This is a genomic window from Bradyrhizobium sp. BR 1433, assembly GCF_051547665.1.
Lineage (GTDB): Bacteria > Pseudomonadota > Alphaproteobacteria > Rhizobiales > Xanthobacteraceae > Bradyrhizobium > Bradyrhizobium australafricanum.
This window is the reverse complement of record NZ_JBPUGG010000001.1, coordinates 1-57671: the sequence shown is the minus strand read 5'-3', so window position 1 is coordinate 57671 and position 57671 is coordinate 1. Positions and strand designations below refer to the sequence as shown.

General features: G+C 64.0%; 44 protein-coding genes and 10 pseudogenes (1 of these 54 running past the window's edge). 26 read left to right on the top strand and 28 right to left on the bottom strand.

Annotated elements, in window-relative coordinates; translation table 11 throughout:
• Both ACSKB9_RS00270 and ACSKB9_RS00265 read right to left on the bottom strand, forming a co-directional pair.
• On the bottom strand, positions 1–785 hold the 5' portion of the coding sequence (locus ACSKB9_RS00270; RefSeq protein ID WP_438071028.1) for a serine hydrolase domain-containing protein. 478 nt of this gene lie to the left of the window's left edge; only the first 785 of its 1263 coding nucleotides appear in the window; it begins with the start codon at positions 783–785; its stop codon lies off the left edge, out of view.
• A gap of 188 nt (positions 786–973) precedes the next feature.
• Positions 974–1447: a VOC family protein gene (locus ACSKB9_RS00265; RefSeq protein ID WP_438071026.1), complete on the bottom strand. Its 474-nt coding sequence runs from the start codon at positions 1445–1447 to the stop codon at positions 974–976.
• A gap of 429 nt (positions 1448–1876) precedes the next feature.
• Here ACSKB9_RS00265 and ACSKB9_RS00260 point away from each other — a divergent pair.
• Positions 1877–2529: pseudogene (locus tag ACSKB9_RS00260) on the top strand (glutathione S-transferase family protein).
• Between the two features lie 80 nt (positions 2530–2609).
• Here the strand turns inward: ACSKB9_RS00260 and ACSKB9_RS00255 are convergent.
• Complete coding sequence (locus tag ACSKB9_RS00255; protein ID WP_438071024.1) at positions 2610–3797, bottom strand: serine hydrolase domain-containing protein; 1188 nt, start codon at positions 3795–3797, stop codon at positions 2610–2612.
• Between the two features lie 371 nt (positions 3798–4168).
• On the opposite strand from ACSKB9_RS00255, the gene ACSKB9_RS00250 reads away from it, so the two are divergent.
• Positions 4169–5314, top strand: a complete 1146-nt coding sequence (locus tag ACSKB9_RS00250; protein ID WP_438071022.1) for an NAD(P)/FAD-dependent oxidoreductase — start codon at positions 4169–4171, stop codon at positions 5312–5314.
• 394 nt (positions 5315–5708) lie between these two features.
• On the top strand, positions 5709–5906 hold the full coding sequence (locus ACSKB9_RS00245; protein ID WP_438071020.1) for a hypothetical protein: 198 nt from the start codon (positions 5709–5711) through the stop codon (positions 5904–5906).
• A 291-nt stretch (positions 5907–6197) separates the two neighbouring features.
• Here ACSKB9_RS00245 and ACSKB9_RS00240 read toward each other — a convergent pair whose 3' ends face one another.
• Positions 6198–7094 (bottom strand): LysR family transcriptional regulator, encoded by an 897-nt coding sequence (locus tag ACSKB9_RS00240; RefSeq protein WP_438071018.1) that lies wholly within the window; start codon positions 7092–7094, stop codon positions 6198–6200.
• Between the two features lie 314 nt (positions 7095–7408).
• On the opposite strand from ACSKB9_RS00240, the pseudogene ACSKB9_RS00235 reads away from it, so the two are divergent.
• Together ACSKB9_RS00235 and ACSKB9_RS00230 are read left to right on the top strand one after the other, a co-directional pair.
• Positions 7409–8144 (top strand): annotated as a pseudogene (locus tag ACSKB9_RS00235) (SDR family NAD(P)-dependent oxidoreductase).
• 36 nt (positions 8145–8180) lie between these two features.
• Entirely contained in the window at positions 8181–8780 is a 600-nt protein-coding gene (locus ACSKB9_RS00230) for an NADPH-dependent F420 reductase (RefSeq protein ID WP_438071016.1), read from the top strand.
• 168 nt (positions 8781–8948) lie between these two features.
• On the opposite strand, the gene ACSKB9_RS00225 is transcribed toward ACSKB9_RS00230, so the two are convergent.
• Entirely contained in the window at positions 8949–9605 is a 657-nt protein-coding gene (locus ACSKB9_RS00225) for a glutathione S-transferase (protein ID WP_438071015.1), read from the bottom strand.
• A gap of 109 nt (positions 9606–9714) precedes the next feature.
• On the opposite strand from ACSKB9_RS00225, the gene ACSKB9_RS00220 reads away from it, so the two are divergent.
• Entirely contained in the window at positions 9715–10278 is a 564-nt protein-coding gene (locus ACSKB9_RS00220) for a TetR/AcrR family transcriptional regulator (protein ID WP_438071013.1), read from the top strand.
• Positions 10279–10902: 624 nt separating this feature from the next.
• On the opposite strand, the gene ACSKB9_RS00215 is transcribed toward ACSKB9_RS00220, so the two are convergent.
• Positions 10903–11499: a hypothetical protein gene (locus ACSKB9_RS00215; RefSeq protein WP_438071011.1), complete on the bottom strand. Its 597-nt coding sequence runs from the start codon at positions 11497–11499 to the stop codon at positions 10903–10905.
• Here ACSKB9_RS00215 and ACSKB9_RS00210 point away from each other — a divergent pair.
• Positions 11486–12739: a DUF3644 domain-containing protein gene (locus ACSKB9_RS00210; protein WP_438071010.1), complete on the top strand. Its 1254-nt coding sequence runs from the start codon at positions 11486–11488 to the stop codon at positions 12737–12739. The two genes, ACSKB9_RS00215 and ACSKB9_RS00210, sit on opposite strands and share 14 nt — an antisense overlap.
• Positions 12740–12850: 111 nt before the next feature.
• Here ACSKB9_RS00210 and ACSKB9_RS00205 read toward each other — a convergent pair whose 3' ends face one another.
• Together ACSKB9_RS00205 and guaA are read right to left on the bottom strand one after the other, a co-directional pair.
• On the bottom strand, positions 12851–13771 hold the full coding sequence (locus ACSKB9_RS00205; protein WP_438071008.1) for a hypothetical protein: 921 nt from the start codon (positions 13769–13771) through the stop codon (positions 12851–12853).
• A 210-nt stretch (positions 13772–13981) separates the two neighbouring features.
• Positions 13982–15666: pseudogene (gene guaA / locus ACSKB9_RS00200) on the bottom strand (glutamine-hydrolyzing GMP synthase).
• A 64-nt stretch (positions 15667–15730) separates the two neighbouring features.
• Between guaA and ACSKB9_RS00195 the strand changes: the two are divergent.
• Positions 15731–16102, top strand: a complete 372-nt coding sequence (locus ACSKB9_RS00195) for a nuclear transport factor 2 family protein (RefSeq protein WP_438071006.1) — start codon at positions 15731–15733, stop codon at positions 16100–16102.
• Positions 16103–16245: 143 nt separating this feature from the next.
• On the top strand, positions 16246–16578 hold the full coding sequence (locus tag ACSKB9_RS00190) for a DHCW motif cupin fold protein (RefSeq protein WP_438071004.1): 333 nt from the start codon (positions 16246–16248) through the stop codon (positions 16576–16578).
• 185 nt (positions 16579–16763) lie between these two features.
• On the opposite strand, the gene ACSKB9_RS00185 is transcribed toward ACSKB9_RS00190, so the two are convergent.
• Positions 16764–17213: a winged helix-turn-helix transcriptional regulator gene (locus tag ACSKB9_RS00185; protein WP_438071003.1), complete on the bottom strand. Its 450-nt coding sequence runs from the start codon at positions 17211–17213 to the stop codon at positions 16764–16766.
• A 116-nt stretch (positions 17214–17329) separates the two neighbouring features.
• Between ACSKB9_RS00185 and ACSKB9_RS00180 the strand changes: the two genes are divergently transcribed.
• A complete protein-coding gene (locus ACSKB9_RS00180) occupies positions 17330–18604 on the top strand; it encodes an MFS transporter (protein WP_438071002.1) in 1275 nt (424 codons plus the stop codon).
• 136 nt (positions 18605–18740) lie between these two features.
• On the opposite strand, the gene ACSKB9_RS00175 is transcribed toward ACSKB9_RS00180, so the two are convergent.
• Entirely contained in the window at positions 18741–20039 is a 1299-nt protein-coding gene (locus ACSKB9_RS00175; protein WP_438071000.1) for an RsmB/NOP family class I SAM-dependent RNA methyltransferase, read from the bottom strand.
• Between the two features lie 22 nt (positions 20040–20061).
• Positions 20062–20484, bottom strand: coding sequence for an MAPEG family protein (locus ACSKB9_RS00170; protein ID WP_438070998.1), 423 nt, complete (start codon positions 20482–20484; stop codon positions 20062–20064).
• 106 nt (positions 20485–20590) lie between these two features.
• Here ACSKB9_RS00170 and ACSKB9_RS00165 point away from each other — a divergent pair, with 106 nt between their 5' ends.
• Together ACSKB9_RS00165 and ACSKB9_RS00160 are read left to right on the top strand one after the other, a co-directional pair.
• A complete protein-coding gene (locus ACSKB9_RS00165) occupies positions 20591–20890 on the top strand; it encodes a hypothetical protein (protein ID WP_438070997.1) in 300 nt (99 codons plus the stop codon).
• Entirely contained in the window at positions 20872–21708 is an 837-nt protein-coding gene (locus ACSKB9_RS00160; protein WP_438070995.1) for a metallophosphoesterase family protein, read from the top strand. Before ACSKB9_RS00165 ends, ACSKB9_RS00160 begins: the two co-directional genes overlap by 19 nt.
• Before the next feature lie 6 nt (positions 21709–21714).
• Here ACSKB9_RS00160 and ACSKB9_RS00155 read toward each other — a convergent pair whose 3' ends face one another.
• Both ACSKB9_RS00155 and ACSKB9_RS00150 read right to left on the bottom strand, forming a co-directional pair.
• Positions 21715–21969 carry a hypothetical protein gene (locus tag ACSKB9_RS00155; protein ID WP_438079993.1) on the bottom strand — a complete coding sequence of 85 codons (255 nt, stop codon included), beginning with the start codon at positions 21967–21969 and terminating at the stop codon, positions 21715–21717.
• Positions 21970–22113: 144 nt separating this feature from the next.
• Entirely contained in the window at positions 22114–23136 is a 1023-nt protein-coding gene (locus tag ACSKB9_RS00150) for an NADP-dependent oxidoreductase (protein WP_438070994.1), read from the bottom strand.
• A 707-nt stretch (positions 23137–23843) separates the two neighbouring features.
• On the opposite strand from ACSKB9_RS00150, the pseudogene ACSKB9_RS00145 reads away from it, so the two are divergent.
• The 6 genes and pseudogenes from ACSKB9_RS00145 (at position 23844) to ACSKB9_RS00120 (ending at position 31002) form a co-directional block, all read left to right on the top strand.
• Positions 23844–25813, top strand: a pseudogene (locus tag ACSKB9_RS00145) (AMP-binding protein).
• Entirely contained in the window at positions 25810–26595 is a 786-nt protein-coding gene (locus ACSKB9_RS00140; protein ID WP_438070993.1) for an ABC transporter ATP-binding protein, read from the top strand. The pseudogene ACSKB9_RS00145 and the gene ACSKB9_RS00140 overlap by 4 nt, the downstream one beginning before the upstream one ends.
• A gap of 9 nt (positions 26596–26604) precedes the next feature.
• Positions 26605–27533: pseudogene (locus tag ACSKB9_RS00135) on the top strand (branched-chain amino acid ABC transporter permease).
• Between the two features lie 15 nt (positions 27534–27548).
• Positions 27549–28676 (top strand): branched-chain amino acid ABC transporter permease, encoded by a 1128-nt coding sequence (locus tag ACSKB9_RS00130; RefSeq protein WP_438070991.1) that lies wholly within the window; start codon positions 27549–27551, stop codon positions 28674–28676.
• An 82-nt stretch (positions 28677–28758) separates the two neighbouring features.
• A complete protein-coding gene (locus ACSKB9_RS00125) occupies positions 28759–30084 on the top strand; it encodes an ABC transporter substrate-binding protein (protein WP_438070990.1) in 1326 nt (441 codons plus the stop codon).
• A 74-nt stretch (positions 30085–30158) separates the two neighbouring features.
• Positions 30159–31002 (top strand): annotated as a pseudogene (locus ACSKB9_RS00120) (ABC transporter ATP-binding protein).
• Positions 31003–31077: 75 nt separating this feature from the next.
• Here the strand turns inward: ACSKB9_RS00120 and guaB are convergent.
• Positions 31078–32568, bottom strand: coding sequence for an IMP dehydrogenase (gene guaB / locus ACSKB9_RS00115; RefSeq protein ID WP_028335041.1), 1491 nt, complete (start codon positions 32566–32568; stop codon positions 31078–31080).
• A 182-nt stretch (positions 32569–32750) separates the two neighbouring features.
• The gene (locus ACSKB9_RS00110) at positions 32751–33002 is read right to left on the bottom strand and encodes a hypothetical protein (RefSeq protein WP_018271177.1); all 252 of its coding nucleotides are present in this window, start codon (positions 33000–33002) and stop codon (positions 32751–32753) included.
• Positions 33003–33141: 139 nt separating this feature from the next.
• Here ACSKB9_RS00110 and ACSKB9_RS00105 point away from each other — a divergent pair, with 139 nt between their 5' ends.
• The 3 genes from ACSKB9_RS00105 to ACSKB9_RS00095 all read left to right on the top strand — a co-directional run bounded on the left by ACSKB9_RS00105 (position 33142) and on the right by ACSKB9_RS00095 (position 36214).
• Positions 33142–34629: a DHA2 family efflux MFS transporter permease subunit gene (locus ACSKB9_RS00105; RefSeq protein ID WP_028344675.1), complete on the top strand. Its 1488-nt coding sequence runs from the start codon at positions 33142–33144 to the stop codon at positions 34627–34629.
• Positions 34630–35322: 693 nt separating this feature from the next.
• Positions 35323–35904, top strand: coding sequence for a phasin (locus tag ACSKB9_RS00100; protein ID WP_253609096.1), 582 nt, complete (start codon positions 35323–35325; stop codon positions 35902–35904).
• Between the two features lie 112 nt (positions 35905–36016).
• A complete protein-coding gene (locus ACSKB9_RS00095) occupies positions 36017–36214 on the top strand; it encodes a hypothetical protein (protein ID WP_438070987.1) in 198 nt (65 codons plus the stop codon).
• A gap of 26 nt (positions 36215–36240) precedes the next feature.
• Here the strand turns inward: ACSKB9_RS00095 and ACSKB9_RS00090 are convergent, their stop codons facing one another.
• The 3 genes from ACSKB9_RS00090 to ACSKB9_RS00080 form a co-directional block, all read right to left on the bottom strand.
• On the bottom strand, positions 36241–37077 hold the full coding sequence (locus ACSKB9_RS00090; protein ID WP_438079991.1) for a Crp/Fnr family transcriptional regulator: 837 nt from the start codon (positions 37075–37077) through the stop codon (positions 36241–36243).
• 233 nt (positions 37078–37310) lie between these two features.
• Entirely contained in the window at positions 37311–38012 is a 702-nt protein-coding gene (locus tag ACSKB9_RS00085) for an RlmE family RNA methyltransferase (RefSeq protein ID WP_438070985.1), read from the bottom strand.
• A 136-nt stretch (positions 38013–38148) separates the two neighbouring features.
• Complete coding sequence (locus tag ACSKB9_RS00080; RefSeq protein ID WP_225159181.1) at positions 38149–39192, bottom strand: Ppx/GppA phosphatase family protein; 1044 nt, start codon at positions 39190–39192, stop codon at positions 38149–38151.
• A gap of 217 nt (positions 39193–39409) precedes the next feature.
• On the opposite strand from ACSKB9_RS00080, the gene ACSKB9_RS00075 reads away from it, so the two are divergent.
• Complete coding sequence (locus tag ACSKB9_RS00075; RefSeq protein WP_438070983.1) at positions 39410–41782, top strand: xanthine dehydrogenase family protein molybdopterin-binding subunit; 2373 nt, start codon at positions 39410–39412, stop codon at positions 41780–41782.
• A 167-nt stretch (positions 41783–41949) separates the two neighbouring features.
• Here the strand turns inward: ACSKB9_RS00075 and ACSKB9_RS00070 are convergent, their stop codons facing one another.
• Positions 41950–42753 carry a hypothetical protein gene (locus ACSKB9_RS00070; RefSeq protein WP_438070981.1) on the bottom strand — a complete coding sequence of 268 codons (804 nt, stop codon included), beginning with the start codon at positions 42751–42753 and terminating at the stop codon, positions 41950–41952.
• A 95-nt stretch (positions 42754–42848) separates the two neighbouring features.
• On the opposite strand from ACSKB9_RS00070, the gene ACSKB9_RS00065 reads away from it, so the two are divergent.
• The 3 genes and pseudogenes from ACSKB9_RS00065 (at position 42849) to ACSKB9_RS00055 (ending at position 46415) form a co-directional block, all read left to right on the top strand.
• Entirely contained in the window at positions 42849–43388 is a 540-nt protein-coding gene (locus tag ACSKB9_RS00065; RefSeq protein ID WP_438079989.1) for a YaiI/YqxD family protein, read from the top strand.
• Between the two features lie 4 nt (positions 43389–43392).
• Positions 43393–45208, top strand: a pseudogene (locus ACSKB9_RS00060) (ABC-F family ATP-binding cassette domain-containing protein).
• Between the two features lie 127 nt (positions 45209–45335).
• The gene (locus ACSKB9_RS00055; protein ID WP_438070979.1) at positions 45336–46415 is read left to right on the top strand and encodes a D-TA family PLP-dependent enzyme; all 1080 of its coding nucleotides are present in this window, start codon (positions 45336–45338) and stop codon (positions 46413–46415) included.
• A 145-nt stretch (positions 46416–46560) separates the two neighbouring features.
• Here the strand turns inward: ACSKB9_RS00055 and ACSKB9_RS00050 are convergent, their stop codons facing one another.
• The gene (locus ACSKB9_RS00050; protein ID WP_438070977.1) at positions 46561–47463 is read right to left on the bottom strand and encodes a LysR family transcriptional regulator; all 903 of its coding nucleotides are present in this window, start codon (positions 47461–47463) and stop codon (positions 46561–46563) included.
• Between the two features lie 93 nt (positions 47464–47556).
• Between ACSKB9_RS00050 and ACSKB9_RS00045 the strand changes: the two genes are divergently transcribed.
• A complete protein-coding gene (locus ACSKB9_RS00045) occupies positions 47557–48774 on the top strand; it encodes an MFS transporter (protein WP_438070975.1) in 1218 nt (405 codons plus the stop codon).
• A gap of 77 nt (positions 48775–48851) precedes the next feature.
• On the opposite strand, the gene ACSKB9_RS00040 is transcribed toward ACSKB9_RS00045, so the two are convergent.
• From ACSKB9_RS00040 to ACSKB9_RS00005, 8 genes and pseudogenes are all read right to left on the bottom strand, one after another.
• The gene (locus ACSKB9_RS00040; RefSeq protein ID WP_438070973.1) at positions 48852–50072 is read right to left on the bottom strand and encodes a TIGR03862 family flavoprotein; all 1221 of its coding nucleotides are present in this window, start codon (positions 50070–50072) and stop codon (positions 48852–48854) included.
• Between the two features lie 2 nt (positions 50073–50074).
• On the bottom strand, positions 50075–50992 hold the full coding sequence (locus ACSKB9_RS00035; protein WP_057019767.1) for an SDR family NAD(P)-dependent oxidoreductase: 918 nt from the start codon (positions 50990–50992) through the stop codon (positions 50075–50077).
• A gap of 611 nt (positions 50993–51603) precedes the next feature.
• Complete coding sequence (locus ACSKB9_RS00030) at positions 51604–52083, bottom strand: MaoC family dehydratase (RefSeq protein ID WP_016846543.1); 480 nt, start codon at positions 52081–52083, stop codon at positions 51604–51606.
• Positions 52084–52096: 13 nt separating this feature from the next.
• Positions 52097–53819, bottom strand: a pseudogene (locus ACSKB9_RS00025) (AMP-binding protein).
• Positions 53820–53957: 138 nt separating this feature from the next.
• Positions 53958–54802, bottom strand: a pseudogene (gene mmsB, locus ACSKB9_RS00020) (3-hydroxyisobutyrate dehydrogenase); the annotation flags it as partial.
• Positions 54708–55943, bottom strand: coding sequence for an enoyl-CoA hydratase/isomerase family protein (locus tag ACSKB9_RS00015; RefSeq protein ID WP_438070970.1), 1236 nt, complete (start codon positions 55941–55943; stop codon positions 54708–54710). The pseudogene mmsB and the gene ACSKB9_RS00015, both read right to left, overlap by 95 nt.
• Positions 55940–57085 carry an isobutyryl-CoA dehydrogenase gene (locus ACSKB9_RS00010; RefSeq protein ID WP_438070968.1) on the bottom strand — a complete coding sequence of 382 codons (1146 nt, stop codon included), beginning with the start codon at positions 57083–57085 and terminating at the stop codon, positions 55940–55942. Before ACSKB9_RS00010 ends, ACSKB9_RS00015 begins: the two co-directional genes overlap by 4 nt.
• Before the next feature lie 125 nt (positions 57086–57210).
• Positions 57211–57639, bottom strand: a pseudogene (locus ACSKB9_RS00005) (aldehyde dehydrogenase family protein); the annotation flags it as partial.
• Between the last annotated feature and the right edge of the window lie 32 nt (positions 57640–57671).

The window sequence follows — 57671 nt, the reverse complement described above, 5'->3', positions numbered from 1 at the left end:
GTCATGCCGCTGGCACGGCGGCAGATCCAGGCCAGCACGTCGGTGTTGACGGTCTTGTAGGCGAATGCCTTGCCGTGCTCGCCCTGTTTCTGCTGCGCGCAGAGGAAATCGAAGATATTGGTCGCGCCCTCATAGCCCGGCTCGATCGGCGCCATGCCGTTGGCGCGCCGCAGCCCCCACACGTCGGAATTCTTGTCGGTATAGACCTCGGTGTATTTGAGGCCGGTGGTCATATCCATCGCCTCGTGCACGCGGGCATCGCCGAACGCGCTTGCCTTCAGCTCCGGCACGTAATCGGTGATCGGCGCCTGCGGATCGATCTTGCCCTCGGCGATCAGGATGCCGGCAAGCGTGCCGGTGAACGATTTGGTCACCGACATCGCGATGTGCGGCTTGTGCGGCCTCAGGGCGCCGAAATAGCGCTCGTAGATCAGCTTGCCCCGGTGCAGCACGGCGATGCCGTCGGCATAGGTCTCCTCGAGCATGCGCGCGAAGGTCATCGGGCGGCCGTCGATCGTCACCGATGCCGACGCGCCGATATCATGGTCTTCGCGCGGCAACACCGACGCCGGCCCTGCCCCGCGCCAGACATTCACGGTCGGCACCAGCTGGCGGATGTTGCTCCAGGCCCAGCGCAATTCGGGGAAGCTGCGGAACGAGCCGTTCTGGAAGGTGATGGTCCTGTCCTGCGGCGGCGGAAAGCCCTGCATCCAGCCAAGCGTCTGCGGATCGGATTCGGCGGCGGTGAGATTTTGCTGTTGATTGGCGGCGGCTGCGACGGACATCAGGGCTGGCTCCAGAGCTGCGAATGCGAATTTCGTATCACGCGATCGCACCAGGCACATCCCGCGTTTGCGCCGGGGTGATCGTCGCGGCGAGCGCACGCCGCAACGCGAATGGCCGCGTGCCGCACACGCCAGCTCGATCGGACACCTGACTATCGAGCCCGGGCCAAATCATTCCGGCAGACGGATTACCCGGCCGCCGCGCGCTCGATCGCGGCGATGTCGATATTCTTCATCGTCATCATCGCCTCCATCGCGCGCCTGCCGGCGCCGCGGTCGGCGCTGTTGACGAGCTCGAGCAGCCGCCGCGGCGTGATCTGCCAGGCAAAGCCCCAGCGATCCTGGCACCAGCCGCACGGCAATTCCTTGCCGCCGTTGGACGTGACTGCATTCCAGTAGCGATCAGTCTCCTCCTGGCTGTCGGTGAGCACCATGAAGCTAACCGCCTCGTTCGGCACGTAGTTCGAGCCGCCGTTCAGCCCGACGAAGCGGCGGCCGAGCACGGTGAACTCGACCGTCAGTTCCTCGCCCTGCCCGATGCCCGGTATCGGCGATTGATGGCCTGCGCCGACATGGCTGTCGGGAAACGTCGCGGCATAAAACTCCGCCGCTTCGCGCGCCCGGCCCTGATCGAACCAGAGGCATGTGACGAGATCGGTCATGGCAGTCTCCTTGTTTGCGCGCAAAGGACGATTGGCGAAGGCGGCAGCCGACATCGCGGCAACAGGCTGATGAAAAATATTTGCGGAACCGCGTTTATCACAACACCCGCCTCTACACCCGATCGTCGTCCTGGCGAAAGCCAGCACCCATAACCACCGCAACTGATTGGGAACGGGATCGCGGCCCCAGCGTCGCGCAACAATTGAGATTTGGGGTAATGGGTCCTGGCTTTCGCCAGGACGACAGTGAGTGTGTGGCATGGCCTCCATCCCCAATCGTCGTCCCTGCGGGTTCTCGCCTTTGGCGGGACCGGCCCCGGATTTCGCTGCGCTTCATCCGGGCTACGCTTGGCCAAAATATTCCGGAATCAGCTGTCGGGGCGCGCGCCGCCCGCTCGTCCTCAGGACGCAAGGACATGGAGAGAAACGATGACGCCCATCATTACCGCCTTCGAACGGTCGCCCGATGGCGGCAAGGGACTGGCGCGCGATACGCGCGTTCGCTGGGCGCTGGAAGAAACGGGCCAGCCTTACGAGGTTCGCCTTGTTTCGTTCCAGGCGATGAAGGAACCCGCGCATCTGGCGCTGCATCCCTTCGGCCAGATTCCGACCTATGAGGAAGGTGATCTGGCGCTGTTCGAGACAGGCTCGATCGTGCTCCATATCGCCGAGCGTCATGCCGGCCTGCTGCCCGGCGATGCCAACGCCCGCGCCCGCGCAATCACCTGGATGTTTGCCGCGGTCAACACGGTGGAACCGCCGATCCTCGAACTCATGACCGCCAGGATTCTGGAGAGCGACAAGCCCTGGACCAAAGACCGCCTGCCGCTGGTCATGGATCGCATCCGCGACCGGCTGAAGCAACTCTCCCCCGCCTCGGCAAGGCCGACTGGCTCGACGGCGCGTTCAGCGCGGGCGACCTGATGATGGTGTCGGTGCTGCTCAGGCTGAGAGCATCGGGCATTCTCGACGAATATCCGGGCCTGTCCGCCTATGTCGCCCGCGGCGAAGCCCGGCCGGCTTACCAGCGCGCTTTCGAGGCTCAGTTGGCGGTTAACACGGGTAAACCACCGACCGGCTGAGGTTGGCGACAACAGGGACAGCGCCCTCGCGCAGACGACAAAGCCGCCGGACATCGGTGCACTCGTCCGGGCCAGGTTTGCTAGTCGAATGGATCGTGTTCTGGCAGCGGTTCGGTCAGTTCGAAGCCTGGATGAAGCTGCGAAATAATATCCAATGCGGTGCGGCCGGGTGCAATCCCCGCGGGGTGCACGCGGGACGCATCGAAATACTGGTTGCTCAGCACCGCGACACCGCATTGCAGTTGCGGCACGACGATCACGATCGCTTCGAATCCGCCTCTGCTCGTCGCGCCGTTCTTTGTGAAAACGGTATGGCCCTGCGTGTCCGTGGTGAGCTGCCAGGCGAGGCCCATGGTGACGCTGGTCTTCTCCCCGCAGATGGGGAATGTCCCCTTGTTCTGCTGCGTCAGTGCGATCTGCGACCCGAGCGGCCCCTTCGGCGCCGCGATCTGCGCCGCAAGGAACTTGATCATGTCGTCGCCGGTGGTCTTCAGATCAAAGGCCGTGCCGCCGGTCGGCGTGTTGCGGTCGAAGACGATCGGATATGGCGGCTCGGAGCTCTTGCTCCAATGCCCGATACATCCCTGCGCGATCTTCCACGACGAATTGAGCACGGCTCCGGTCTGCTTCATGCCGAGCGGACCGGTAATGTATTCGGCCAAAATTTCGTTGTAGTTATGGCCCTTGTCTTTCGCAAACATCTGCGTGACCGCAAAGCCCAGGGTCACGAAGCCGATGTTGGAATACTGCCAGCAGCCCTGCGGCGGCGTATCATATTGATTCCACCAGTTGATGAGTTCACTGGAGGGCGGCTCGTCCGCAAACAGCTGCTCGCTGTAGCCAGTCAAGCCGTCCCCCGGCTGCTCCGGCATGCCGGAGGTATGGGTGGCGAATTGCACGAGCTGGATGGCGTCCAGCACCGGCGTTCCAACCGCGTTCGCGCTGAAGAGGTTCAGATAAGGGCCGATGGTATCGTCAAGAGAAGGCCCACCCGCCTTGACCGCCACCGCCAGCAATGTGCTGGTGAACACCTTGGTCACCGATCCGATCTCGAACACCGTGTCGGTCGTGACACTGAATGGCGCGGGCGAAGAGCCGGCCACGCCTGACAGTCCCTTGGGGTAGGCGTAGCCCTTGGTGCCGAACGACTTTTCGTCATAGACCGCGATGCAGCAGCCAGGGGCGTTGCTGATGCCGAGATATTTTTCGGCCGCCTGTTGAACGATCTGTGCCGGACTTGTCGTCGCCTCGATCATCTGGTCGCTCATTTCGCCCTCCTGCCGGTGAAGATGCACCATGTTGACCCTTGGTTGCATCATCTCATACAACGCCGTTCAGCGCGAGCGAAATCACCGTGACTATTTGTTTCAAGTTCGCTCGGTGGAGCGTTCGCGCGGAAAAAAAGCGTCGTCAGACGCCGGCTTGCGCCGACTTCCCGGCAGTCGCGAAGAGTCTCGCGGGAAATCGGCGCCGGGTTAGCCGAACGCGTAACCTGCTGCCTCGCGCCCGGCTTCAAGATGTGGCGGATTACGCTTCGCCGGTCCACCTGCGCTCGGCTGGATTATGCTTGCTGCCGGAGCATCGGAAATGACATGGTCGATTTCACACCGCCGATGCAGGCAGAGCGCAGGACTTCTTCGTGAGCACCAATCAAGCGATCAAACTTGCGGTGATCGGACGCGGCCTGATCGGATCGGCGGCTGCGCGGCATCTGAGCAAGATGGGCCACGATGTTGCGCTGATCGGGCCCGATGAGCCGGCGGATTTTTTGCGCCATGGCGGCGTCTTCGGCAGCCACTATGACGAGGGCCGCATCACGCGGAGTTACGATCCAGGGCCGTTCTGGCGGCAAGCGAACCGCGCTGCGATTTCGCGCTACGGCGAGATTTCAGCGGAGAGCGGCGTGGAGTTCTACCGGGAAGCCGGTGCGCTTCACATCGGCCGCAGCGAAACCACCGATGTTGCGTCGATCGGCAGGATCTGTACCGAAGACGGGATCCGGTGTGAAGCCTATCATGATGCGGGGCTCGCGGAGCGCTTTCCGTTTCTGAAATCGACGGCGGGAATGCAGGGTTATTTCGAGCCGCACAATGCCGGATACATCAGCCCGCGCCGTCTGGTCCGCGCGCAGACGATCGCGGCGGAGTGCGCCGGCGCCCGGATTATCGACGAACCCGCGCTGGGGATTTCGGAAAGCGGCTCCGGCGTGACGATCCGGACGCGATCGGGCAGCGTCGAGGCCGAGCGCGTTCTGGTTGCGGCGGGCGGGCACACCCAATCGCTGCTCGGCCGCTCCTTGGGCTTTACGGTCTATGGGCGGACCGCGGCGCTGTTCCGGCTTGGTGCGGCGGAGGTTCAACGCCTGGCCGGAATGCCGTCGATGCGTTGTCTCGGGCCCAAGGGCGACAATCCCTACATCCTGCCTCCGATCCGCTATCCGGACGGCCAGACCTGGCTGAAGCTCGGCGGCGATCCGGTCGATCTTCCGCTCGACAGCGAGGCCGATATCAAGGACTGGTTCCGCTCGGGCGGATCGATTGAAGTCGCCGATCGGCTTCAAGGACAGATCCTTGAACGCATTCGCGACCTCGCTTTCGAGGAACGCCGCGTCGTGCCCTGCATGACCACCTTCGGCGACAGCGGACTGCCCTGCATCGGACCGCTTTCGGAGCGCGTCACGGTCGCGTTCTGCTGCTACGGCAAGAGCGCAAAATGTTCGGACGAACTCGGCCGGCTCGGCGGCATGGCGCTGCTCGGCGAGATCAGAGCCGAGCTCGCGCCGTGACTGAGTTTTGTACGGCGTTTGCGTCCGAAAGTTCCTAGGCACGCGGGACGGATTCGCCGGCGGGTAGCCCGCATGAGCGCAGCGATATGCGGGACGCCACGACACGCCCCGGATATCGCTTCGCCCGTCCGGGCTACGCTTGCTGAACCCGTAGGAGTGCCAACGCGGACGTAACGCACCCTCACGATCATCACCCGAAGACGTGATGGATTACGCTTCGTTCATCCGACCTGTCGGTGATGGTCTGCATCGCGCGACACAACGAAGAGGATCTCGTTGCTCACGCAGCGTTGAGCCGGCGTGAGTGATGATTGCATTTAAGTCCGCCGTTGCCGCGCACAAATATCTGACGAGGCCAGACTCCTCGGCCCCATAAACAAAACGGAGAAACTCCATGACCAACGTCAAACTCCTGTCGGCTTCCTTGATCGCGGTTGCCATGATCGCGTCGCCAGCAATGGCGCGTGAAACCCACGCGATGTCCCGCCACGTCGCGGAGGCGAGCGCTGCCGCGCCGACCGAGCCCGTCTATGTCGACGGTCGCGCCTGCATCCCGGCGCCGCGCGTCGGTTCATTCGCCACCGCGCCCTGACCGGCAACAATGTCCCCTGCGAGCCGGGTCCATATTGATCGCGTGGCGCGCATCGATCGGTCGAGCGGCGTCCTAGCTGCTTGACCGGCGCGATGTGCCATCGCTCCGCTGAAACAGTGAGTAGCCCGCATGAGCGCAGCGATATGCGGGACACCACGCGACACACGATAGAAAATGCCCCGGATATCGCTTCGCTCATCCGGGCTACGCTTGCTCGATGGTTCTCATTGCGCCCAATGAGTTGATTTGTCGTTGCAGAAACGTTTCTTCGTCTTGACTCCTGCCCGCGCGTCAGTCGCGTGATACGGACAGTCCGGCGAGAAGCGGAGCGTATGCGGTGAGCCTGCGGGATACGAACTCGGTGAAGAGCCGCACGCGCTTCGTCTTGCGTGTCTCCCCCTGAGTGAGAAGCCAGAGCGTTCCGTACATGTGCAAGTCGGTGCCCGGCACCCTCACGAGCAGGGGGTTGGCATCTCCGACGAAGCACGGCAGCGTCGTCATGCCGATCCCCTGCTGCACCGCGACGATCTGCGCCGCGGCATCTGTGGCCCTGAACGGAACCTCGGCGGCGCGAACTTCACCCTCGTGGGCCCAGTCCGGGATTCCGTGAATACTTATGACAATCCACCTGACGGGATCAGGCGCGCCCGCGCGCCACGCGGCCAGTCGATCGCGGGATATGTAGATGCCTCCGAACAGCTCCGGTCCCTTCAGGCCGTGAAGATTGAGCGGCAGGGTTTTGCGGTCGTAGACGACGCGGATCGCGACATCGGCCTCCCGGTTGGTCAGATTTGCCAGCTCGCCGGACGACAGGATTTCCATCTCGATATCCGGATGCAGTCGCGCGAAATCGGAGAAGTCCGGCATGAGCAGGTGTGTCGCGAGGGGCGGCGCCAGCGTCACCCGCAGAAGCCCGCGCACGCTCTGGTCGCGGCCGAAGACGCGCGTCTCCAGCTGGTGCGACGAGGCTTCCATCTGGTCCGCGAGCTCGAGGACCTCTTCCCCTGCAGCCGTCAGGCGGTAGCCCGAAGGCAGCTTCTCGAACATCTGCGCTCCGAGCCGTTCCTCCAGTTGGGCGACGCGTCGCAGCACGGTCGAGTGGTTCACCCCGAGGCGCTCGGCGGCAGCCCGCACCGAGCCTCCGCGCGCGACGGCAAGAAAGTAGCGAACGTCATCCCAGTCGATCATGGCGCAATCCGGCACCGCTGGGGTGCGCCTTCCAAAGCCCGTCTCCAGTATATCGAACTGCATCTCGTATGTGGGTAGCACGGGCGATCATCATAGCCCAAGCCGAATAGCCACGCCGACAAACGCGGCCCAGTTCCGAACGGCGGACACCGATCGTCGCGGCTGGCGTCAGTCATCCGGCCGGATCGATTTCGCACCACCGATGTGCGCGCTTCCGCACTCAACGCCTGACGCCGGCGGAGCTACGTCGAGGTTCTCGGGGGCCATCTCGCAAAATGGGACCAGAGACGCTGTCCGACACGAAAGGAGAAGTCATGGGAAAGCTTGAGGGTAAGGTTGCAGTCATCACGGGTGGATCGAGCGGCATGGCGCTGGCGAGCGCCAGGCGGTTCGTTGAAGAAGGCGCCTATGTTTTCATCACGGGCCGAAGGCAGGAGGTGCTCGACGAGGCCGTCAAGCTGATCGGCCGGAACGTAACCGGCGTGCGCGGCGACGCGGCCAATCTCGACGACCTCGACCGTCTGTTCGACACGGTCAAGCGGGAAAAGGGCAAGATCGACGTCCTGTACGCGAGCGCCGGCATCGGCGAAGCCATCCCACTCGGCGAGATTACCGAGCGGCATTTCGATGCGACCTTCGGCCTGAATACGCGCGGCACGCTGTTTGCGGTTCAGAAGGCGTTGCCGCTGTTCAACGATGGCGGATCGATCTTCATGACCGGGTCGGTCGCTTCGGTGAAGGGCTTTCCTGGTTACGGCGTATATGCGGCGAGCAAGGCGGCGTTGCGCTCATTCGCACGCACCTGGCTCAACGAACTGAAGGGCAGGAATATCCGGGTGAACGTGCTGAGCCCGGGACCGATCGCCACACCGATGCAGGACCAGGTTCTCACCGAGGCGGCGAAGCGGATGTTCGAATCCCTGATCCCGCGGGGAAAGATGGGTCGTCCTGAGGAAATTGCCGCCGCCGCGCTGTTTCTAGCCTCAGACGATTTCGAGCTTCGTGAATGGGGTGGATTTGTCTGTCGACGGCGGTTTTTCGGCCATCTGAAATCGAATCAACACCAACACGGATCGGAGAAACATCATGAACTATGCGATTGTAGGATTCGGCAAGATAGGTCAGGCCCTCGCCCACGCCTTCGCCCGTAAAAGCATCGACGTGATCGTCGCGAGCCGCCGACCGCCCGAGGCGTTGGCGCCGCAGGCTCGGGCGATTGGACCCACGGTCGTCGCCAAGTCGTTGCGGGAAGCACTCGAGGCCGACACAATCATCCTGGCGGTCCCGTTCGGGGAGCATCGCGAGGTTGCGAAGGCCCTGCCGAGCTGGAAAGGCAAGACGGTCATCGACGCGATGAACGCGTTTCCAGTCCCTGAAGAGCTGGACGGCCTCCCGTCCTCCGCCTTCGTCGCGAAGGCGTTCACCGGCGCCAAGCTCGTCAAAGGGTTCAATCACCTGATTGCGGCCACCCTGGCTGCCGATCCCATCGTCGAGGGCGGGCACCGGGTCGTCTTGCTGTCTAGTGACGACGAGGACGCGACCGCTCCCGTGGCGGCCTTGGCGAAGCAACTCGGGTTCGCGCCCGTCAAGCTGGGAAAACTCAACGAGGGCGGCGCGCTGGTGCACGCACGCGGCTGCACTTGGGGCCCGCTCATCTTCCAGGATTTGTTCAAGAAGGAGCAGTGACGGATTTGCTGACCCGTAGCCCGCATGAGCGGAGCGACATGCGGGACAAGACGCGGAGCGCCGATCGGAAAACCCCGGATATCGCTGCGCTCATCCGGGCTACGCTTGCTATCCTGGCGATCCGCCCTCGCGTAAGGCTCACGAGGGCGGTGTTCGCAAACGACGATCTCAATCAAGTGCCTTGATCGGCTCGGACATCGTTATCCGGTTCTTGACGCTAGAACGCTCCTGCATCGCTGCATACCATGCCGAAAGAGCCTCGCATTCCACCGGCACCGGCACGTTCACCAGTCCCGCGAAGATCAAGCCGCCTATGAGGGTGATATCGGCCATCGTGAATGCGTCGCCGGCGACGAACGGCTGTCCTTTCAGAATGCCGTCAAAGTAGTGCATCCCCCTGAGGGCCTTGTCGCGCTGACGGAATCCCCATTCGGGGTTCTGATAGATCTCGACATGAGGCCCGAGACCCGGCGTGGCGTGGTGGAAATAGACGCTGATGGCGTCGAGCAGTTCCAGTTCGGCGCGCTTGCTCATCATGTGGATCACAGCCTTTTCGCGCGGCGTCCTTCCGGTCAGCGTCGGCGCGCCATTGAGCGCGTCAAGGTACTCGGTAATGGCCGTGCACTCGCCAATAAAGGTCCCGTCGTCGAGTTCGAGCACCGGCAGCGTGCCGGAGTAGTTCTTGGCGAGGAATTCGGGCTGCTTGTGCTCGCCCTTGTAGAGATCGACCAGTACGAACTCCACTTGCGACCGCAGGTTCTTCTCGGCCAAAGCGATGCGAACGCGGGCCGGATATGGGCCAGTTGGCCAATCGTAAATCTTCATCAGGACTCCTGTGTCTACCTGTCACTTGGTAGGCTAAAATTAGCCTTCAAATCGGGCCGGTCAACGCCTATCTGTCACTTGGTAGATAACGAAGCAGTGAGGCAATGACGTGAGTTCGAGCTCTCGAGAGGCCATCCTGGCGGCAGCAAAGCGGACCGCGCAGGCGCGCGGCTATGTCGGCTTGAATTTCCGCGATCTCGCGGACGAAGTCGGGATCAAGGCCGCCAGCATCTATCACCATTTTCCGAGCAAGGCCGATCTCGGCGTGGCCGTCGCGCGGCGCTACTGGGAGGACACCGCCGCCCAACTCGAGGCGATGCTGGCAGAAACGGCCGATCCTGTCCGCTGCCTGCGTCGATATCCCGATGTGTTTCGCAAGGCGCTCGAGAACAACAATCGCATGTGCCTCTGCAGCTTCATGTCGGCGGAAGTCGACGACCTGCCGGACGCAGTGAAGCAGGAGGTCCAGACCTTTGCCGACGTCAACGTGGCGTGGCTGAGCAAGCTGCTGGTGGCGGCGCGCCTGGTCAGTGCAAGGAAGAGCGAACAGCGCGCCCGCGCCATCTTCGCCGCCGTCGCCGGCGCGCAGCTCATCGCCAGAAGCCGCTCCGAGATTTCGCTCTACGACTCGACGATCGACAACTATCGCGCCGCCGGACTGCTGCCGGCGTAGCTCATCCATGGCTCGATGATCGATGTGGTGCATCACGCCTCTCTGGCCGATCCGCCCTGCCCGCTTCAACCGGCGCGCGGGCATGAAACCGCATTCTCGCGACTGAACCGTCCGAGCTTTGCTCTTGGTTTCACCCTCGTTGAGAACAGAGGGCGCAGGGAAAGCCGGGTGCCGATCGCACCCATGGGCCCCGAGCAATGGGTAGAAAGCTCGGGGGTAGGACCACAGGTGTAACCGGAAACAACCCGGCTTTCCCTGCGCGATGGGTTACGGCTTACTTCGTGCTCTCCCCGGCGAGACTTGGCTTGTTTGTCACCGTCTTCGCCACGCGCACCGCGCAATGTGAAGAGACACCTGCCACTAGGGCGTCAGGACCACACGACTTCGCCGTCCGCCTCACACGCACTCGTCAGTCGCGCATTCAGCGTCCACCGCATCTCGACCCGCGTTCGTGACGATCGCGATCCGCCCCTCGTGTCGGGTGAGACGCGCATATTGAACAGCTGAGTTGGGTCAAACGCCAAGCGGAATATTTTCTTAAGGCCGGATTGACAGGTTTTGGTGAGTTGCCCGTCGGGGTGATTTGTCGCATGTCGTGGAGACGGATTTGGCTTGCGTTAGGCATCAAGAGGTCTCGTTCACGCTCTCAGCATCCGATTCCAATAGGTCGTATATGCCCATGTTCGTGGCTAGAAGACCACCATCTTCCAGCCGGTCGAGCTCAACGAAGCCAGCTCGCTCAAAGATCAACCAGACATTTCTCTCTGCTCGAGATAGCCAAAGCTGAATCGCGAGAAGTCGCCGCCTCATTATTCGACAGCCTTCCTCGTCCAGGTCACCCGGCCAAGACCCATCGTGAAATAGACGATGGACAAAGTAGTCTCGCTTCTCCTTTATCCATTTAAGGTAGGCGATATCTGCCGCTTGCACGCCATGCCGCTCAAGGATCTTAATCAATGATCCGAGGGTAGAGCCTTGCAACAATGCGCGCTTGGACAACGATCGCTCCCAGCGATCTTTGTCCGACCCAAGCGCCTTTTCCAGTCTAACTCGATCGCACATATGCATCGCTGAGATCAACATATCCTCGAACTTCCCCACCGCGAGATGAGCACCCGCGATTTCCTGAAAGTAGAGAAATCTAGCAATATCGAGGGCCGACATTCCTTTGATGATCTTGCCCAGTTCGGATTTTGTTAAGTTAGGCTTGAACATTTTCACCACACAATCAATGATTGCAGAAAGCTGTATACCGACTTGTTGTGAAGCGATGGCAAGAAATCCAAAGAACCGACTTGAGCGTGCCGAGGTCGCGATCATTAAGGCAATGATGGCGACTACTGCCCGAAAGACAGATCAGGACATTCTAGCCTATTTTACGCGACCGACTCGCTCCATCAACCATGGACGGATCAAGGATATTCGGGACGGCAAGACCCACGGAACTGTCGTGCCAGCCACGAAAGAGGAACTGGCTGCCTTTCTTGAGGCGTGGCCTAATGTTGACGGTAGCGGTCTCCACCTCATTGGTGATGAACTATTGATCAAGGCTCGCGAAGCGATGCTTCATGCTGTGCAGGGCTTCAACAATCCTCGTTCCTACTTCAAATCTGAGGTTTTCATTGTCACTGCGGTCATTGCCTGGACTTACCTAATGCACGCGCATTTCAGGCGCGTCGGCGTCGACTATCGGTATCGCGATCGGAGAACAGGTGAAGTCCTAAGGACACGCCATGGAGCCGAGAAGCATTGGGAGCTAGAGAATTGTCTCGCCGATGCAAACTGTCCGCTCGACGTTGCCACAAAGGCGAACCTTAGATTTCTGATAGGAATTCGCCATGAGATCGAGCATCAAATGACCCGGCGAATTGACGACTATATCAGCGCCAAATTGCAAGCCTGCTGCTTGAACTTTAACGCTGCACTCCGATCAATATTCGGTGCAGAGTACGGCCTCGACCACGAACTTGGCATAGCATTGCAATTTGCCGGTATTGCCAAGAACCAACGCGACCTGCTGCTGAAGGATACTGACCTACCCACTCATTTTATCTCAGCGCATACCGCGTATGAGGACGGCCTGGCTGACGAAGTCATTAGGGACCCGAAGTACGCCTATCGTGTCGCCTACATAGAGCGTTCGGTGAATTCGAAGGGAAGGGCGGACCAAGTTATCGAGTTCATTCGACCAGATACAGCGGAAGGCCAGGAGATTGCACGCGTGCTGGTCAAGGAGGCAGAGCGCAAAAAGTACAAGCCGAAGGACATTATCGACATTATGCGGCGCGAGGGCCATCGCGAATTCAATCAACACGCACATCAGCTCCTGTGGAAGAGTGCTGACGCGAAGATCCTGTTCACCAGTTTGGCGTCGAACTACGACCCAACGACTGGTGGTGGTACGAAAAATGGCTTGAGTACGTTCGATCGACGCTCGCCTCCAGCACGCCGCGCAAGTTAGCAACGTAGCCCGCATGAGCAGAACGACATGCGTGACAAAATGCGAAGCGTTGACGGGAAAGTCCGGGTATCGCTCGGCCCATCCCGGCTACGCTTGCCGCACTCTCGGGAACTAACGTCGAATTTCGATAACGCGAACGTTTGGCATTATCTCAGCAATGACTTCCAGAATTCCTTCAGAATGCGGCTCAAGGATCAATGCAATATCACGCTGGCGGAACCCATAGGCATTGATGGCCCAAGCGAGACTTTCGAGATCGCTGTAAGAGAGCGCGCCCCACGTCGGCCGGAGGAAAATCGTTCCGCACCCTGGATGTGCATCGATGAATTCCATCGCGGCCTTGACGGAGGACATCGCACCGTAAAAGTCGGTTGTGCAGGGATTCATTGACAGCATTTCGTCAATTGCATTCGTCGAAGCGAGCGTGATTACGTTGCGTGCTTCTTGCCAAGCATAAGAGACCACCAAATTGGGCAGTCGCTTCCGCATTTGCTTGAGAGACGTAGTGCCGCCTCGAGGGCTGCTGGATGCGAGCAGGTCTTGTAGCGAGAATGGTGCGCCATCATCAGAAAGGGTGACAGTGTGCGCGGTAACTGTCAGGTTGAAGCTATTCGCGCCGCCGTGTGTCAATGCGTTGCGGCCGATCTCGATCGCAAAGTCTCGCACCGCCAATGCCGTTTGTGCCCCCCAGACGCCGCTGAGATCACTGACTTGAATAGCCTCGATGATCTTGCGTATTAGTTCTGGCGCGCGGATCGCGATGGCGACCTTCGCCAGAGCCTCCCCGGACATATCGTCACTACTGAGTTCACGCCCCAGTTCGTGTCGCAGTCTTGCACGATACTCTGCAAGTCGCCGCCAGTCGCCCAACAATTGCGGCGTGTAGCTACACTCATCGGTGTCGATGAGCTTACGATGCCGATAGCACATCCAGATTCCGTTTTCGATCGAACGTAGTTCGTCGATACTTTTGCCATGGGCTATTCGACGTGCAGCCGGACCGTCTGCTGCTGCATAGATGTGACAGGCCATTCCGGTCTTTGCGGTACTAATCGCCGACTCTGCGCCTGGACCTATAGTCGGCGCATTACAATCTGGAAAGGAGCAGCGATAACCTACCCGTTCGGCCAGCGCCTTGATCACAGACGCTGGAAAGTCAGCTTCCCTCGCCACTATTCACTAGCCCTAGAATTCGCGCGAAATTAGCGGATTATTTCGGACTGAGGCCTCGGCTATCAATCTCTACTCCCACTCGATCGTCCCCGGCGGCTTGCTGGTCACGTCGTACACTACCCTATTCACGCCCTTCACCTCGTTGATGATGCGCGTCGCGGTCTCGGCCAAAAACTTCATGTCGAACTGGTAGAAGTCCGCGGTCATGCCGTCGGTCGAGGTGACGGCGCGCAGGCCCACGACATATTCGTAGGTGCGGCCGTCGCCCATCACGCCAACGGTCTTCACCGGCAGCAGCACCGCAAAGGCCTGCCAGATCGCATCATAGAGGCCGTGCTTTCGGATCTGGTCGATATAGACCGCGTCCGCGTTGCGCAGGATGTTCGAGCTTTTCCCTGGTGATGTCGCCGGGGCAGCGGATGGCGAGGCCGGGGCCCGGGAACGGATGGCGGCCGACGAACACTTCGGGCAGGCCAAGCTCGCGGCCGAGCACGCGCACCTCGTCCTTGAACAATTCGCGCAGCGGCTCGACCAGCTTCATGTTCATGCGCGCCGGCAAGCCGCCGACATTGTGATGCGACTTGATGGTCACCGACGGGCCGCCGGTGAAGGAGACGCTCTCGATCACATCGGGATAGAGCGTGCCCTGCGCAAGAAATTCCGCGCCGCCGATCTTCTTGGCCTCGGCCTCGAACACGTCGATGAACAAGCGCCCGATGGTCTTGCGCTTCACCTCGGGATCGGTGACGCCCTCGAGCTCGCCGAGAAACTCTTTCGAAGCGTCCACATGGACCAGCGGGATGTTGTAGTGGTTGCGGAACAGGTCGACGACGGTCTTGGCCTCGTCGAGCCGCAGCAGGCCGTGATCGACGAACACGCAGGTGAGCTGGTCGCCGATCGCCTCGTGGATCAAGACCGCCGCGACGGCGGAATCGACGCCGCCGGAGAGGCCGCAGATCACCTTGCCCTTGCCGACCTGGGCGCGGATCTTCTCGATCGCCTCCTCGCGGAACGCCCGCATGGTCCAGTCGCCGGTGAGCCCTGCGACCCTGCGCACGAAGTTACGCAGCAGCTTGGCGCCGTCGGGCGTGTGCACCACCTCGGGATGGAACATCAGGCCGTAATATTTGCGCGTCTCGTCCTGGATGATCGCGAACGGCGCATTCGACGAGGTGCCGGCGACGGAGAAGCCGGGCGGCATTTTTGTGATGCGGTCGCCGTGGCTCATCCACACCTGGTGCTTTTCGCCGTGGCCCCAGATGCCGTCGAACAGCTGGCTGTCGGTCTTCACCTCGACATCGGCGCGGCCGAACTCGCGGTGGTGCCCGCCCTCGACCTCGCCGCCGAGCTGGGCCGCCAGGGTCATCTGGCCGTAGCAGATGCCGAGCACGGGAACGCCGGACTCGAAGATCAGCTGCGGGGCGCGCGGTGAACCGGTTTCATGCACCGATTCCGGGCCGCCGGAGAGGATCACCGCCTTGGGCTTCATCTCCTTGAAGGCAGCCTCCGCCTTCTGGAACGGCACGATCTCGGAATAGACGCCCATCTCGCGGACGCGGCGGGCGATCAGTTGCGTCACCTGACTGCCGAAATCGACAATCAGAATCTTGTCATGCGCCGAGGCCACGGAGGGCGTCGACGGTGCTTGAACTGTGTCTTGGGCTGTGTGCTGGGCTGTCATGGCAAGCAGATACGCGACGGCGCCCGCCCCCGCAACCGCGCTCGAAGGGGCGCCCACATTCTTCTTTGGGCATGGACAAATCCATATAGGTCAGTATTATTGACCTAATTTGGCCATAAGCCACGTGGAGGAAACCAATGCCGGATTTTCACGACCCGTCGCGCCTGGCCGCGCTCGGCCGCGACTGGATCGCCGCGTGGAACGCGCGCGACCTCGAGCGGGTGCTGGCGATGTATGCCGAGGATACCGAGATGACCTCGGACCGGATCCCGCCGCTCGGCTTCGGCGCGTCAGGCACCGTGCACGGCAAGGCGAGCTTGCGGGCCTATTGGAGCACGGCGCTGGCGAAATTGCCCGAGCTGCATTTCGAGCTGATCGACCTCTATGTCTCGCCCGACAGCGTCGTCGTGTTCTACCAGAACGAACGCGGCAAGAAGATCTGCGAGTATTTGCGGCTGGATGCCGAGGGGAAGATCCGGCAGGGCTCGGCGAACCATCTGGTGGGTTGACCGCGCACTCTCCTCGTCATTGCGAGCGCAGCGAAGCAATCCACGTATCAACAAGCGGAGATATGGATTGCTTCGTCGCTTCGCTCCTCGCAATGACGGTAGAGGAATCGTAGGTTGAGCAGAACGTTCAGGAAACCACCCCCATGAAAATCCCGACCCTGCCCTTCACCGTCACCGACTGGAACAACCTCGAGCCGACGGTGCATCCCGGCGAGACCGGACAGGCGCTGTGGCGCATGCTCAACATCGGCGAGCTGCGGGTCCGGATGGTGGAATATTCGCCGGGCTACCTCGCCGATCACTGGTGCGATCGCGGCCATGTGCTCTACGTCGTCGCGGGCGAGCTCGACACCGAGCTGCGCGACGGCCGCAGATTCACGCTGAAGCCGGGCATGAGCTACCAGGTCTCCGACTTCGGCGACGCCGCGCACCGTTCGTCGACGAAGACGGGTGCGACGCTGTTTATTGTGGATTGAATGAACCCCTTGTCTATCCCGTCACCCTGAGGAGGTCGCGAAGCGACCGTCTCGAAGGGCGACAGCCCGGCTCCATCCCATCCTTCGAGGCTCGCCGCGCGCTGCTGACGCACCGCCCGGCGCGCACCTCAGGATGACGTCGGAGTCTGGGGCGAGCTAGCGTTGGCGATCGCCCGCGCACGCACTCACCGCCGCCGCGCCACCTTCCTCACCTTCGTATCCGCCCAGCCTAGCGGCAGGCCGCTCTTCGACGGCAGCACGAGCTGTCCGACCGCCTGGCCGGCCTGGTCGAGCAGCACCGAATGCGGCTCGCCGCGCGCAAAGAGATGCGCCTCACCCCATTGCCGCAAGCCGACCACAATCGGGAACAGGTCGTGGCCCCGCCTGGTCAGCACATATTCCTGATAGGCGCTGCCATCGGAGGCCGCGACCTGCTCGAGCACGCCGAGCTCGATCAGCGTGCGCAGCCGCGTCGTCAGCATGCCCTTGGCGATGCCGAGATTCTTCTGGAAGTCGCCGAACCGGCGCAGGCCGTCGAACGCGTCGCGCACGATCAACAGCGACCACCAGTCGCCGATCGCGTCCAGTGCGCGCGCCACCGGGCATTCCGCTTTTGCAAATGCGGTCCGCTTCATCGTGCTCCGCCTCCCTCGATCACGATTCCGAACTGGTCTTAAAATAGGACTAGACAGCGTCCGGCGCAACTGGTCTCATTATGAGACCAGCTTGAACGAATTGCAGCGGAGGCGTGATGACGAACCAGACCATGGCCAAGGCCGGATCGGCCGAGGCCGATCACAAGACGTACAACAAGTCCGGCGATACCACGGCTCGCGCTCTGTCTCCCGCCGTCGTGCTGCTGTTCGCTGTCGCCTGCGGGCTGAGCGTCGCTAACATCTATTTCGCGCAGCCGCTGCTGGATACCATGGCGCAGGATCTCTCCATCACGCCGGCGGTGATCGGCGGCGTCGTGACGCTGACCCAGGTCGGCTACGCCTTCGGCCTGATGCTGATCGTGCCGCTCGGCGATCTCTGGGACCGCCGCAGGCTGATCGTCGGCCAGACCGTGCTGTCGGCGATCGCGCTGACCATCGTCGGCACCGCGCCCAACGCCCCGGTGCTGCTGGTCGGCATGGTGCTGGTCGGGCTGCTCGCCGTCGTGATCCAGGTGCTGGTCGCCTACGCCGCGACGCTGGCAGCGCCGGCCGACCGCGGCCGCGCCATCGGCACCGTCACCAGCGGCGTGGTTTCGGGCATTCTGCTCGCACGGTTTGCCGCCGGCGCGCTGGCCGATCTCGGCGGTTGGCGCGTGGTCTACCTCACCTCGGCCGCGCTGACGCTGGTGCTGGCGGCGCTGTTGGCGCGCGCACTGCCGCGGCATGCACCGCAGCCGATGGCCGGATCGTCCTACGCAAAGCTGCTGCGCTCGACGCTCGCGCTGTTCGTCGAGGAGCAGGTCTTGCGCGAACGCGCGGTGTTCGCGCTTTTGATCTTCGCAAGCTTCAGCGTGTTCTGGAGCTCGGTCGTGCTGCCGCTCGCGGCACCCCCGCTCTGGTTGTCGCACACCACCATCGGGATGCTCGGAATCGCCGGCCTCGCCGGCGCGCTGGCGGCGCGCAATTCCGGCCAGCTCGCCGATCGCGGCTGGGGACAGCGCACCACCGGCCTGTCGCTGCTGCTGATGCTCGCCGGCTGGGTGCCGATTGCCTGCCTCAACACCTCGCTATGGCTGGTCGTGGCCGGCGTCCTGATGATCGACTTCGCGGTGCAGGCGATCCATGTCACCAACCAGAGCCTGATCGTCGCCGCGCGCCCCGACGCGGCGAGCCGGCTGGTCGGCGGCTACATGGTGTTCTATTCGATCGGAACAGGTTTTGGCGCGATCACCTCGACGATGGCCTATGCGGCCGCCGGCTGGCCCGGCGTCTGCGTGCTGGGTGCCGCGATCAGCGCCTGCGCGCTGCTGTACTGGGTCATCGTGGTGAGCAGGACGCCGGTGCCGATTGGTGCGTGCTCCGAAGCGTAGTGGACACGCCCGTCATTGCGAGCGAAGCGAAGCAATCCATCGTGCCGCAAGCGGAGAAATGGATTGCTTCGTCGCTTCAGCGCAAAATTGCTCTGCAATTTTGTCGCGAGCTCCTCGCAATGACGGCGGGGAAGCGTTACGCCTTCTTCAACACCGAGACGAAGAACCCATCCGTGCCGGTGCGGCGTGGCGTCATCAGCAAGCCCTCCGGCGACAGCAGCGCGGCCTCGGCAAAGGCTTCGGCCTTGTCCCACAGCACCGCTGCGGTCTGCTCCGGCGGCTGCACGGAAAACTCCGGATGCCGCGCGATGAAGGCCCTGACCTGCTCGCCGTTCTCCTCCGAGAGCACCGAGCAGGTGATGTAGGCGATCCGGCCGCCGCCCTTCACCAGCGGCGCGGCGCGCTCCAGCACCTCGGCCTGATCCTTCAGCCGCACCTCGAGCGCGCCGGGGCGCATGCGCCATTTGGCGTCGGGATTGCGGCGCCAGGTACCGGTGCCGGTGCAGGGCGCGTCGATCAGCACGAGGTCGGCGGACGCCTTGATGTCGGACAGCACCTCCTCCTCGCCGCGCGGCGTGCGCACATCGCAATTGTGCACGCCGGCGCGCGACAGCCGCTCGTGGATCGGCGCAAGCTGCCGCTTGTCGCTGTCGGTCGCGATCAGCCGGCCCTTGCCCTGCATCATCGCCGCCACCGCCAGCGTCTTGCCGCCGGCGCCGGCGCAGAGGTCGATCACCTGCTCGCCGGGCTTGGCCGCCGAGAACAGCGCGGCGAGCTGCGAGCCCTCGTCCTGGACCTCGATGGCGCCCTTGATGAAATCCTCCTCGGCATGGATGCCGGGATTGCGCGCGTCTGCGCCGAGCTCGATGCGCAGGCCGAGCGGCGACCACGGCGTTTCCCTGGCGCCGAGATGCGACAGCCGCGGCAGCACCTTCTCGCGCTTGCCGCGCGGCGTGTTGACGCGCAGATCGAGCGGCGCGCGGCTCGCCATCGCGGTCGCTTCCGCCGCGCGGTCGTCGCCGAACACCTTTGCCAGATGCGGATCGAGCCAGTCCGGATAGTCGCCCGCGACATGCGCCGGCGCATCCCTGAGCGAGCGCGAGGCCAATGCGGCCTCCTCGTTCGCGGTCAGCGGATCCGGCGCGAACCGGCCGCCGTCGCACAGCGCCTGGATCGTGGCGATGTCCATGCCGCGTTCGAGCTTCAGCATGCCGAGCAGGCGCGACCGCGCGCTGGCGTCATCCATCAAATAGGCGGCGGAGGATTGCCGGCGCAGCACGTCCCAGATCAGGCCGGAGATCGCGGCGCGATCGCCGGAGCCGGCATAACGGTGCGCGGTGCCCCATTCCTTCAGCGCTTTCGCCGCGGGAATGCGCTGTGCGTCGATGGTGGCGATCAGCTCGATCGCGGCGGAAAGCCGGGCAGCGGGGGTCATTGATCTCTTTCGGTTGGGCGCATCAGATCAGCAGCAGCAGTCTGAGCGCGAAATACAGCCACATGGCCGCCAGCACCAGCGCGCCGGCGAACCAGACGAGCGAGCGCGGCCGCACATCGTTGGAGGTGACGAACACGCCGGCATGGGCAAACCGCGTCACCACGAACACCCAGGACATCAGCACGATGAACAGATCGGCACGGCGCAGCGGCAGCGCAATAGCGATCAGGACATAGAACAGGATCGGCAGCTCGAACTGGTTGGCGAAGCAGTTGCCGAACTTGGTGGCCTGGGCCGGCCAGTTCGGCTCGCGCAGCGCGATGTCGGCGATCTTGGTCTCGCCGCTCGTCAGCGCCCTCGTGCGCTTCGTCGCCATGGCGAACAACAGCGCGAAGGTGAGCCCGATCTGGATGAAGACCGGTAACAGAACCATTTGAACCGACATCAAAAATCTCCCTCAGCCGCGGGCGCCCGCCGCCCTCTTAGCCGCCACTCGCCCCCAACACAATGAAGCGTGCGCGGTAACCCGTTGAACCGTGATCCGAGCCCGGATGACCAACTCCCAGGACCAATGGCGGTTTCAGCCCCTCACGGTTGACGCGATCAGCATCATCACCCCGATCCTCGACAGCGAGGCCCCGGGAAGCGGCGTGCCCGGTGACGGCGAGCTCGCCGGCGTCGGTGCGGCAACTGGCGATCAGCGGCCGCCCCAAAAGGCGCAAAGCCAAACAACACATCAAACAGGGCTTCAAACGAGGCATCGAATAAGACGGCGAAATCGTCATCGTTCCGACTTCGCGCCGACCTATGCTCTGGCCGAAAGGAGCGATGCATGCCCCAATTTCGCCTGACACAGATCTCCGACACCCATCTCGCGCGCCGCTTCAAGCCGCTGATCGACAACTTTCATCGCGTCAGCGAGCACATCGACGCGACGCGTCCCGACCTCGTGCTCAACTCCGGCGACGTCTCGTTCGACGGCCCGATCAGCCGCGACGACTTGGCGTTCGCCAAGGAGCTGCACAACGCGCTGCCCGTCGATTGCCTCTATCTGCCGGGCAATCACGACATCGGCGACAATCCGACCGCGGTCGGCGCGCCACCGACGCAACTGCCGACCGAGGAGACGCGCGGCGCCTTCACCTCGGTGCTCGGCGAGGACCGCTGGCATTTCGACGCCGCCGGCTGGTGCTTCATCGGGCTGAATTCGCTGATCATGAACACCGGCCTCGACAGCGAGGCCGAGCAGTTCGACTGGCTCGCGGGCGCGCTCGACAAGGCCGTCGGCAGGCCGGTCGCGCTGTTCCTGCACAAGCCGCTCTATCTCGACCTGCCCTACGATGCCGAGCACGCCGAGACCGCGATCCGCTTCGTGCCGCAGCCGGCGCGCCGCCGCCTGATCGAGATGCTCGGCAAGGTCGATTGGCGTCTGGTCGGCAGCGGCCATGTGCACCAGCGCCGCGACTATACGTTCGAGCATGTCAGACACGTCTGGGCGCCGTCGGCCGGCTTCGTCATCTCCGACGCGCGGCAGGAGGTGATCGGCATCAAGGAAACCGGTCTCGTCGAGTACCGCTTCCAGCCCGACAGTTTCGAGGTCCGCCACGTCAGGGCGAAGGGCCAGGTCGATGTCGACCTGGAGATGCTGCTCGGCAAGCAGCCGGCCTGAGCCGCGTCAGCTCCGCGCCGCATCGTGCAGGTCCTGCTTGATCACCGTGAGCAGCGCCTGCAGCGAGTCCTTGTCGGGCTGTGGTGCCGGCGCGGGCCGTGCGCGAGATACGTGCGGCATGAAGCGGACCGGCGTCGTGTCCGGCCGCTCCTCGACGAATTTTCCATGCAACACATCGTCGCGGCGGCCCATGACGAACATGGTCGCCCAATAGCCGACGGCGAGGAGAATGACCCCGAAAACAATAGCTTCAAAAATCATGGCTACACCTGAAATATAGCCACATTGAATCAATTGCTGCGGGTCTCCGTCAAGCAAATGGGGGCCAAAAGGCCCCCAAATCCCCCGCCATTGTGGCGCTTTTGATACTTTGTTGCGCGGAATGGGAGCTTCCGGGCCTTCAACTCAAGCCTTGTCCGGCCCGACCCGGACCAGCTGCTTGCCGAAATTGGCGCCCTTGAGCAGGCCCATGAAGGCCTCCGGCGCGCTGTCCAGCCCCTCGGTCACGAACTCCTTGTACTTGACCTTGCCCTCGCGCACCCATTGCGACATGTCGCGGAGGAAGTCGCCGTGCATGGCGGCGAAGTCGCTGACGATGAAGCCGCGGAAGGTCAGCCGCTTGGTCAGGATCGCGAACATGATCGACGAAGCCCATTTCGGTGCTCGCGCTTCGCGATCGTTATAGTGCGCGATCAGGCCGCACACCGGCACGCGCGCAAAAGCGTTGAGCTGCGGATAGACCGCCTCGAACACGGCGCCGCCGACATTCTCGAAATAGACGTCGATGCCCTTCGGGCAGGCTTCCTTTAATTTCGCCGCCAGATCCGGATCGCGATGATCGAGGCAGGCATCGAAGCCGAGCTCCCTCGTGACGTAGTCGCACTTGTCCTTGCCGCCGGCGATGCCGACCGCACGCGCGCCCTTGATCTTCGCGATCTGGCCGACCGCCGATCCGACCGCGCCGGAGGCGCCGGCAACCACCACCGTCTCGCCCGGTTGCGGCTTGCCGATCTCGAGCAGGCCGGTATAGGCGGTCATGCCGGGCATGCCGAGCACACCGACGGCGGTCGAGATCGGCGCGATCTTGGGATCGATCTTGGCAAGCCCTTTGCCGTCGGACAGCGCATGGGTCTGCCAGCCCGCGCGCGACAGCACGATGTCGCCCTTGGCAAAGCCCGGATTGTTGGACGCGATCACCTCGCTCACCGTGCCGCCTTCCATCACGCCGTTGACCGGCACCGGCGCGGCGTAGGACGGGCCGTCGTTCATGCGGCCACGCATATAGGGATCGAGCGACAGCCAGATGGTGCGGAGCAGCACCTCGCCCGCACCCGGTGCCGGCGGCGTGTAGTCCTCGAGCCTGAAATTGGCCGGCGTGGGCTCGCCGTGCGGGCGCGAAGCCAGAACGATGCGCTTTCCTTGGGACATGCGGTTTTTCCTCTTGGGTGATTGGTTCGTGGCGCACACGTAGTCATGCAATCCATCTCCCCGCAAGGGAGATGGATTTGCTGTTTTCGCTTTGCGTTGTTTGAAATGTTGTTTGAAATGACAGCCATCATGCCAGGCACATTGGCGCCAACGCGAGACCGTCATGTCGTGGCGGTTCGCAGGGCCCCCTGATGGCGGCAGTTTGTCACGGCGCGCCACCGGCAAACGAAGCGGCCGTAGTCAAGTCGCCTCATCCGACCTCGCCATCCGGCACGGCGGAGCCAAGGCGGTCAGGCGGCCCTCCATGGTCGCAACGAGGGCGGCCGCGCAGCAAATCGGCAACCGGTTTCCGGTCGCCCTCGAAACCTGAGTGGCGCAGGACTCCGGTCAGCTTCGCGGGACCGTCCGATGGACGTGAGGCTCTCCGAAGCATTGGGGTTACCTCTTGAGAGCCGATCAGCGTCTTCGCGCCGCAATGTCCGTCTGGTGGCGGCCGGATTCACCTTCGGCGAATTGGCAGCCGGTAGACCTATCTCTGCCGCGCGCGCCCGCGGCAAAAACGCGACCTATCAATCTGGCACTTGTCGGACTTTCAATTCGCTGTAATCTCGGACCATGCGGCACTCGCATGTCTGCTACCCAAAAATGGGGCAGGCATCACCATAACAGGAGCGAACCAACGCTTCGGTTTTTGGATCGAGACCGACATGGCCGGCGACGGATCGTATGATACGTTTCCCAAATTGCTGCTGCGAAACACGGCACAATTTGGCACGCGGCCAGCGTTCCGACATAAGGATCTCGGCATCTGGCAGAGCTGGACCTGGGCTGAGGTTGCCGAGATCATACGTAGCTACGCCGCCGGCTTGCATCGCCTTGGCTTGCGGCCAGGCGAGACAATCGCGGTCGTCGGCTCCAATCGGCCAAGCTTTACTGGACCATGATGGCAGCGCAGACGCTGCGCGCAATCCCCGTTCCAGTCTACTCCGATGCAGTGGCTGATGAGCTTGCTTTTGTTCTCGCTCACGCCGAGGTGACGCTGGTCGCAGCGCAGGACCAGGAGCAGGTCGACAAGGTCCTGTCGGTGTCCGACCGACTGCCGCAACTCAACAGGATTATCTACGACGAACCGCGCGGAATCGACGGCTACGACCACGGTCGACTGATCGCAATCGGCGATATCATCAATGACGGCCGCGCCGCGCTTGCAGCCGACGCAGCACTTGGCGAACGGATCGATGAATCCATTCGGGCCGGCAACGGTTCGGACATCGCGATCATCCTCTACACCTCGGGAACGACCGGCGCGCCCAAGGGCGTCATGCTGTCGGCGCGAGGCTGCATCGATGCTGCAACCGACACCACGCGGTTCGACAAGTTGACCGACAAGGACGTGGTGCTGGCCTATCTGCCGCTGGCTTGGGCGGGCGATCATTACGTCAGCTATGCGCAGGGCCTGGTTGCCGGATTCTGCATGGCGTGCCCCGAGAGCAGCAACACAATCGAACAGGATCGGCATGAGATAGGACCAACCTTCTACCTCGCCCCGCCACGCGGTTACGAGGCCATGCTGACGCGGCTGATGGTCAGGATGGAGGACGCAGCGCCAATCAAGCGGCGCTTGTTCAGCTACTTTCTGGACGTCGCGCGGCGGTATGGCGAGCAAGTCTTGACGGGACGTCCGGTGCCGCTGTCGGGCCGATTGCTCTATGCGCTCGGGCGCTGGCTGCTCTACGAGCCTCTCAAGAACGTTCTCGGCCTGTCTCAGGTGCGCGTCGCATACACTGGAGGTGAAGCTATCGGTCCTGATCTGTTCGCGTTCTACCGCGCCATCGGACTGAACCTGAAACAGCTCTACGGCCAGACCGAAGCGTTCCTCTATGTAACGTGTCAGCCCGATGGCGAGATCTACCCCGATACGGTTGGTCCGCCGGCGCCCAACGTCGACATCCGCATCGCGGAATCGGGCGAAGTGCAGTTTCGCTCGCCCGGCATGTTCCTCGGATATTTCAAGGATCAGGCAAAGACCGCGGAAGCGATGACGTCCGACGGATATGTCAGGACTGGCGATGCGGGCTTTTTCGACGAGAAGACCGGGCATCTGAAGATCATCGATCGTGCGAAGGACGTCGGTCGATTGGCTGACGGCACGATGTTTGCTCCCAAGTACCTTGAGAACAAGCTGAAGTTCTATCCCAATATCAAGGAAGCGATCACGTTCGGTGACTCCAGAGAGTTCGTATGCGCCATGCTCAACATCGACCCGGTCGCGGTCGCGAATTGGGCGGAACGCAACAACGTCGCCTACGGATCCTATCAGGAGCTTGCCGGGCATCCGCTGGTCTACGACATGGTCGCCAAAGACGTTGCCGCGGTGAACCGCTCCCTGGCCGGGGAAACGGTGCTTGCGGGCGCCCAGATTCGCCGCTTCCTCATTCTGCACAAGGAGCTCGACGCGGATGACGGCGAGCTGACCCGCACGCAGAAAGTGCGCCGCCGCTTCATTGCCGAACGCTATGCGTCGTTGGTCACGGCACTCTACAACGGAGCGCATGACGCCGACATTTCCACGGAAGTGACGTTTGAGGATGGCCGGAAGGGCACGATCGCTGCACGAGTCGAGATTCGCGACATGCAAATCATCGGTCCGGCAAAATCGCTGGGAAGAGCGGCATGAGAGCCCCAAACACCAACGAAATCCTGCTGCAGGTCGAGGGCGTGGCACTGGCCTTCGGCGGCGTCAAGGCGCTGCGGGACGTCTCGTTCAACGTCAAAAAAGGCGAAATTCGCGCCATCATCGGCCCCAATGGCGCCGGCAAAACCTCAATGCTGAACGTCGTCAACGGGTTCTATCTCCCCAACCATGGCGCGATCACCTTCAAGGGCAGGACCCGGTCAAAAATGCAGCCGTTCGAGGCGGCGCGCGGCGGCATCGCGCGCACCTTTCAGAATGTCGCCCTGTTCAAGGGCATGAGCGCGCTCGACAACATCATGGCAGGCCGCACCTTGAAGGTCCGCCGCGGGCTGTTGTGGCAGCTTTTGCGTTATGGCCCTGCCCTCGCAGAGGAGATCGAGCATCGGCGCAAGGTCGAGGAGATCATCGACTTTCTGGAGATCGAGACAATCCGCAAGGTACCTGTCGGGCGTCTGCCATACGGCTTGCAGAAGCGCGTCGAACTCGGTCGTGCTCTGGCGATGGAGCCCGACCTTCTGCTCCTGGACGAGCCGATGGCAGGCATGAACCTGGAGGAGAAGGAGGACATGTCGCGGTTCATCATTGATGTGAACAACCACTACGGCACGACCATTGCCCTGATCGAGCACGACATGGCCGTGGTCATGGATTTGTCGGACCGCGTGGCGGTGCTTGATCACGGCGTGAAGATCGCCGACGGCACGCCTGATGAAGTGAAGAGAAGTCAAGCCGTCATCGACGCATATCTTGGCGTCGCGCATTGAGGTGCGTCCATGATCGCACTGGGTCAGTTTCTCGAGGTCCTCATCGGCGGATTGATGTCCGGCGTGCTCTATTCGCTGGTCGCGCTCGGCTTCGTGCTGATCTTCAAGGCATCCGGCGTATTCAACTATGCGCAGGGAGCAATGGTGTTGCTCGCGGGACTGGCGCTGGTTCGCGCCCTCGACCTCCTGGTCGCCAACGGCCTTCCGCTTTGGGTCGCGGTCATCCTCGCTATCGGCTTTGCCGCCGTGATCATGGCGGCAACCGCCTGGCTCATCGAGCAGTTCGTGATCGGACCTCTGGTCAATCAGGACGGCTTGACGCTGTTCATGTCGACGATCGGCGTGACATTCGTCATCGAGGGCGCCGCGGAGATGATCTTCGGATCGGATGTCTATCCGTTGCGGCTGTTCCCGACCGACGCCTGGTTCTTGTTCGAAGGCCTGTTCCCGGGCGGGATCCTGGTCAACAAGCTGGATGTCTGGGCGCATTGATCGCGGGCGTCCTGGTCGCCGGCCTCGCGGTCTTCTTTCAGCGTACCAAGACCGGTCGCGCGCTCAGAGCCGTGGCCGACGACCATTTGGCCGCGCACTCGATCGGGATTCCAATCAGCTGGATTTGGTTCGTGGTCTGGCTCGTTGCCGGCCTCGTTGCACTCGTCGCGGCGACCGTGTGGGGGACCAAGCTTGGCGTGCAGTTCTCCATCACGTTTCTCGCGCTGAAGGCTTTGCCGGTCCTGATCATCGGCGGCCTCACCTCCATTCCCGGAGCGATCGTCGGCGGGCTCATTGTCGGGGCGGGTGAGAAGCTCGCAGAGGTGTATCTCGGGCCATCCATCGGCGGCGGCATCGAATATTGGTTTGCCTACGTGCTGGCGTTGGCGGTGCTGCTCTTGCGGCCGCAGGGCCTGTTCGGCGAACGCATCATCGAACGTGTCTGAGGCAGGGAGGTCGTTGTGCTCTATCGCGAAGCCGGCCAGTTCAAGGCGACCTATGCGGAGGATATGGCGATCTTCCCGATCCGGCAGGATCGTATCGCCCTCGCCGTCTTGCTCGCGATTGCTTTCATTGGCGTGCCGCTGTTGGCCACCTTCCGGATCTGGCCGTTCGGCACCGACTATCTGTTGTGGGCCATCCTGCTGCCCTTCCTCATCCTGGCGCTCGCCGCCATCGGGACAAACATTCTCGTCGGCTATTGCGGCCAGATTTCGCTCGGTAGCGGCGCGTTCATGGCCATCGGCGCCTATTCCGCCTACAAGCTCGCGACCGGCGTTCATATCCCGCTTGCCTGGCTCGGCTTCGCGATCGCGATCCCACCGTTGCCCGTGCTGGCATCCATTCTGCTTGGCGGGTTCATGGCCGCGGGTGCCGGAATCCTGTTCGGCATTCCCAGTCTGCGGATCAAGGGTCTCTACCTGGCGGTCGCAACGCTCGCCGCGCAGTTCTTCTTCGATTGGGCGTTCCTGCGGCTCCCCTGGTTTACCAACTACGCCCCGTCGGGATCGGTGAATGCGCCGGAACTGGATTTCTTCGGCATGGTCGTACGCACGCCGGTCGAGCGTTACCTGCTTTGCCTGATCTTCGTGACTGTGATGGCGGTGCTGGCGAAGAATCTCGTTCGTGGCAGTCTCGGCAGGCAGTGGATGGCGATCCGCGACATGGATATCGCCGCCGAACTGATCGGCATCAGGCCGCTCTATGCAAAACTAACGGCTTTTGCGGTCTCTTCGTTCATCATCGGGGTGGCGGGTGCGCTCTGGGCGTTCGTCTACCTCGGTTCATGGGAGCCGCTTGCATTCTCGATCGACCGCTCGCTTGAGCTTCTGTTCATGGTCATCATCGGCGGGCTCGGCTCGATCATGGGTTCGTTCATCGGAGCAGCTTTCATCCTCATCGTGCCGATCATGCTGAATGTGATTCCGACCAAGCTCGGCCTGCCACTGTCGACGCAAACGATCACTCATCTCCAGTTCATCATCTTCGGATCCTTGATCTGTTATCTGCTCATCAAGGAACCCCATGGCTTCGCCCGGCTGATCTCGATCGGCAAGGAGAAGCTCAGACTTTGGCCGTTTCCGTATTGAGGAAGCGATCGTGCCTTGATCGCAATCGGGTGACGGCCGCCGACAACCTAGAGGAAGGAAGTACCGCAAGGAGGATATCAATATGGCAAGTATTGCACACAGGTTACTGATACTCGCGACCGCCTTGGCCGGCGCGGCGCTTAGCGCACCGGCCGCAGCGCAAAACGAACAATTCATCCCAATTCTGTCTTACCGGACCGGACCGTACGCTGTGAACGGCGCGCCCTACGCAAACGGCGTGGTAGACTACTACAACCTGATCAATGAACGTGACGGCGGCATCAACGGCGTCAGGATTCTGATCGAGGAATGCGAGACGGGTTACGCGACCGACAAGGGAGTGGAGTGTTACGAGCGTCTCAAGAGCAAAGGACCAACCGGCGCGGCCTTCATCAATCCGCTGTCGACCGGGATCACCTTCGCACTCACCGAAAAGACCGCGGCTGACAAGATCCCGATCATTACGATGGGGTATGGCCGTGCCGATTCCAAGAACGGCGCGGTGTTCGCATATAATTTTCCATTGCTCGGCACGTATTGGTCCGCGGCCGACATCGCGATCCAGCACGTCGCCAAGGAACTCGGCGGCTTCGACAAGCTGAAAGGCAGGAAGATTTCGCTGCTGTACCATGACAGCCCCTACGGCAAAGAGCCAATTCCGATGCTGCAGGTGCTGGCGCAGAAGTACGGCTTTGAGTTCACGCCGATTCCCGTCACGCATCCCGGCGTCGAGCAGAAGTCGCAATGGCTGGCGATCCGCCAGCACCGGCCGGACTATGTCCTGGTCTGGGGCTGGGGCGTCATGAACAGCACGGCCATCAAGGAGGCCGCCGCCGTCGCCTATCCGCGCGACAAGATGATCGGTGTTTGGTGGTCAGGCGCGGAGCCGGATGTGACGCCGGCGGGCGATCAGGCCAGCGGTTACAAATCGTTGATGCTTCAGCATGGCGCAGGAAAATTCCCCGTGCACGCCGACATAGAGAAGTACGTCTACGCCAAGGGAAAGGGTTCGACAGAACCTGGCAAGATCGGCGAGGTTCTCTACAACCGAGGTATGGTGAATGCCATGCTCGGCGTCGAGGCGATCCGCAAGGCGCAGGAAAAATTCGGCAAGCAACCGCTGACGGGCGAGCAGGTCCGTTGGGGGCTTGAGAACCTCGTACTCACCGATGCACGAATCAAGGAGCTCGGCTTCGAGGGCATGTTGAAGCCGGTCAGCATTTCCTGCTCCGACCACGAAGGCGCGCGCTACGGGCGGGTCCAGCAATGGGATGGCAAGGGTTGGAAAGTGATCTCCGACTGGTACACGGCTGACGAATCGCTGATCGAACCGCTCGTCGCCGATGTGTCCGCGAAGTATGCCGCGGAGAAGAAGATCAAGCCGCGCGACTGCGCGAAGGAAACCTGACCCGTGCGAGTGATCCGGGAGGCAGGATTGCCTGCTCCCGGATCCCAGCCCTTGCAGCGTTTGGAGGTCTGCGCATGTCAAGCGCCAAGGTCGTCACCGCTGCGACGGAAGCGGCAGCGCTGATCCTATCGGTCAACAATATCGAGGTTGTCTACGATCACGTCATTCTCGTGTTGAAGGGCGTCTCGCTGGAGGTCCCGCGAGGCGGCATTGTTGCGCTTCTCGGCGCCAACGGCGCCGGCAAGACGACGACGCTGAAGGCGGTCTCCAATCTGCTGCACGCAGAGCGCGGCGAGGTCACCAAGGGCTCGATCCTGTTCAACGGCGTCGAGGTGAAGTCCCTGTCGCCAAACGAGGTGGTGCGACGCGGCTGCATCCAGGTGATGGAGGGGCGGCGCGCCTTCCCTCATCTGACGGTCGAGGAGAACATCCTGACCGGCGCCTTTACACGGACGGACGGCAAGCTCGCGATCGCGCAGGACCTTGAACGTGTCTACGCTTATTTCCCCCGCCTCAAAGAGCGACGCAGTTCGACCGCCGGCTATACGTCGGGCGGCGAACAGCAGATGTGCGTGATTGGCCGCGCGCTGATGTCACGCCCGAACATGATCCTGCTCGACGAACCATCGATGGGCCTCGCGCCGCAGATCGTTCGAAGAGATCTTCGAGATCGTGAAGGATCTCAACGCCAGGGAAGGTGTGTCGTTTCTGCTCGCCGAGCAGAACACCAATATGGCGCTCAGATATGCAAGCCACGGCTACATCCTCGAAAACGGCCGCGTGGTGATGGACGGCGAAGCGCACGCGCTCGCCGCAAATGAGGACGTCAAGGAGTTCTATCTTGGCGTCGCCGGAGAGAAGCGAAAATCATACCGCGATGTGAAGCACTACAAGCGACGCAAGCGCTGGCTCGCCTAGCGGATGATGGCGTCCCGGACTTCCGGGACTCCGGGTTCGGCCCTTCGGACCGCCCCGGAATGACGGTGCTTGGGCTTACACCCCGCCCGGATAGTTCGGGGCTTCGCGCGTGATGGTGACGTCATGGACGTGGCTCTCGCGCAGGCCGGCGCCGGTGATGCGGACGAATTCGGCCTTGTCGTGGAAATCCCTGATGTCCTTGGCGCCGACATAGCCCATCGCCGCCCTGAGCCCGCCGGCGAGCTGGTGCATCACATTGCCGACCGGGCCCTTGTAGGGCACCTGGCCCTCGATGCCTTCGGGGACGAGCTTCAGCGTGTCCTTGATGTCCTGCTGGAAGTAGCGGTCGGCCGAGCCGCGCGCCATCGCGCCGACCGAGCCCATGCCGCGATAGGCCTTGTAGGAGCGGCCCTGCCACAGGAAGACTTCGCCCGGCGTCTCGTCGGTGCCGGCGAGCAGCGAGCCGACCATGGCGATGTCGGCACCGGCGGCGAGCGCCTTGGCGAGGTCGCCGGAATATTTGATGCCGCCGTCGGCGATCACGGGCACGTCGGCCTTCTTCGCGGCCGCGACCGCATCCATGATCGCGGTGAGCTGCGGCACGCCGACGCCGGCGACGATGCGCGTGGTGCAGATCGAGCCGGGGCCGATGCCGACCTTGATGCAGTCGGCGCCGGCATCGATCAGCGCCTGCGCGCCGCCCTCGGTCGCGACGTTGCCGGCCACCACCTGCACCGCGTTGGAGAGTCGCTTGATGCGGTTGACGGCGTTGAGCACATGGCGCGAATGGCCGTGCGCGGTATCGACCACGACGACGTCGACGCCGGCATCGATCAGCCGCTCGGTGCGTTCATAGCCGGTCTCGCCGACCGTGGTGGCGGCGGCGACGCGCAGGCGGCCGTGCTCGTCCTTGCAGGCGAGCGGATGGGCGACCGCCTTCTCGATGTCCTTGACGGTGATCAGGCCGACGCAGCGATACTGGTCGTCGACGACGAGCAGCTTCTCGATGCGATGCTTGTGCAGCATCCGCTTCGCCTCGTCCTGGCCGACGCCCTCGCGCACCGTGACGAGGTTCTCGTGCGTCATCAGCTCCGAGACCTTCTGCCGGGGATCGCTGGCGAAGCGCACGTCGCGGTTGGTCAGGATGCCGACCAGCTTGCCCGGCACGTTCTTGGCGGCACCGGTGACGACCGGAATGCCCGAGATGCCGTTCTCCTTCATCAGGGTCAGCGCATCGGCCAGCGTGGCGTCGGGGCCGATGGTCAGCGGATTGACCACCATGCCGGACTCGAACTTCTTGACCTGCCGCACCTGCGCGGCCTGCCCTTCCGGATCGAAGTTGCGGTGGATGACGCCGAGACCGCCGGCCTGCGCCATCGCGATCGCCATGCGCGCCTCGGTGACGGTGTCCATCGCGGACGCCATGATCGGGATGTTGAGCGAGATTGCGCGGGTGACGCGCGAGCGAATATCGACTTCCGAGGGAAGCACGTCGGACAAACCGGGCTTCAGCAGCACATCGTCGAACGTGAAGGCTTCGCGGATAGCCGGAAATCCCGTGGCCATTGCCAACTCCTTTATCTGCGGCCCAGCCGCGATGGTCTTACGGATGAACGCTACCTGCGGCGACGCTCGCTGCGTCACCGTCGAATCGGCGCCCATCGGTGGGGTTGACGCTGGTCGATAGCATGGCGGCATGACGAATCAAAGTGTTTGCCAGCCATGCACAGGCCTTTTTAGGGTCCGGTTCAGGGCGCCCGGTAACCCGGCGGCGGCCCATGGCGGCGGATCGCCTCGACCATTTCGCGATGGCGCCGGTCCTCGCGCTTCATGTGGACCGCGATCACGGCATGGGCCGACGGCACCAGCAGCAACACGTGGAAAAACAGCCCGAAAACCGCGCAAAACACGATCAGGACCAGATTAAAGATGGCCGAAAACGGCTGTCCGTTCAGGAGCAGTCCGATCGGCGGCAAGAGGGCGGCAAGGACGTAGATCACGGCGAACCTTTGGACACGGGCGGATGCATACCAGCGTCACGCAGGATTTAGGGCGTTTGGCCGGTTCCGCAATAGCGTGGCCCTGGGCGGGATGATATGGCCCGCTCGCCCGCCTTTTCAGCACAGCTGTCCTGTTTTGATGAACAAACAACGTCTGATCCCGCTCATCGTGGCCACCGCCCTGTTCATGGAGAACATGGACTCCACGGTGATCGCGACCTCGCTGCCCGCGATCGCCGCCGATATCGGCACCAGCCCGCTGACGCTGAAATTGGCCATCACCTCCTACCTGCTGTCGCTCGCGGTGTTCATCCCGGCCAGCGGCTGGACCGCGGACCGCTTCGGCGCCCGCATCGTGTTTGCCGGCGCCGTCGGCGTGTTCATGCTGGGCTCGATCGGCTGCGCACTGTCGTCCTCGGTGACCGATTTCGTGTTCGCCCGCATCCTGCAGGGCCTCGGCGGGGCGATGATGACCCCGGTCGGGCGGCTGGTGCTGCTGCGCTCGGTCGACAAGAGTGCGCTGGTCAACGCGATGGCCTGGGTGACGGTCCCGGCGCTGATCGGCCCGGTGATCGGGCCGCCGCTCGGCGGCTTCATCACCACCTATTTCTCCTGGCACTGGATCTTCCTGATCAACATCCCGATCGGGCTGCTCGGCATCTTCCTGGCGCTGAAATACATCGACCCGATCAAGAGCGAGGATCCCGAGCGCTTCGATCTCGTGGGACTGGTGCTGGCCGGGATCGGCCTCGCCGGCATCGCCTTCGGGCTGTCGGTGGCCGGGCTCAATCTGCTGCCGTGGCCGATCGTCGCCGCGCTGGTCGGGGTCGGCACGGTATCGATGACGCTTTACGTCATCCACGCGCGGCGGACCGGCTCGCCGGTGCTCGATTTCGGCTTGCTGCGGCTGCCGACCATGCGCGCGTCGATCGTCGGCGGCTTCATGTTCCGGCTCGGCATCGGCGCGCTACCGTTCCTGCTGCCGCTGTTGATGCAGGTCGGCTTCGGCCTGTCGCCATTCCAGTCCGGTCTCGTCACCTTTGCGTCGGCGGTCGGCGCCATGGGGATGAAGACGCTGGCGGCGCGCATCATCCGCGCCTTCGGCTTCCGCAACATGATGACCGTCAACGCAGTGGTCAGTTCGGCCTTCCTCGCCGCCTGCGCCCTGTTCACGATCTCGACGCCGCTGATGCTGATCTTCACCATCCTGGTGGTCGGCGGCTTCTTCCGCTCGCTGCAATTCACCGCGATCAACACCGTGGCCTATGCCGAGGTCGAGGCGCCGCAGATGAGCCGGGCCACCACCCTGGTCAGCGTCAACCAGCAGCTCGCGGTGTCCGCCGGCGTCGCGGTCGGCGCGTTCTCGGTTGAAACCACGCTGGCGCTGCATCACCAGACCGAACTCTCCGCCGACGTGTTCGCGCCGGCCTTCATCGTGGTCTCGTTGATCTCGGCGGCCTCGGCCTGGTTCTTCTGGCAGATGCCGGCTGAGGCCGGCAACGAGATCGCCGGCCGCAAGGCGATCGACATCTCGAGCCGCAAGGGCGCCGAGAAGCGCGCCGCGACCGAAGCCGTCAAGGTCGCGACCGAGGACACCCAGAACGCGCGCGATCAGCGGCTCGGCTAGTCGATCGAACGAGCCGTTTCCGAGGCACGGACACCGCGAGTCGCCGTCAGGCCAAGACCAAGCCATCAGGGGTGGCCGGTCATTCCGCCTGGCTGTCCTCGATCCGGACGTTCGATCAGTTCGTATGTGGGAACGTGGGTCGCTTCCAGCCACGATTCCAGCGCAGCTCCGCAGACCGTGCAGATCGCATCACCAGTATGCGGCACCAAGAACTTCTCTTCAGTGCGTCGGTACTCGGCGCCGCAATTGCATTGAACAATGGTCGCCATCTGGGAAATATGCGCTTGCGTCGCCCGATTTTCCAGTCCTGCAAGAAACGGCCCCAGTGCGCGAAACCTGACGCTGCACCAAGGCCGCCAACCCAGTTGGGGTTTTCTCCCGGTGGGCTTGGGGGCATTGGCCGGGAGCAAAGGAATCGACTCCGGCCACGCACCGAGGTTCCAAGCAGTCGCGTCGAAATGTCGTGCTGCGCGCCTTCAGATCGGGATGACACCCGACTACCCACCCTCCTGAGGCAAGCGGTCGGGATGTCCAGCCGCATCGGCTGCGCCTCCGCCGCGATCGGTGGCCGAACGCCCCACAGTGCCACCATACGACGGTCGTTTCGTCCCGGAAAAAAATCTCCGCGAGAGTCAGAAAGCGAACGGAAGCTGCACCGCCGATCCTGCATAGTCCTGCTCAAGCGGGCACGCGGTGACCCGGCATCAGCAAAAAAACCAGGTGGAAGGGAGCGCTCCAGCTACGCTTCCCCAGCGTCCGTGCACCGCGAGGCGCCGATTTTCCTTGATTTTGTTTCGCTTGAAAGGATCAGAGCCAGTGAGTGACGTCCAGACGAATGAAGTGAGCGACAATCCGAAAGCCGGCGGCTTCAGCCTGCCCCTGTTCGCGCTGCCCCAGGCCTTTCAGGGCATCGCCGAACAAAATGCGACACGCGCACGGGAGCAGTTCGAGAAGGTCAAGGAAGCCTCGGAGGAAATCTCCGTCCTGCTCAAGGAGGCATATGCGGTCAACGCCAAGGGCGCTGCGGATTACGCAGCCAAGGTGATCGAGATCTCGCATTCCAACGCCAGTTCGGCCCTCGCTTTCATATCCGAACTCGCCGGCGCTAGGTCGCTGTCGGAGGCCATCCAGCTTTCGGCCGATCACGGCCGCAAGAATTTCGAAGCGACGACCGCGCAGAACAAGGAGCTCTGGGAGATCGCGAAGAAAGTCGCGACCGAGACCTCCGAGCCGATCAAGAAGAGCTTTGCAAAGGCCCTGAAAACACCTTCCTGAGGAGCCGCTCCCCCGCTCCCAGGCCGGCTGGAGCAAACGTCTCCAATAGAAGAGGCGGGTCCAGCCGACGGTGCGCGGGACCAGCAATTCCTGACATTGGAGGAGGACCAAGGTGGGCGTCATCATGATCAAATGCCCGCGGACGGGACTTGCGATCAATACCGGCATGAAATCCGACCGCGAGACGTTCCGGTGCAGCACCGTGTTCTTTTCGCGCAGCTATTGCACGAGCTGTCGGACCAATCACGAATGGTTCGCCAGGGACGCGTGGGTGCACGAACCCGAGCACGAATTGCGCAAGGCGTCCTGACACCCGCGTCTGCGTTGCAACCGCATTCAATGGCTTCGTGATCGCTCAGCACCCGCGCCGCGGGTATGTGCATGAACCTTGTCGCCATTGGTCCACGGTCCGGCGTGCGAACGCCGATGTCCGTGTGGCGGCCCGCCGTGACCGGACGACCTGATCCCTTCCGCGGATACGATGCGGTCGATCCTGCCGCGCATGATCTCGTAGCACTCGCAGGCCGCGGTTTCGAGCCGCGGCCTGTCAACCTCGATCGAGCTCCGCCGGTTGGAGCGGATTGCGCCCGAGGCGCGAAGCTTGTGCACGACGTGGGTCACGGTCGTTCGTCGCACGCCCAGCAATTCCGACAGCGTCTCCTGCGTCAACGGCAGCGTGTCGTCGCCGATCTGATCGTGAACCTGCAACAACCACCGGGCCAGACGGGCCTCCACGGAATGGAGCGCATTGCACGCCGCGATATGCTGGAACTGAACCAGCAGCGACCGCATATGGAGCTGCACCGCGCTGCCAAGCGCGTGACTGTGCGCGAGCGCGGCGTGAAATCGTGCCGGCGAAATCTGCCACGTCGTGCCCGCGACGCGAACCACCGCGGTCATCGGCGAGCGTATCGACCTGAGTGTCGACAGGATGCCGGCGGCGCCCTCGTTGCCGATCATTGTCGTCGCAACGGCCTGTCCGTTCGGCATGTCCATAACGAACGCGATCAATGCCGTGCAGGGAAAATAGATCTGTTCGACGAGGTCGCCCGACCGCACCAGCACGGCGTCGCGTTCGAGCGATATCTTGCGGAGATGAGGCGCAAGCAAATCAAGGTCGGCGGGCGGCAAGGCCGCCAGAAGGCGATTACCTATGCTCGACCTGCGTTCCATCACGGAAGAGCTCCGCAAGACGGAGGCGCGGCTCGCTGCACAAACCTGTCATGGCGCCAGGCCGAAACACGCAACGAACTGACCGCGCCGGGAAGATAGAATACGCCGTAACGGAAAGAGTTCCAATGGATTCAGGTCAGCTCGCGACGCGCTCGCGTACCGGGCAGCGCTCCGGCCGGGCCCTATGAGGGATCTGGATTGCCTTCGCGGAGGCTTCGGCGAACGCGTCGCCGCTACGCCCCGCGCAATGACGGCTGTTGCTGCCCGCGAAATCCCGTCGCCAGCACATAGCGCTCCGACGAATCCTGCCGGCTGGCGGCCGGCTTGACGTGGCGGACGGTCGCGAAATCGCGCTTCAGCTGCGCCACCAACTCGGCGTCGGCGCCGCTCTGGAACACCTTTGCCAGGAACGTGCCGCCGGGATTGAGCACCTCGCCGGCGAAATGCGCGGCGGTCTCGACCAGGCCGATGATGCGCAGCTGATCGGTCTTGCGATGGCCGGTGGTGTTGGCGGCCATGTCGGACATCACGATGTCGGCGCGGCCGCCCATCATCGCGATCAGTTTTTCCGGCGCGTCGTGGTCGAGGAAGTCGAGCTGCGCGAAGGTGACGCCGGGAATCTCGCCCATCTCCAGCAGATCGATCGCGACCACCTTGCCCTTGCCGTCGACAGCACCGGTCCGCTTGGCCGCAATCTGGCTCCAGCCGCCGGGCGCCGCGCCGAGGTCGACCACGGTCATGCCCGGCTTGAGCAGACGGTATTTGTCGTCGATCTCGAGCAGCTTGAAAGCTGCGCGGGAGCGGTAGCCCATCGCCTTGGCCTTGGCGACATAGGGATCGTTCAGCTGGCGCTCGAGCCAGAGTTTCGACGACAGCTTGCGCTTGCCGCCGCTCTTGACCGTGACGTGCAGCCGCCCGGTGGTGTCTTTCGCCATACTGCTTCTCTACTCCCTCACCTCGCTCTTGCGGGGAGAGGGTTGGGGTGAGGGACTGTTTCCGCAATGAAGATGAGAGATTGCATTGACATGCAATCCGGCCTCTCCCCGCAAGCGGGGCGAGGCAAGGGAAGCTCTAGCACGCCCGCAGCGCGCCGTCCTCGCGCATCATCTCGACCAGCATGCCCTCGCGCAGGCCGCGATCAGCGACACGGAGCCGCGGCATCGGGAACGCGTTGCGAATCGCATCCAGGATCGCGCAGCCGGCGAGCACCAGATCGGCGCGCTCGACGCTGATGCAGTTGTTGTTGACGCGCGCCTCATAGCTCATGCCGAGCAGCCTCTGGATCGTCGCGGTGACGTCGCAATCGTTCATCCAGATGCCGTCGATGCGGCGGCGGTCGTAGCGCGACAGGTTGAGGAACACGCCCGCGAGCGTGGTCACGGTGCCGGAGGTGCCGAGCATGTGCATGTCGCGCAGATCCTTGCCATGCTCGGCCGCGAACGGCGCAACGTGCCGCGCGACCTCATCGATCATTCGCGCATACATATCCCTGGTGACATTCTTGCCGCCGAAATGTTCGGCCAGCGTGACGACGCCGAGCGGGATCGACATCCACGCCTTGATGCGTGGCGCCGCGTCGGGCGCGTTGGGGTCGCGCTCGATCCGCACCAGCTCGGTCGAGCCGCCGCCGATATCGAACAGGATGGCGCCCCGCCCCTTCGGATCGAGCAGCGGCGAGCAGCCGATCACCGCGAGCGTCGCCTCGGTCTCACGATCGATCACCTCGAGCTTGATGCCGGTCTCGGCCGCCACCCGCGCGCGGAAGCTCTCGGCATTGCCGGCGGCGCGGCAGGCCTCGGTGGCGATCAGGCGGAGCCGGCGCGCCTTGCGATAGCGGATCTTGTCGCTGCAGATGGCCAGTGCGGCAATGGCACGCTCGATCGCGGCCTCGCTGATCGAGCCGGTGGCGGCGATGCCCTCGCCGAGCCTGATGATCCGCGAGAATGAATCGACCACGCGGAACCCGTCGCCGGTGGGACAGGCGATCAACAGCCGGCAATTGTTGGTGCCAAGGTCCAGCGCGGCGTAGACGCCACTTTCCGCCGCTGCCGCAACCAACCCTGGCGGGGCTTCGCTGGCCGGGGGGCCGTCGCAAAGCCGCACATGGTCGTTCATCAAAACTGTCTTTCCGCGGGACCCCAGGGGATCCGTAGGATCCTTTAGGCCCGCCGAATAATTATCGTTCACGGAAACTTTAGCAGCGTCAAAGCCCTACGCAAACTCCGTTCACATTGGGTCCATGCCCAATCGGGCGTTGTCGTTAAGGGGGGTGTGCGTTATCTCCTCAGCGCCCCCAAACTCCAGCAAATCCGGGCATTTCAGGTCATTTTCGATGCAAGATCACACGCCGCCTGCCTCCCTCGAAAACGCTATCGCACTGCAAAAATACGGTGTCGGACAGCCTGTTCGACGAAAGGAGGACGACACCCTGGTGCGCGGCAAGGGCAAATACACCGACGATTTCTCGCTGCCCGGCCAGGCCACTTGCTGGATGGTTCGCTCCTCGCATGCCCATGGAATCATCAAGGGCATCGAGACGGCGGCCGCCAAGGCGATGCCGGGCGTGCTCGGGGTCTGGACCGGCGCCGACCTTGCGGCCGCCGGCTACAACCCCTTCACCTGCGGCCTGCCGCTGAAGAACCGTGACGGCTCCCCGCTCAAGCAGACCAACCGTCCCGCGCTGGTGACCGACAAGGTGCGCTTCGTCGGCGATCCCGTCGCCTTCGTGGTGGCGGAGACCGCGGCGCAGGCGCGCGATGCCGCCGAGGCCGTCGAGGTCGATATCGAGCCGCTGCCCGCGGTGACCGACGCAGCTGAAGCCGCCAGGCCCGGCGCGCCGCAGCTCTACGACGACATCCCCGATAACGTCGCGCTCGACTATCACTATGGCGACGCCGCCAAGATCGAGGCGGCGTTCGCCGGCGCGGCGCACGTCACCAAGCTCGACATCGTCAACACCCGCGTCGCCGTGGTCTCGATGGAGCCGCGCGTCGCCCTCGCCCATTACGACAAGAAAACCGAACGCTTCACGCTGCAGGTGCCGACCCAGGGCGTCTCCGGCAACAAGGCGATCCTGGCACGCCTGCTCAACGTGCCCGCCGACAAGGTCCGCATCCTCACCGGCAATGTCGGCGGCTCGTTCGGGATGAAGAACCTCAACTATCCCGAATACACCTGCATCGCGCATGCTGCGCGTGAACTGGGCCGTCCGGTGAAGTGGCTGGACGAGCGCTCGACCAGCTTCCTCTCCGACAGCCAGGGCCGCGCGCAGCTGATCCATGCCGAGCTCGCGCTCGATGCCGACGGCAAGTTCCTCGCGGTGCGGCTGTCCGGCTACGGCAATCTCGGCGCCTACATCACCGGCGTCGCGCCGGGCCCGCTGTCGCTCAACACCGGCAAGAACCTCGCCAGCGTCTATCGCACGCCGCTGCTCGGCGTCGACATCAAGACGGTCCTGACCAACACCACGCTGATGGGCGCCTATCGCGGCGCCGGCCGGCCCGAGGCCAATTACTACATGGAGCGGCTGATCGATGCGGCCGCCGACGAGATGGGCATCAACCGCTTCACGCTGCGCAAGCGCAACTTCATCAAGCCGTCGCAGCTGCCGTTCCCGGCGGCGTCCGGCGTCACCTATGACAGCGGCGATTTCGCCGGTGTGTTCCAGAAGGCGCTGGAGATCTCCGACTATGAGACCTTCGCCAAGCGCAAGAAGGAGAGCAAGAAGAGCGGCAAGCTGCGCGGTATCGCCGTCGGCTCCTATCTCGAGGTCACCGCGCCGCCGAGCGGCGAGCTCGGCAAGATCAGCTTCGAGCCCGATGGCTCGGTGAAGCTCACCACCGGCACGCTGGATTACGGCCAGGGCCACGCCACGCCGTTCGCGCAGGTGCTGTCTGACCGGCTCGGCGTGCCCTTCGAGAAGATCACCCTCGAACAGGGTGACAGCGATCTGGTGCGCTTCGGCAACGGCACCGGCGGCTCGCGCTCGATCACCGCAACGGGGCAAGCGATCGTCGAGGCCTCGGCGCTCGTCGTCGAGAAGGGCAAGAAGGCGGCCGCGCACATGCTGGAGGCCTCCGAGGCCGACATCGAATTCGGCGCCGGCCGCTTCACCATCGCCGGCACCGACCGCTCGATCGGCATCATGGAGCTCGCCGAGCGGATGCGCGCCGGCAAGATGCCGGAAGGCACGCCGGACACGCTCGACGTCGATCACGCCACCAAGGAGACGGCGTCGACGTTCCCGAACGGCTGCCACGTCGCCGAGGTCGAGATCGATCCCGACACCGGCGTGACGCGGATCGTGCGCTACTCGGCGGTCAACGATTTCGGCGTCGTGGTCAATCCGATGATCGTCGCGGGCCAGCTGCATGGCGGCGTCGCGCAGGGCATCGGCCAGGCGCTGATGGAGGAAGTCAGCTACGACGCATCAGGCCAGCCGATCACCGGCTCGTTCATGGACTACGCGCTGCCGCGCGCCGGCGACGTGCCGTCGATGCTGGTCGGCGATCATCCCTCGCCGGCGAAATCCAACCCGCTCGGCACCAAGGGCTGCGGCGAGGCCGGCTGCGCCGGCAGCCTCGTCTGCATCGTCAACGCCGTGATCGACGCGCTGTCGGAGTACGGCATCAAGCACATCAACATGCCGCTGACGCCCGAACGCGTCTGGCGCGCGATCCACGACGCCAAGGCGAGCGTGGCATAAGGGCTCTCCTGCTCCCTCGCCCCGCTCTTGCGGGGAGAGGGCTGGGGTGAGGGGCTCCATCCGGCGAGCAAGGTCGTTGTAACTGGAATTGTGCCTTGCCCCTCACCCGGATCGCATCTGCGATGCGATCCGACCTCTCCCCGTGAAGAACGGGGAGAGGTGGAAAGTTACGCCGCGGCCTGCTCGCGCGGCTGGGTGATCGCGATATGCCAGCAATGCGCGAGCGGCACGCCGTTGCCGAGCACCAGCGCATCGAGCTCGACGAAGCGGTGGCCCTTCTTGTCGTAATTGCCGGTCACCTTGGCGCGCGCGGTCAATTCGTCGCCGATCTTGCCCGCTGACAACAGCTGCATGCGGGTGCCGACATGGATCCAGGGCCCGAGGATCGCATTGTCGACCAGCACCTTGTTCATCACCCGCGGCAGCAGGCCGGGATGGCCGAGACCCTCGCGCAAGTAAATCGGGTCGGTCTCCCTGATATCGGCGAGATATTCCTTCGCGGCATCGCCCGACCAGTCGCGCGGGATGGTGCCGAGCCACTTGCCCTCCTCATAGGACGACGCGCTGACCGGCTTGCGCTCGGCGACAGCTGCGACCTGCTTGTAGTCGTCGAGCACGAATTTCGGCGCGGACGCCGGCAGCGAGGCGGTGCCGGTGGCGCAGAGCTCGCCGCGGCTATGGAGCTCGATCGTCAGCCCATTGCCGGTCTCCTGGCCCGTCAACTCCGCGATCTCGCCGTCATAGACCGGCTTGACGAAGCGCGCCTCGATCAGGCCGCGCGCGAGGAAATCGCGGCCCCATTTCTCGACCGGCAGGTGCATCATGTAGGCCATCACGTCGACGCCTGGCACCAGCCCGCCGGAAAAGCCGAACTTTCGCGCCACCGTGTCGTCGTGGATCTTGTTCTCCGACAGTTTCGAGGTGTTGTACGCCGAGACGCAGTAGGTCAGCGAAGCCGTCTTCGAATCCATGGGGTTTCCCCTTATTTCCGTTGTTTTTCTCAGGCAATCGTAGTCGAACCGGGCAGCGTGACAAGCCTCTCGTTTTGCTCGCTATTTTCCGCTCGATGGAGTACACGCAGGCCGCGCCTGCCAACCCTGGAATCGATGACGAAACCCCTGCTCCCACCCGCATCTATGTCGACGCCGACGCCTGCCCGGTGAAGGACGAGATCTATCGCGTCGCGATCCGGCTCGGCGTGCCCGTCAGCGTGGTCGCGGGCAATTTCATCCGCGTGCCGCAGGATCCGCTGATCGAGCGCATTGCGGCCGGTTCCGGCATGGATGCCGCCGACGACTGGATCGCGGAACGCGCGCATGAAGGCGACGTGGTGGTCACCGCGGACATTCCGCTGGCGAGCCGCTGCGTCAAGGCCGGCGCCGATGTGATCGCGCCGAACGGCAAGCCGTTCACCGAACAGTCGATCGGCATGACGCTTGCGGTGCGCAATCTGATGACCGATCTGCGCTCGTCGGGCGAGATCACCGGCGGGCCGAAATCATATTCGCCGCGCGACCGCTCGACCTTCCTGTCGACGCTCGACCAGACCATCCGCCGTATCCAGCGCCGCCGCGCCGAGCAGGCGCAGGCGAGCGAGCAGGGTTAGCGCAATGGCTCCGCCTCCTCATCCAGCTCAAGGACATCAGCCTGACCTTCGGCGGCACGCCGCTGCTGACGGGCGTCGAGCTCTCGGTCTCCGCCGGCGAGCGCGTCTGCCTGATCGGCCGCAACGGCTCCGGCAAGTCGACCCTGCTGCGGATCGCGGCCGGCCTGGTCGAGCCTGACGCCGGCAGCCGCTTCGTACAGCCCGGCGCCACCATCCGCTATCTGCCGCAAGAGCCGGATTTCGGCGAGCACAACACGACGCTCGCCTATGTCAAGGCCGGCCTCGGCCCCGGCGACGACCACTACCAGGCCCGCTATCTGCTCGAACAGCTCGGCCTCAGCGGCGAGGAAGATCCCGCGCTTGTCTCCGGCGGCGAGGCGCGCCGCGCGGCGCTGGCGCGCGTGCTGGCGCCCTCGCCCGATATCCTGCTGCTCGACGAGCCGACCAACCATCTCGACCTGCCGACCATCGAATGGCTCGAGGCCGAACTGGAAAGCCGGCGCTGCGCGCTGGTGCTGATCAGCCACGACCGCCGCTTCCTCACCAGTCTGTCGCGCACCACGGCCTGGCTCGACCGCGGCCAGATCCGGCAGATCGAGCGCGGCTTCGGCGCCTTCGAGGCGTGGCGCGACGAGGTGCTGGCGGAGGAAGAGCGCGAGCAGCACAAGCTCGACCGCAAGATCGTCAACGAGGAGCACTGGTTACGCTACGGCGTCTCCGGCCGCCGCAAGCGCAACGTCAAGCGGCTCGGCAATCTGCATGCGCTGCGCGACCAGCGCCGCAACTATCGCGGCGCCACCGGCAATGCCACGCTCGCCGCCGCCGAAGCCGAGAAATCCGGCCGCCTGGTGATCGAGGCCAAGAACATCGCGAAGGCGTTCGGCGAGCGCAGGATCGTCGACGGCTTCTCGACCCGGATCCAGCGCGGCGACCGGCTCGGCATTGTCGGCCCGAACGGCGCCGGCAAGACCACGCTGGTGCATCTGCTGATCGGCAACGATCCGCCCGACTCCGGTTCGGTGCGAACTCGGGCCAATATCGAGATGGCAACCCTCGACCAGCACCGCGAGAGCCTCGACCCGAAGCTGACGCTGGCCGAGGCGCTGACCGGCGGCCGCGGCGACCACGTCATGGTCGGCGACAAGTCGAAGCACGTCATCGGCTATATGAAAGACTTCCTGTTCGCGCAAGAGCAGCGCGGCACGCCGCTGGAAGCGCTCTCCGGCGGCGAGCGCGGCCGGCTGATGCTGGCGCGCGCGCTGGCCAAGCCGTCGAACCTTTTGATCCTGGACGAGCCGACCAACGACCTCGACCTCGAAACCCTCGACGTGCTCGAGGACATGCTCGGCGACTACGAGGGCACGGTGATCCTGATCAGCCACGACCGCGACTTCCTCGACCGCGTGGTGACGTCGGTGATCGTGCCCGAAGGCCAGGGACGCTGGATCGAATATGCCGGCGGCTACTCCGACATGCTGGCGCAGCGCGGCGCCGACGTGAAGCGCGAGGCGGTGAAGGCGGAAGCCCCGACCGAAGAGAAGAAGGAAACCAGGGCCGCAGCGCCCGAAGCAGCACCGAGGCGCCGGCTGAGCTTCAACGAGAAGCACGCGCTGGAAACCTTGCCGAAGACCATCGACAAGCTGCACAACGAGATCGCCAAGCAGCAGAAGCTGCTCGACGATCCCGATCTCTATACGAAGGATCGCAAGACATTCGACGCCGCCTCGGCCGCGATCGCAAAGGTGCAGCAAGAGCTCGCCGCCGCCGAGGACCGCTGGCTCGAACTCGAGGTGCTGCGTGAAGAGATCGAACAAGCATGAACACAATGATTCTTGCCGTCATTGCGAGGAGCGAAGCGACGAAGCAATCCATGCATCTGCAAACGCGGACAGATGGATTGCTTCGCTCCGCTCGCAATGACGGAAACTCTGCAATGGAGCCATCCCGATGACGACGCCCCTCGCCGCCAAGATCGCCAAGGAATACGGCACGCCCTGCGCCGTGATCGACATGGACCGGGTCGAGCGCAACATCGCGCGCATCCAGAAGGCCTGCGACGAGGCCGGCGTCGCCAACCGCCCGCACATCAAGACGCACAAGAACCCGATGCTGGCGCAGCTGCAGATCAAGGCCGGCGCCAAAGGCATCACCTGCCAGAAGCTTGGCGAGGCCGAGATCATGGCGGACGCTGGCATCGACAACATCCTGATCAGCTACAATCTGCTCGGTGACGAGAAGATGGCGCGGCTCGGCGCGCTGCAAGCAAAGGCCAACGTCACCGTCGCCGCCGACAATTCCGTCGTCGTCGGCGATCTGCCGAAGGCCGCAGCCGCCTCCGGCCGCGCGCTCTCCGTCGTGGTCGAATGCGACACCGGCCGCAAGCGCGCCGGCGTCGAGACCCCGGCCGAGGCGATCGCGCTGGCGCGGGAGATCGCGGCCTCCAAGGGCCTCAGCTTCGCGGGCTTCATGCTTTACCCGACCGAGACCGGCTGGGCCGATGCGCAGAAATTCTATGACGAGGCGCTGGCCGGCGTGCGCGCCCACGGCCTCGACGCGACCATCGTCTCCACCGGCGGCACGCCGAACCTGAAGAACCTCGGCAAACTGAAGGGCGGCACCGAGCATCGCTTCGGTACCTACATCTACAACGACCGCATGCAGGTCGCGGCCGGCGTCGCGACCTGGGACGATTGCGCGCTGCATATTTATTCCACCGTCGTCAGCCGCGCCGGCCCCGAGCGCGGCATCCTCGATGCCGGCTCCAAGACGCTGACCTCGGACACCGGCGGCCTCGAAGGCCACGGCCTGATCCTCGAACATCCGGAGGCCAGGATCGCGCGCTTCGCCGAGGAGCACGGCTTCCTCGATCTGTCTCGCAGCAACACGCGGCCCAATGTCGGCGACGTGGTGCGGATCGTGCCCAATCACGTCTGCGTCGTCGTCAATATGATGGACGAGGTCGTGATGGTGCGCGGTGACGAGATCATCGGTGCGTTGCCGGTGACGGCGCGGGGGAAATTGCGCTAGCCGACCGCCCGCGCATCCTTCGAGGCTCGCTTCGCGCGCACCTCAGGATGACGCTCTCTCGAAGCCGTCACCCTGAGGTGCCGTAGCGAAGCGGAGGCCTCGAAGGGCGGCGGCGGGCCAAAGGTCGCGCAGCGCACAAACCTCGCTACTCCCGCATCAGCGCCTGCAGCTCGCGATCCAGCGCCGCGCGAAACACCTCGATCGGCCGCGCCAGGCGGCCGGCCGGCGGGCGATGCACGATCCAGGCGCGGACTGCGGGATTGAAATCGGCGATCTTCACGGCCTTGAGCCGGCTGCGGATCGGGCTTCGTTTCAGCGCCACCGGCGTCACGAGGCCGATGCCGAGCCCGCGCGCCACCAGCGACAGCCGCAGCTCGCTGTCGAGCGCCTCGACCGCGATGTTGAACGGCAGATGCGCCGCATCGAAATGGCGCTTCAGGGTCTGGCGGAAGCCGCAGCCGTCCTGGTTGATCACCCATCCGGTCCGCGACACCCATTCGAGATCGACTGACTTCGGCGTCTTCATGTCGCGCGCGACGACGAACACCACCGGCTGCGCGCCGAGATCGTCGGCCGCGAGATCGTCGGGCGGCGCGGTGCCGTCAGGCAAACAGATTGCCGCGGCATCGAGCTCGTTGCGGCTGACCCGCTCCATGTGGTTGGGCGACCAGCCCGAGACGACGCGCACCGCCAGCGCCGGAAATTCGCCGCGCACCGCGTCGAGCGGTCCGGTCAGCCCGGCCTCCGACAAAAACGGTGTCAGGCCGAGCCTGAACTCGCCGCGCACCACGCCGTCATTGGCGACGCCTGACTTGAGGTCGTCGAGCATGCGCAGCAGCCGACGGCCCTGCTCATAGGCCTCGATTCCCGCCGCCGTTGGCTTCAACGGCTTGGAGAGCCGGTCGAGCAGCTGCGCGCCGAGCATCTCCTCGAGATTCTGGATCCGCCGCGTCACGCCGGGCTGGGTCAGGTTCAGCCGCGCCGAGGCCGCGACGATCGATCCGGTCTCGACGACGGCGACGAACGCCACGAGGTCATGGGTGTTCATAACAATCTCGCATATTCTTCATCATCTTATTTGAATTGTAGCATATTATCCCGATCCCCTAAAGGGGGCCTCGCCACTCCATCGCGAGGTCCCATGACCATCTCCGAAGCCACCAAACTCTCCCCGGCGCGCACCGTCGCCGTGCGTCCGCTGATCTGGATCGGCGCCATCACGACCGGCGCCGTCGTCACCAATCTCTTTGCGCCGCAGATCCTCGTTGGCCTGATGGGCCGCTCGCTCGGCATGACCGCGCTAGAGGCCGGCCTGATCTCGACGTTGACCCTGCTCGGCTACGCGCTCGGGCTGCTGCTGCTGGTGCCGCTGGTCGACCTCGTCGAGAACAAGCGGCTGATCCTGCGCACGTTGGCCTGCGCCATCGTCGCGGCGATCGGCACCGCGATGGCGCCGACGCCGCTGATCCTGCTGGCTGCCACCTTCATCCTTGGCGCGTCGTGCGCCGCGATCCAGATGGTGGTGCCGCTGGTGGCGTCGATGGTGCCGCCGGAGCGCCGGGGACAGGCGATCGGCGATGTGATGAGCGGCCTGATGATCGGCATCCTGCTGTCGCGGCCGATGGCGAGCCTGATCGCGGACAGCTGGAACTGGCGCGGCAACTATGTCACCTCGGCCGTGCTGATGACGGTGCTCGCCGGCGCGCTGGCGCGCACGCTGCCGACGCTACAGCCGGCGGCGAAGGTCAGCTACGGCGCGCTGCTGCGTTCGTTCCCAAGACTGCTGCGCGAGGAGCCGGTGCTGCGCGTTCGCTCCTGGACCGCGGCGCTAGTGATGGCCTCGTTCACTGCGTTCTGGGCCGCCGTGGCGCTGCGCCTGCCGGATGCGCCGTTCAAGCTCGACGCCAAGGGCATCGCACTGTTCGCACTGATCGGCATTGCCGGCGCTATCGCGACACCGCTGGCCGGCCGCTGGGGCGACCGTGGCCTGGCGCGGCCGATGCTGATCGGCTCGCACCTGCTGATATCCGCATCGCTGGCGCTGTGCGCGTGGGCCGGCGTGCTGGAGTCGCGGATCGCAGCACTCGTCGTGCTGAGCCTCGGCACCATCCTGCTCGATCTCGGCATCACCACCGACCAGACGCTCGGCCGCCGCGCCGTCAACCTGCTGCGCCCCGAGGCGCGCGGCCGCATCAACGGCCTGTTCGTGGCGCTGTTCTTCATCGGCGGCGCGGTCGGCGCGGCAGCGGCATCCGCGGCGTGGAGCTTTGGTGGCTGGACAGCTGTGTGCGCAGTGGCTGCGGCGTTCGGTGTGCTCGGCTTGATCACGGACATCGCGACGAAGACGGGCTCGGAATGAGCGGCATCGCGTAGGATGGGTAGAGCCAACGGGGCCGCGCAAAGCGCGGCCCCGTCGGCTCTACCCATCCTACAGAGCTACGATTTCTGCACGAACCATCGTAACACGCCCCTCCCAGCTGCGACGCCGGTTGCAAACGACGCCTGCAACAGATAGCCGCCGGTCGGCGCTTCCCAATCGAGCATCTCGCCGGCCACGAAGACGCCGGGCAGCCGCCGCAGCATGAACTGCGTGTCGAGTTCGTCGAACCTGATCCCGCCGGCGCTCGAGATCGCGCGAGCGATCGGCGCCACGCCGGTGACCTTGATCGGCACCGCATTGATCAGCTCGGCCAATTCCGCCGGCGGCAGCGCGGTCAGCGAACGGCCGGCGGCGACGGTCGCCTCCTGCAACAGCCCGATGCCGACCGGCGAGAGCTGCGCGGCCTTGCGCAGGAAATTGGAAAGGGATTGCTTGCCCTTCGGCGCCGACAGACGCGCGACCAGTTCGTCGCCCGCGGCATCGGGCCGCAACGCCACCGTCAGTGTCGCCGTTTCCTTGGCGAGCACCGCCTCGCGCAATTCCGCCGACAGCGCATAGATCGCACCGCCTTCGATGCCGGCATCGGTGACGATGGCCTCGCCGCGCACCGTATGCGAGCCGATCGTGAGCGCGACGCCCTTGAGCGGCTGGCCCTCGAACCGGTCGCGGAAGATATTCGACCACGCAACCGTGAAGCCGGAATTGGCTGGCTTGATCGGCGCCACCGCAACGCCCTTCGCGGTGAGGATCTCCGCCCAGGCGCCGTCCGAGCCGAGCCGCGGCCAGCTCGCGCCGCCGAGCGCCAGCACGGTTGCATCGGCATTGACTGTGCGCTGGCCGTCCGGCGTCTCGAACAGCAGTCCCCCGCGCGCGTCCCATCCAACCCAGCGATGCCGGAATGTGAACGCGACGCCCGCGGAATCGAGCCGCCGTAGCCAGGCGCGCAGCAGGGGCGACGCCTTGAACGCCTCGGGGAATACGCGGCCGCTGCTGCCGACGAATGTCGGCTGCCCCAGCGCATCGCTCCAGACGCGCAGTGCTTCAGGCGGAAAAGCCTCGACCGCAGCCTTCAGATGCGGCATCGCCTCGCGATAGCGCGCAAGGAAATCCGGCAGCGGCTCGGAGTGCGTAAGATTGAGCCCGCCACGGCCGGCCATCAGGAACTTGCGGCCGGCCGACGGCATCGCATCGTAGACGGTAACCTGTGCGCCACCTTGGGCGAGCACCTCCGCCGCCATCAGGCCGGCAGGTCCGGCTCCGATGACGGCGACGGTCATGCTCAGAGCTTGATCCCGGCCCGCGCGGCGGCCTGGGCGACATACTTCTGGGTCTGCTCGAACGCGCCCTGCAGCGCCTTCGCGGTCGACATGTCGCTGATCGCGTTGAAGTGCGCGGCGACGCCGTCCGGCGTCCATTCGGACTGCGGCAGGTTGACGCCTTCGGTCTCCAGCACACGGATCACGGCGAACGAGCCGGCGCCGGCGCCCATGATGGTGCGGGTCGGTGCGTCTTCCGAGAGCAGGAATTCGACCGCGGGCGTGATCGCTTCCGGCTTCATCAGCGCCAGCGCCTGCGGCGGCAGCAGTTCCTCGGTCATGCGGGTCGCAGCGGTCGGCGAGATGGTGTTGACCTTGATGTTGTTCTTGCGGCCCTCTTCGGCGAGCACGTTCATCAGGCCGACCATGCCGGCCTTCGCCGCGCCGTAATTGGCCTGGCCGAAATTGCCGAACAGGCCGGACGACGACGTCGTCAGCACGATGCGGCCGTAATTGCGCTCGCGCATGCCGGCCCACACCGCCTTGCAGCAGAAGAAGGTGCCGGTGAGATGCACGTCGAGCACCTTGGCCCAGTCGGCGACCTCGAGCTTGGTGAACGACTTGTCGCGCAGGATGCCGGCATTGGCGCACAAGAGATCGACGCTGCCCCACTCCTTGGTGGCGCGCTCGACCATCGCGGTGACCTGCTCGAAGTTCGAGACGTCGGCGCCGTCGGCCATCGCGGTGCCGCCGGCTTTCCGGATCTCCTCGACCACGGTCTCGGCCGGCGACAGCGACCCACCGGTGCCGTCGCGCGCGCCGCCGAAATCGTTGACCACCACCTTGGCGCCGCGGCTGGCGAGCCCCAGCGCATGCGCCCGTCCGAGACCATTGCCCGCGCCGGTGACGATAGCGACGCGTCCGTCAAACCTGATTGCCATGCTTGTCATTCCTGCTCTGACTTCCCTTCTCCCCTTGTGGGAGAAGGTGGCGCGCGCGAGCGCGCCGGATGAGGGGTTCTCTCCACGGATGAGCACGCGGAGAGAGACCCCTCACCCGGCTTCATCTCGCTCCGCTCGAATTCGCCACCCCTCCCACAAGGGGAGAGGGTTAATGCCCGAGCGGCATGAAAAGGTTGGGGACTTTTGAGCAGCGATGGATGGCCGGGTCAAGTCCGGCCGAGACTGGCAAGGGCGGCCACCGGGCGCGCTAGACCGAAGGGGTCATCGACCCGCAGGGTTTCAGACTTTTGAGCAGATGCCCGCTCCAGCACTCGTGATGCTCTTGAGCGTAGCTAATCGCACCGATCACAATCAAAGCGACTACGACAATTCCGGCGACGATGTTTTGCACCATGGCTGCCACTCCCGGGACCGCACCGCCTAAAGCGGGCATCATGGACACCAGGGAACACAGCCGTCAATGCGCTACATGGGGCCAGAGCAGAGCATCGCCAAAAAAATCAGATTGGGGTGGCTCGCTGCACCTCCCCCGCTTGCGGGAGAGGTGGCGCAACTCTTCGCGGTTGCAACACAACCGCGTCTTGTGACCCTCAGCTGAAATAGATCAGTCCGAGCCAGTCGGCGACCAGCGCGGGCTTTTCCTCGCCCTCGATCTCGACCGTGACGTTGGTGCGCGACAACAACTCCTTCGGCTTGCGCAGCGTGGCTTCGGCCAGCACGAAGCGGCCGCGGACGCGCTTGCCCGAGCGCACCGGCGAGATGAAGCGCAGCTTGTCGAAGCCGTAATTGACGCCCATCGCGGTGCCCTCGAGCACCGGCATCACCTCGTAGGACATGATCGACATCAGCGACATCGTCAGGAAGCCATGCGCGATCGTGGTGCCGAAGGCGGTCTCCTTCCTGGCGCGCTCGGGATCGACGTGAATGAACTGGTGATCCTCGATCACGTCGGCATAGGTGTCGATGCGGCCCTGATCGAGCAGGTGCCACGAGGACACGCCGATCTCCTTGCCGACCATGCCCTGGTAGGTTTCCAGCGACACCGGCGGCTTCTTCCAGACTTCGTTCATTGGCTAACCTCTGCTAACCGGAGGTCCGCACCTTCTGCAGCTCCGGAAATTCTTCCTCGCGGAACTCGACCCCGCGCAACGCATCGCTTCTGACATCGTCGTGTTCGAGCCGGCGCAACTGCACGCGACGGATTTTTCCAGAAATCGTCTTCGGCAGTTCGGTGACCAGCTCGAGCTTGCGGATGCGTTTAAACGGTGCGAGCCGCGTGTGCAAATGCTTGAAGATCGACAGCGCGGTCTCCGGCGTTCGTTCGACGCCTGATACCAGCAGCACATAGGCCTTCGGGACCGCCAGCCGGATCGGGTCCGGGCTCGGCACCACGGCGGCTTCGGCCACCGCGTCGTGCTCGAGCAGCACGCTCTCCAGCTCGAACGGTGAGATGCGGTAGTCGGAGGATTTGAATACGTCGTCGGTGCGACCGACGAAGGTCAGATAACCCTCGTCATCGGTGAACACGACGTCGCCGCTGCGATAGATCTCGCCGTCGGTGCCGATCAGCTTGCCGTCGTCGCCCTGATAGCCCTGCATCAAGCCCGCCGGCCGGTCTGCGCCGAGCAGCAAGGTCACCTCGCCTTCCTTCGCGGGGTGGCCGTCATTGTCGGTGACCTGCACGCGATAGCCCGGCAGCGGCCGGCCCATCGAGCCGACCTTGACCTTCTGACCCGGCGAGTTGCCGGCCAGCGCGGTGGTTTCGGTCTGGCCGTAGCCGTCGCGGATGGTCAGCCCCCAGGCAGATTGACCTGGTCGATGATCTCCGGATTGAGCGGCTCGCCGGCGCCGCACACCTCGCGCAGCGAGACCTTGAAGCTCGCAAGGTCCTCCTGGATGAACATCCGCCACACCGTCGGCGGCGCGCACAGCGTGGTGATGCCGCAGCGGCCGATGATCGAGAGCAGTCCCTTCGCCTCGAAGCGTGGCTGGTTCGCGATAAAGATCGTCGCGCCGGCATTCCACGGCGCGAAGAAGCAGCTCCAGGCACGCCTGGCCCAGCCGGGCGAGGAGATGTTGAGATGGATGTCGCCGGGCTGCAGGCCGATCCAGTACATGGTCGAGAGATGGCCGACCGGATAGCTGCGCTGGCTGTGCCGCACCAGCTTCGGCTTTGCCGTGGTGCCCGAGGTGAAATAGAGCAGCATCGGGTCGTCGGCCTTGGTCGGGCCATCGGCCGTGAATGCGTCGGACTGCTTGGCGGCATCCTCGAACGGCAGCCAGCCGTCCTGCGCCTGTGTCGCGCCGACCACGATGCGGACGAGCTTGTCGCTGCCGAGGCCTGCGAATTTCGCGACCTGATCCTGCGTGGCAACCACCGCCCTCGCCTTGCCGCGATCGAGCCGGTCGCGCAATTCATCCGCGGTCAAGAGCGTGGTGGCGGGGATCACGACGACGCCGAGCTTCATCGCCGCCAGCATGGTCTCCCACAGCGGCACGACATTGCCGAGCAACAGCAACAGATGATCGCCGCGCTTCAGCCCCTGCGCGCGCAGGAAATTTGCAACCTGGCTTGAGCGGCGCGACAGCTCGGCGAAGGAAAGCTTGGTCTCGTTGCCGCTAGCGGCATCGACGATCCACAGCGCCAGCCGGTCGCGGCTTTCGGGACTTTGCGCGAGCTCGGCATCAAACCAGTCGAGCGCCCAGTTGAACGGCACCGGATCGGGCCAGCGAAATCCCTTCACCGCGGCGTCGTAGTCGGTGCGGTGCTTGAGCAGAAGGCGCGTGCGTCCTGAAATGTGGTCATCCGGCTTCACCACGTATTCTGTCGTCATCCTGAGGAGCCGCGCATTGCGCGGCGTCTCGAAGCGATGGCCACGGACACCATCTTTCCATCCTTCGAGGCTCGCTCCGCTCGCACCTCAGGATGACGGCGATTTACTTCGGCAAGGGCCCTAACGTGCTGGATAATCCGGAAAAGTCGACCCCGCCGTGGCCCGACGCGTCGAAGGTCTTATAGATCTCCTGCGCGTGCTTGCCGAGCGGCGTGACCGCGCCGGCGGCATTGGCGGCGTCCTGCGCCAGGGTCAGGTCCTTGACCATCAGGTTCGAAGCAAAACCCGGCTTGTAATCGTTGTTGGCCGGCGACGTCGGCACCGGGCCGGGAACCGGGCAATAGGTCGTCAGCGACCAGCACTGTCCCGACGAGGTCGAGGCGACGTCGAACAGCGCCTGGTGCGACAGGCCGAGCTTTTCGGCGAGCACGAAAGCCTCGCCGACCGCGATCATGGAAATACCGAGGATCATATTATTGCAGATCTTGGCTGCCTGCCCTGCACCGCCCGCGCCGCAATGCACGATCTTCTTGCCCATGTTTGCCAACATCGGCTGGGCCGCCGCGAATGCCTTCGGCTCGCCGCCGCACATGAAGGTCAGCGTCGCGCCCTTGGCGCCACCGGTGCCGCCGGAGACCGGCGCGTCGACCGAGGCCATGCCGTGCTTGGCAGCCAGCACATGCGCCTGCTTTGCGCTTTCGACGTCGATGGTCGAGCAGTCGATGATCAGCGCGCCGTTGGCCATCGCGGGCAGCACCTCGTTCCAGACGCCGAGCACGTGCTTGCCGGCCGGCAGCATGGTGATGACGACATCGGCGCCCTTCACCGCAGCAACGCTGCTCTCGGCGATCGCGGCGCCGTCACTCCTGGCCTGATCGCGAGACGCTGCGACCAGATCGAACGCGGTCACCTTGTGGCCGGCCTTGACCAGATTGGCGGCCATCGGCCCGCCCATATTGCCGAGCCCGATGAATGCGACGTTTGCCATGGGAAGTCCTCCGCTTGCGACGTTTCGATTTGCTGTCGGGAAATTTCAATTCGTCAGCGCCGATCTCGGCGAAGTAAGGCGTGAGCATCTCCGGCGTCACCTGTTCGATCCCGGCCGGCGACCATGTCGGATTGCGATCCTTGTCGATGACGGCTGCGCGCACGCCCTCGCGGAAATCGTCGCTGGCGAACACCTCGAGCGCGGCGCGATATTCGCGCTTCAGGCACTCTTCCAGCGTCGCGGTCGCGCGCGCCAGCCGCAGCAGTTTCAGCGTCACCACCATGCCGCGCGGCGACTTCTCACTGAGCGTCTTTAGCGTGGCCTGCGCCATATCCGATCCGTCGGCCGTCAGCGCGGCGACGACGTCCTCCATCCGGCCGTGTGCGAACCAGCCGTCGATTTTGGCCTGCATCGCGGCGACAGGGCCAGCCGTCTCGCTAGTGGCGAAGCCTCCGATCAGCCGATCAATCTCGGCCGAACTCGTACCCGGCGTAACCTTGGTCAGCGCCTCGCGCAGCGCCGGCAGCTTTGCGCTCGGCACCACGGCGTCGGCGAATTTGGCGTAGATCGCATCGGGTCCGTTCATGGTGGTGCCGGTGAGCCCGAAATAGGTGCCGATCTCACCCGGCGAGCGCGACAGCAGATAGGTGCCGCCGACATCGGGGAAGAAACCGAGGCCGACCTCGGGCATCGCGAGCTTGGTCCGCTCCGTCACCACGCGGTGGCGGCTATGCGCCGACAGCCCGACGCCGCCGCCCATCACGATGCCGTCCATGAAGGCGACATAGGGCTTTGGGAACTTCTTGATCCGCGCGTTGAGGATGTATTCGTCGCGCCACAGGATCTTGCCGAGATCGCCCTTGACCTTGGAGCTCTCCCAGAGCGCGCGGATGTCGCCGCCGGCGCACAGGCCGCGCTCGCCCGCGCCCTCCAGCACGATGACAGCGACATCGGGATCGGCCTCGAACGCATCGAGCGCCCTGTCGATGTCGTGGAACATCTCCAGCGTCACGGCATTGATCGCCTTCGGTCGGTTGAGCCGGATAATGCCGGCAGAACCTTCCTTGCGCGCGATCAGGTCGCCCTCGGCTGCTGCCGCATCATTCATCGCGCGCCCTCGATCAACTTGCGCGACACGATCAGCCGCATGATTTCATTGGTGCCTTCGAGGATCTGGTGCACGCGCAGATCGCGCACGATCTTCTCGACGCCGTATTCGCTGAGGTAGCCGTAGCCACCATGCAGCTGCAGCGCCTGGTTGGCGACCTCGAAGCCGACATCGGTGCCAAACCGTTTTGCCATCGCGCACAGCATGGAAGCGTCCGGATCCTTGCGGTCGAGCGCGGCGGCCGCCCGCCACAGGAAGGTGCGTGCGGCTTCCAGCTCGGTCGCCATGTCGGCGATCTTGAATTGCAGCGCCTGGAATTCGTCGAGGCGTTTGCCGAATGCCTTGCGGTCCTTCATGTAGGCCAACGCCTTGTCGAGCGCCGCCTGCGCGCCGCCGAGCGAGCACGCCGCGATGTCGAGCCGGCCGCCGTCGAGCCCGGCCATCGCGATCTTGAAGCCGATGCCCTCCTCGCCGAGCCGGTTCGCGACCGGCACGCGCGCGTTCTCGAACATGACAGCGCGGGTCGGCTGCGCATTCCAGCCCATCTTGCGCTCGTTATTGCCGAACGACACGCCTGGCGTCTTGCCGTCGACGACAAGCGTCGAGACGCCGCCGGGTCCGTCGCCGCCGGTGCGCACCATCGCCACCAACAGGTCGGTGCTGCCGGCGCCAGAGATGAACTGCTTCTGGCCGTTGAGCACGTAATGATCGCCGTCGCGCACCGCGCGGGTGCGCAACGCGGCAGCGTCGGAGCCGGCACCCGGCTCGGTCAGGCAGTAGCTGGCGATCAGCTCCATGGTGCAGAGCTTCGGCAGCCATGTGTGGCGCTGGGTGTCGCTGCCATAGGCATCGATCATCCAGGACGCCATGTTGTGGATCGAGATGAAGGCCGACGTGGTCGGGCACCCCGTCGCCAGCGCCTCGAAGATCAGCGCCGCGTCGAACCGCGTCATCGCCGAGCCGCCGACATCGTCCTTGATATAGATGCCGCCGATGCCGAGGCCTGCTGCCTCGCGCATCACGTCGACTGGAAAGTGCTTTGTCTCGTCCCATTCGAGCGCGTGCGGCGCGATCTTCTCCGCCGCAAACGCCCGCGCCATGTCGCGAACCGCGATCTGGTCCTCGTTGAGAGCGAACTGCATCTCGCCGCCTAGCCCTGAAGGTTACCCCACCGTCATTGCGAGGAGCGAAGCGACGAAGCAATCCATTCTTCCACGCGGGGGATAGATGGATTGCTTCGCTGCGCTCGCAATGACGTTCCCGGAAATTACTTCATCGTCGGGATCGAGAACTCCGCGCCTTCCTTGACGCCGGACGGCCAGCGCGAGGTCACCGTCTTGGTCTTGGTGTAGAAGCGGATCGAGTCCGGACCGTGCTGGTTGAGGTCGCCGAAGCCGGACTTCTTCCAGCCGCCGAAGGTGTAATAGGCGATCGGCACCGGGATCGGCACGTTGATGCCGACCATGCCGACATTGACCTTGGCGGCGAAGTCGCGCGCGGCGTCGCCGTCGCGGGTGAAGATCGCGACGCCGTTGCCGTAGTCGTGGTCGGACGGCAGCGCCAGCGCCTCGTGATAGTCGTGGGCGCGCACCACCGAGAGCACCGGGCCGAAGATCTCTTCCTTGTAGATCCGCATGTCCTTGGTGACGTTGTCGAACAGCGAACCGCCGAGATAGAAGCCCTTCTCCAGGTGCTGCTAACCCATCATGCAGAACTATGCTTAACCTT

Bases quoted from the DNA above. Each gene is read 5' to 3' on its own strand.
- ACSKB9_RS00065 (WP_438079989.1), top strand. From the start codon at position 42,849: ATGGAGTACACGCAGGCCGCGCCTGCCAACCCTGGAATCGATGACGAA.
- ACSKB9_RS00055 (WP_438070979.1), top strand. From the start codon at position 45,336: ATGACGACGCCCCTCGCCGCCAAGATCGCCAAGGAATACGGCACGCCC.
- ACSKB9_RS00075 (WP_438070983.1), top strand. From the start codon at position 39,410: ATGCAAGATCACACGCCGCCTGCCTCCCTCGAAAACGCTATCGCACTG.
- ACSKB9_RS00205 (WP_438071008.1), bottom strand. From the start codon at position 13,771: ATGGCCTGTCACATCTATGCAGCAGCAGACGGTCCGGCTGCACGTCGA.
- ACSKB9_RS00265 (WP_438071026.1), bottom strand. From the start codon at position 1,447: ATGACCGATCTCGTCACATGCCTCTGGTTCGATCAGGGCCGGGCGCGC.
- ACSKB9_RS00190 (WP_438071004.1), top strand. From the start codon at position 16,246: ATGAAAATCCCGACCCTGCCCTTCACCGTCACCGACTGGAACAACCTC.
- ACSKB9_RS00165 (WP_438070997.1), top strand. From the start codon at position 20,591: ATGACCAACTCCCAGGACCAATGGCGGTTTCAGCCCCTCACGGTTGAC.
- ACSKB9_RS00125 (WP_438070990.1), top strand. From the start codon at position 28,759: ATGGCAAGTATTGCACACAGGTTACTGATACTCGCGACCGCCTTGGCC.
- guaB (WP_028335041.1), bottom strand. From the start codon at position 32,568: ATGGCCACGGGATTTCCGGCTATCCGCGAAGCCTTCACGTTCGACGAT.
- ACSKB9_RS00225 (WP_438071015.1), bottom strand. From the start codon at position 9,605: ATGAAGATTTACGATTGGCCAACTGGCCCATATCCGGCCCGCGTTCGC.
- ACSKB9_RS00080 (WP_225159181.1), bottom strand. From the start codon at position 39,192: ATGAACGACCATGTGCGGCTTTGCGACGGCCCCCCGGCCAGCGAAGCC.
- ACSKB9_RS00085 (WP_438070985.1), bottom strand. From the start codon at position 38,012: ATGGCGAAAGACACCACCGGGCGGCTGCACGTCACGGTCAAGAGCGGC.
- ACSKB9_RS00030 (WP_016846543.1), bottom strand. From the start codon at position 52,083: ATGAACGAAGTCTGGAAGAAGCCGCCGGTGTCGCTGGAAACCTACCAG.
- ACSKB9_RS00170 (WP_438070998.1), bottom strand. From the start codon at position 20,484: ATGTCGGTTCAAATGGTTCTGTTACCGGTCTTCATCCAGATCGGGCTC.
- ACSKB9_RS00070 (WP_438070981.1), bottom strand. From the start codon at position 42,753: ATGGATTCGAAGACGGCTTCGCTGACCTACTGCGTCTCGGCGTACAAC.
- ACSKB9_RS00230 (WP_438071016.1), top strand. From the start codon at position 8,181: ATGAACTATGCGATTGTAGGATTCGGCAAGATAGGTCAGGCCCTCGCC.
- ACSKB9_RS00160 (WP_438070995.1), top strand. From the start codon at position 20,872: ATGCCCCAATTTCGCCTGACACAGATCTCCGACACCCATCTCGCGCGC.
- ACSKB9_RS00045 (WP_438070975.1), top strand. From the start codon at position 47,557: ATGACCATCTCCGAAGCCACCAAACTCTCCCCGGCGCGCACCGTCGCC.
- ACSKB9_RS00015 (WP_438070970.1), bottom strand. From the start codon at position 55,943: ATGAATGATGCGGCAGCAGCCGAGGGCGACCTGATCGCGCGCAAGGAA.
- ACSKB9_RS00175 (WP_438071000.1), bottom strand. From the start codon at position 20,039: ATGACCCCCGCTGCCCGGCTTTCCGCCGCGATCGAGCTGATCGCCACC.
- ACSKB9_RS00105 (WP_028344675.1), top strand. From the start codon at position 33,142: ATGAACAAACAACGTCTGATCCCGCTCATCGTGGCCACCGCCCTGTTC.
- ACSKB9_RS00155 (WP_438079993.1), bottom strand. From the start codon at position 21,969: ATGATTTTTGAAGCTATTGTTTTCGGGGTCATTCTCCTCGCCGTCGGC.
- ACSKB9_RS00035 (WP_057019767.1), bottom strand. From the start codon at position 50,992: ATGGCAATCAGGTTTGACGGACGCGTCGCTATCGTCACCGGCGCGGGC.
- ACSKB9_RS00180 (WP_438071002.1), top strand. From the start codon at position 17,330: ATGACGAACCAGACCATGGCCAAGGCCGGATCGGCCGAGGCCGATCAC.
- ACSKB9_RS00195 (WP_438071006.1), top strand. From the start codon at position 15,731: ATGCCGGATTTTCACGACCCGTCGCGCCTGGCCGCGCTCGGCCGCGAC.
- ACSKB9_RS00090 (WP_438079991.1), bottom strand. From the start codon at position 37,077: ATGGAACGCAGGTCGAGCATAGGTAATCGCCTTCTGGCGGCCTTGCCG.
- ACSKB9_RS00255 (WP_438071024.1), bottom strand. From the start codon at position 3,797: ATGAGCGACCAGATGATCGAGGCGACGACAAGTCCGGCACAGATCGTT.
- ACSKB9_RS00140 (WP_438070993.1), top strand. From the start codon at position 25,810: ATGAGAGCCCCAAACACCAACGAAATCCTGCTGCAGGTCGAGGGCGTG.
- ACSKB9_RS00185 (WP_438071003.1), bottom strand. From the start codon at position 17,213: ATGAAGCGGACCGCATTTGCAAAAGCGGAATGCCCGGTGGCGCGCGCA.
- ACSKB9_RS00040 (WP_438070973.1), bottom strand. From the start codon at position 50,072: ATGACCGTCGCCGTCATCGGAGCCGGACCTGCCGGCCTGATGGCGGCG.
- ACSKB9_RS00150 (WP_438070994.1), bottom strand. From the start codon at position 23,136: ATGTCCCAAGGAAAGCGCATCGTTCTGGCTTCGCGCCCGCACGGCGAG.
- ACSKB9_RS00010 (WP_438070968.1), bottom strand. From the start codon at position 57,085: ATGCAGTTCGCTCTCAACGAGGACCAGATCGCGGTTCGCGACATGGCG.
- ACSKB9_RS00050 (WP_438070977.1), bottom strand. From the start codon at position 47,463: ATGAACACCCATGACCTCGTGGCGTTCGTCGCCGTCGTCGAGACCGGA.
- ACSKB9_RS00245 (WP_438071020.1), top strand. From the start codon at position 5,709: ATGACCAACGTCAAACTCCTGTCGGCTTCCTTGATCGCGGTTGCCATG.
- ACSKB9_RS00240 (WP_438071018.1), bottom strand. From the start codon at position 7,094: ATGATCGACTGGGATGACGTTCGCTACTTTCTTGCCGTCGCGCGCGGA.